The organism is Bradyrhizobium sp. LVM 105, from assembly GCF_003957705.1.
Lineage (GTDB): Bacteria > Pseudomonadota > Alphaproteobacteria > Rhizobiales > Xanthobacteraceae > Bradyrhizobium > Bradyrhizobium frederickii.
This window is the reverse complement of sequence record NZ_QZMV01000002.1, coordinates 170,312-227,982: the sequence shown is the minus strand read 5'-3', so window position 1 is coordinate 227,982 and position 57,671 is coordinate 170,312. Positions and strand designations below refer to the sequence as shown.

46 protein-coding genes are annotated in these 57,671 nt (G+C 64.9%); 14 read left to right on the top strand and 32 right to left on the bottom strand.

The features are described from left to right. The first annotated feature begins 333 nt into the window (after positions 1-333). Together D6B98_RS06390 and D6B98_RS06385 are read left to right on the top strand one after the other, a co-directional pair. Positions 334-1,794: a sensor histidine kinase gene (locus D6B98_RS06390; protein ID WP_126256095.1), complete on the top strand. Its 1,461-nt coding sequence runs from the start codon at positions 334-336 to the stop codon at positions 1,792-1,794. Continuing rightward, positions 1,791-4,775, top strand: a complete 2,985-nt coding sequence (locus tag D6B98_RS06385; protein ID WP_126256094.1) for a bifunctional [glutamine synthetase] adenylyltransferase/[glutamine synthetase]-adenylyl-L-tyrosine phosphorylase — start codon at positions 1,791-1,793, stop codon at positions 4,773-4,775. Before D6B98_RS06390 ends, D6B98_RS06385 begins: the two co-directional genes overlap by 4 nt. On the opposite strand, the gene D6B98_RS06380 is transcribed toward D6B98_RS06385, so the two are convergent. Genes D6B98_RS06380 through D6B98_RS06360 form a run of 5 tightly spaced genes read right to left on the bottom strand, consistent with a single transcriptional unit; the run spans position 4,735 to position 10,700 of the window. Beyond that, positions 4,735-4,965: a formate dehydrogenase subunit delta gene (locus D6B98_RS06380; RefSeq protein WP_164718440.1), complete on the bottom strand. Its 231-nt coding sequence runs from the start codon at positions 4,963-4,965 to the stop codon at positions 4,735-4,737. The genes D6B98_RS06385 and D6B98_RS06380 overlap by 41 nt on opposite strands. Beyond that, positions 4,955-5,782 carry a formate dehydrogenase accessory sulfurtransferase FdhD gene (gene fdhD, locus D6B98_RS06375; RefSeq protein WP_126256092.1) on the bottom strand — a complete coding sequence of 276 codons (828 nt, stop codon included), beginning with the start codon at positions 5,780-5,782 and terminating at the stop codon, positions 4,955-4,957. The genes D6B98_RS06380 and fdhD overlap by 11 nt, the downstream gene beginning before the upstream one ends. Before the next feature lie 4 nt (positions 5,783-5,786). Continuing rightward, the gene (fdhF, locus tag D6B98_RS06370; RefSeq protein ID WP_126256091.1) at positions 5,787-8,660 is read right to left on the bottom strand and encodes a formate dehydrogenase subunit alpha; all 2,874 of its coding nucleotides are present in this window, start codon (positions 8,658-8,660) and stop codon (positions 5,787-5,789) included. Positions 8,661-8,670: 10 nt separating this feature from the next. Then, a complete protein-coding gene (locus tag D6B98_RS06365) occupies positions 8,671-10,227 on the bottom strand; it encodes a formate dehydrogenase beta subunit (RefSeq protein ID WP_126256090.1) in 1,557 nt (518 codons plus the stop codon). Further along, a complete protein-coding gene (locus tag D6B98_RS06360; RefSeq protein WP_126256089.1) occupies positions 10,224-10,700 on the bottom strand; it encodes a formate dehydrogenase subunit gamma in 477 nt (158 codons plus the stop codon). Before D6B98_RS06360 ends, D6B98_RS06365 begins: the two co-directional genes overlap by 4 nt. A 225-nt stretch (positions 10,701-10,925) precedes the next feature. Here D6B98_RS06360 and D6B98_RS06355 point away from each other — a divergent pair, with 225 nt between their 5' ends. Beyond that, positions 10,926-11,819: a LysR family transcriptional regulator gene (locus tag D6B98_RS06355; protein WP_028135446.1), complete on the top strand. Its 894-nt coding sequence runs from the start codon at positions 10,926-10,928 to the stop codon at positions 11,817-11,819. 170 nt (positions 11,820-11,989) lie between these two features. Here the strand turns inward: D6B98_RS06355 and D6B98_RS06350 are convergent, their stop codons facing one another. From D6B98_RS06350 to D6B98_RS39730, 16 genes are all read right to left on the bottom strand, one after another. Beyond that, the gene (locus D6B98_RS06350) at positions 11,990-14,320 is read right to left on the bottom strand and encodes a PAS domain-containing sensor histidine kinase (RefSeq protein WP_126256088.1); all 2,331 of its coding nucleotides are present in this window, start codon (positions 14,318-14,320) and stop codon (positions 11,990-11,992) included. Between the two features lie 226 nt (positions 14,321-14,546). Beyond that, positions 14,547-15,920, bottom strand: coding sequence for a cation-efflux pump (locus D6B98_RS06345; RefSeq protein WP_126256087.1), 1,374 nt, complete (start codon positions 15,918-15,920; stop codon positions 14,547-14,549). A 215-nt stretch (positions 15,921-16,135) separates the two neighbouring features. Continuing rightward, a complete protein-coding gene (locus D6B98_RS06340; protein ID WP_126256086.1) occupies positions 16,136-17,104 on the bottom strand; it encodes a zinc-binding dehydrogenase in 969 nt (322 codons plus the stop codon). 25 nt (positions 17,105-17,129) lie between these two features. Then, positions 17,130-18,125 carry an NAD(P)H-dependent flavin oxidoreductase gene (locus D6B98_RS06335; protein ID WP_126256085.1) on the bottom strand — a complete coding sequence of 332 codons (996 nt, stop codon included), beginning with the start codon at positions 18,123-18,125 and terminating at the stop codon, positions 17,130-17,132. Between the two features lie 306 nt (positions 18,126-18,431). Then, on the bottom strand, positions 18,432-19,082 hold the full coding sequence (locus D6B98_RS06330) for a hypothetical protein (protein WP_126256084.1): 651 nt from the start codon (positions 19,080-19,082) through the stop codon (positions 18,432-18,434). 58 nt (positions 19,083-19,140) lie between these two features. Beyond that, positions 19,141-19,338, bottom strand: coding sequence for a hypothetical protein (locus D6B98_RS06325; RefSeq protein ID WP_018315845.1), 198 nt, complete (start codon positions 19,336-19,338; stop codon positions 19,141-19,143). 190 nt (positions 19,339-19,528) lie between these two features. Beyond that, on the bottom strand, positions 19,529-20,935 hold the full coding sequence (locus D6B98_RS06320; protein WP_164718439.1) for a hypothetical protein: 1,407 nt from the start codon (positions 20,933-20,935) through the stop codon (positions 19,529-19,531). Positions 20,936-21,429: 494 nt separating this feature from the next. Beyond that, a complete protein-coding gene (locus D6B98_RS06315) occupies positions 21,430-22,203 on the bottom strand; it encodes a fumarylacetoacetate hydrolase family protein (protein WP_164718438.1) in 774 nt (257 codons plus the stop codon). An 11-nt stretch (positions 22,204-22,214) separates the two neighbouring features. After that, positions 22,215-23,234 (bottom strand): 2-dehydropantoate 2-reductase, encoded by a 1,020-nt coding sequence (locus D6B98_RS06310; RefSeq protein ID WP_126256081.1) that lies wholly within the window; start codon positions 23,232-23,234, stop codon positions 22,215-22,217. A 104-nt stretch (positions 23,235-23,338) separates the two neighbouring features. Continuing rightward, positions 23,339-23,767, bottom strand: coding sequence for a CBS domain-containing protein (locus tag D6B98_RS06305; protein WP_126256080.1), 429 nt, complete (start codon positions 23,765-23,767; stop codon positions 23,339-23,341). A 176-nt stretch (positions 23,768-23,943) separates the two neighbouring features. Next, on the bottom strand, positions 23,944-25,266 hold the full coding sequence (oxlT, locus tag D6B98_RS06300) for an oxalate/formate MFS antiporter (protein WP_126256079.1): 1,323 nt from the start codon (positions 25,264-25,266) through the stop codon (positions 23,944-23,946). A 253-nt stretch (positions 25,267-25,519) separates the two neighbouring features. Further along, positions 25,520-26,812 carry an oxalate/formate MFS antiporter gene (gene oxlT, locus D6B98_RS06295; protein WP_126256078.1) on the bottom strand — a complete coding sequence of 431 codons (1,293 nt, stop codon included), beginning with the start codon at positions 26,810-26,812 and terminating at the stop codon, positions 25,520-25,522. Positions 26,813-27,219: 407 nt separating this feature from the next. Then, complete coding sequence (locus tag D6B98_RS06290) at positions 27,220-28,719, bottom strand: tripartite tricarboxylate transporter permease (RefSeq protein WP_126256077.1); 1,500 nt, start codon at positions 28,717-28,719, stop codon at positions 27,220-27,222. Positions 28,720-28,762: 43 nt separating this feature from the next. Then, complete coding sequence (locus tag D6B98_RS06285) at positions 28,763-29,260, bottom strand: tripartite tricarboxylate transporter TctB family protein (RefSeq protein ID WP_126256076.1); 498 nt, start codon at positions 29,258-29,260, stop codon at positions 28,763-28,765. 85 nt (positions 29,261-29,345) lie between these two features. Beyond that, positions 29,346-30,350 (bottom strand): Bug family tripartite tricarboxylate transporter substrate binding protein, encoded by a 1,005-nt coding sequence (locus D6B98_RS06280; RefSeq protein WP_126256075.1) that lies wholly within the window; start codon positions 30,348-30,350, stop codon positions 29,346-29,348. A 448-nt stretch (positions 30,351-30,798) separates the two neighbouring features. Further along, positions 30,799-30,936 carry a hypothetical protein gene (locus D6B98_RS39730; RefSeq protein ID WP_164718437.1) on the bottom strand — a complete coding sequence of 46 codons (138 nt, stop codon included), beginning with the start codon at positions 30,934-30,936 and terminating at the stop codon, positions 30,799-30,801. 357 nt (positions 30,937-31,293) lie between these two features. On the opposite strand from D6B98_RS39730, the gene D6B98_RS06275 reads away from it, so the two are divergent. Further along, positions 31,294-32,619 (top strand): Hsp70 family protein, encoded by a 1,326-nt coding sequence (locus D6B98_RS06275; protein ID WP_126256074.1) that lies wholly within the window; start codon positions 31,294-31,296, stop codon positions 32,617-32,619. Between the two features lie 40 nt (positions 32,620-32,659). Here D6B98_RS06275 and D6B98_RS06270 read toward each other — a convergent pair whose 3' ends face one another. The 11 genes from D6B98_RS06270 to D6B98_RS06215 all read right to left on the bottom strand — a co-directional run bounded on the left by D6B98_RS06270 (position 32,660) and on the right by D6B98_RS06215 (position 44,436). Next, on the bottom strand, positions 32,660-33,109 hold the full coding sequence (locus tag D6B98_RS06270; protein WP_126256073.1) for a c-type cytochrome: 450 nt from the start codon (positions 33,107-33,109) through the stop codon (positions 32,660-32,662). 277 nt (positions 33,110-33,386) lie between these two features. Beyond that, complete coding sequence (locus D6B98_RS06265) at positions 33,387-33,830, bottom strand: SRPBCC family protein (protein ID WP_126256072.1); 444 nt, start codon at positions 33,828-33,830, stop codon at positions 33,387-33,389. 129 nt (positions 33,831-33,959) lie between these two features. After that, the gene (locus tag D6B98_RS06260) at positions 33,960-35,012 is read right to left on the bottom strand and encodes a hypothetical protein (protein WP_245481265.1); all 1,053 of its coding nucleotides are present in this window, start codon (positions 35,010-35,012) and stop codon (positions 33,960-33,962) included. Between the two features lie 136 nt (positions 35,013-35,148). Next, positions 35,149-35,820, bottom strand: coding sequence for an ABC transporter ATP-binding protein (locus D6B98_RS06250; protein WP_126256070.1), 672 nt, complete (start codon positions 35,818-35,820; stop codon positions 35,149-35,151). Beyond that, positions 35,817-36,560: an ABC transporter ATP-binding protein gene (locus D6B98_RS06245; protein WP_126256069.1), complete on the bottom strand. Its 744-nt coding sequence runs from the start codon at positions 36,558-36,560 to the stop codon at positions 35,817-35,819. Before D6B98_RS06245 ends, D6B98_RS06250 begins: the two co-directional genes overlap by 4 nt. Then, positions 36,560-37,516: a branched-chain amino acid ABC transporter permease gene (locus D6B98_RS06240; protein WP_126256068.1), complete on the bottom strand. Its 957-nt coding sequence runs from the start codon at positions 37,514-37,516 to the stop codon at positions 36,560-36,562. Before D6B98_RS06240 ends, D6B98_RS06245 begins: the two co-directional genes overlap by 1 nt. After that, entirely contained in the window at positions 37,516-38,415 is a 900-nt protein-coding gene (locus D6B98_RS06235; RefSeq protein WP_126256067.1) for a branched-chain amino acid ABC transporter permease, read from the bottom strand. Before D6B98_RS06235 ends, D6B98_RS06240 begins: the two co-directional genes overlap by 1 nt. Positions 38,416-38,486: 71 nt before the next feature. Beyond that, entirely contained in the window at positions 38,487-39,791 is a 1,305-nt protein-coding gene (locus tag D6B98_RS06230) for an ABC transporter substrate-binding protein (protein WP_126256066.1), read from the bottom strand. 728 nt (positions 39,792-40,519) lie between these two features. After that, complete coding sequence (gene frc, locus D6B98_RS06225) at positions 40,520-41,797, bottom strand: formyl-CoA transferase (protein ID WP_126256065.1); 1,278 nt, start codon at positions 41,795-41,797, stop codon at positions 40,520-40,522. Positions 41,798-41,946: 149 nt separating this feature from the next. Continuing rightward, positions 41,947-43,680, bottom strand: coding sequence for an oxalyl-CoA decarboxylase (gene oxc, locus D6B98_RS06220; protein ID WP_126256064.1), 1,734 nt, complete (start codon positions 43,678-43,680; stop codon positions 41,947-41,949). Positions 43,681-43,740: 60 nt separating this feature from the next. Continuing rightward, positions 43,741-44,436 carry a GntR family transcriptional regulator gene (locus D6B98_RS06215; RefSeq protein ID WP_157282741.1) on the bottom strand — a complete coding sequence of 232 codons (696 nt, stop codon included), beginning with the start codon at positions 44,434-44,436 and terminating at the stop codon, positions 43,741-43,743. Positions 44,437-44,787: 351 nt separating this feature from the next. Here D6B98_RS06215 and D6B98_RS06210 point away from each other — a divergent pair, with 351 nt between their 5' ends. The 10 genes from D6B98_RS06210 (at position 44,788) to D6B98_RS06160 (ending at position 57,659) form a co-directional block, all read left to right on the top strand. After that, complete coding sequence (locus tag D6B98_RS06210) at positions 44,788-46,917, top strand: acetate--CoA ligase family protein (RefSeq protein ID WP_126256063.1); 2,130 nt, start codon at positions 44,788-44,790, stop codon at positions 46,915-46,917. 163 nt (positions 46,918-47,080) lie between these two features. Continuing rightward, a complete protein-coding gene (locus D6B98_RS06200; protein WP_164718489.1) occupies positions 47,081-47,923 on the top strand; it encodes an IclR family transcriptional regulator in 843 nt (280 codons plus the stop codon). Positions 47,924-48,031: 108 nt separating this feature from the next. Continuing rightward, positions 48,032-49,000 (top strand): Bug family tripartite tricarboxylate transporter substrate binding protein, encoded by a 969-nt coding sequence (locus D6B98_RS06195; RefSeq protein WP_126256060.1) that lies wholly within the window; start codon positions 48,032-48,034, stop codon positions 48,998-49,000. Continuing rightward, complete coding sequence (locus D6B98_RS06190) at positions 48,997-49,482, top strand: tripartite tricarboxylate transporter TctB family protein (RefSeq protein ID WP_126256059.1); 486 nt, start codon at positions 48,997-48,999, stop codon at positions 49,480-49,482. The genes D6B98_RS06195 and D6B98_RS06190 overlap by 4 nt, the downstream gene beginning before the upstream one ends. Then, the gene (locus D6B98_RS06185; RefSeq protein WP_126256738.1) at positions 49,482-50,981 is read left to right on the top strand and encodes a tripartite tricarboxylate transporter permease; all 1,500 of its coding nucleotides are present in this window, start codon (positions 49,482-49,484) and stop codon (positions 50,979-50,981) included. Before D6B98_RS06190 ends, D6B98_RS06185 begins: the two co-directional genes overlap by 1 nt. Before the next feature lie 150 nt (positions 50,982-51,131). Further along, positions 51,132-51,935 (top strand): NYN domain-containing protein, encoded by an 804-nt coding sequence (locus D6B98_RS06180; RefSeq protein ID WP_126256058.1) that lies wholly within the window; start codon positions 51,132-51,134, stop codon positions 51,933-51,935. 83 nt (positions 51,936-52,018) lie between these two features. Then, complete coding sequence (locus tag D6B98_RS06175; RefSeq protein ID WP_126256057.1) at positions 52,019-53,821, top strand: adenine deaminase C-terminal domain-containing protein; 1,803 nt, start codon at positions 52,019-52,021, stop codon at positions 53,819-53,821. 152 nt (positions 53,822-53,973) lie between these two features. Continuing rightward, complete coding sequence (gcl, locus tag D6B98_RS06170) at positions 53,974-55,764, top strand: glyoxylate carboligase (protein ID WP_126256056.1); 1,791 nt, start codon at positions 53,974-53,976, stop codon at positions 55,762-55,764. 11 nt (positions 55,765-55,775) lie between these two features. Continuing rightward, the gene (gene hyi, locus D6B98_RS06165) at positions 55,776-56,561 is read left to right on the top strand and encodes a hydroxypyruvate isomerase (protein ID WP_126256055.1); all 786 of its coding nucleotides are present in this window, start codon (positions 55,776-55,778) and stop codon (positions 56,559-56,561) included. Positions 56,562-56,771: 210 nt separating this feature from the next. Next, on the top strand, positions 56,772-57,659 hold the full coding sequence (locus tag D6B98_RS06160) for a 2-hydroxy-3-oxopropionate reductase (protein WP_126256737.1): 888 nt from the start codon (positions 56,772-56,774) through the stop codon (positions 57,657-57,659). The last annotated feature ends 12 nt before the right edge of the window (positions 57,660-57,671 follow it).

Here is a 57,671-nt window from a genome sequence, read left to right as displayed (position 1 = left end):
CCGCATGAACGCCAGCTTGCAGGGATTTAACTTGGCTCGAATTGAGCGCCACTTTAACGTTCCCCTTTCGCTTACCACTTACCGGCACGGATGCTTTGCCGCCATGGTCAGTCGTTCCACGAGGAACCAGTTGGATGTGTGACCGTCACGGATACTTTCAAATGGACCCATGCGCAGCCTTACCACTTTTCTACCTGGCCGGCCGGCGTTCGGCGATTTTAGGCGAAGACAGACGATGGCTTAAGAACCCAAGGTACTGTAAATAAAGCAGAATATGAAGGGTGACGATGCTCGGTGATAGCAGGCGCGGCACTGAAATTGGATACATGATCCGTGACGGCATTCGGTAAACTCGTCCGCACCACGGCATTCCGGCTCACGCTGGTCTATCTGCTGCTGTTCGCGATGTTCGCGGCCTCGCTGCTGGCTTATTTCGCCTGGAATACGCGGCGGCTGATCACCGAGGAGATCACGCAGACAGTCAATGCCGAGACCTCGGAGATATCCGAGATCTATGGCCGCAGGGGCCTGCGCGGCCTTGTGCTGGCGATCGAGTACCGGGCGCTGCGGCCCGGCGCCAACCTCTATCTCGTGACCACGCCGACCGGGCAGGCGATCGCCGGCAATGTCGGCTCGCTGGCGCCGGGCGTGATGGCGACGCGCGGCTGGTCGGAGACCGCCTACCGGCGCCTCGAGGACGCCGACGACCGCGACCATCGCGCGCTGGTGCGCGTCACCGAACTGGAGAACGGCTTTCGCCTCCTGATCGGCCGCGACCTCGCCGAGCGGCGGCGGCTGTTCGGCATCGTCGCCAAGGCCGCGCAATGGTCGATCCTGATCGTCGTCGTGCTCGGTCTCGGCGGCGGCGTCTTCGTTGCGCGCCGCGTGCTCCGACGCATCGACGCCATGACGGGGACCGCGCAGCGCATCATGTCGGGCGATCTCAGCGAGCGCCTGCCGGTCGGGCGCAGCGGCGACGAGCTCGATCGCCTTGCCGAGAATCTCAACGCCATGCTGGAACGGATCGAGGCGCTGATGGCGGGGCTGAAGGAGGTCTCCGACAACATCGCCCATGATCTCAAGACGCCGCTGACGCGCCTGCGCAACCGCGCCGAGGAGGCGCTGGCCAAATCGGGCTGCGAAGCCGATTACCGGGCGGCGCTGGAGCGGACCATCGAGGAATCCGACGGCCTGATCCGCACCTTCAACGCGCTGCTGATGATCGCGCGCGCCGAGTCCGGGCAGGCGCGCGGCAACATGGATGATTTCGACGCGGCCGAGGTTGCCAATGGCATCCACGAGCTCTACGAGCCGCTCGCCGAGGACGACGGCATGACCTTGAAGGTCAAGGCCGAGCCGACGCCAATTCACGCCAACCGCGAATTGGTCAGCCAGGCGCTCGCCAATCTGGTCGAGAACGCGATCAAATACGGCAAGCCGGTGGCGCAGACCGGCGGAACCGTGGTGAGCATGGAGGCCCGGCCGATTCTGATCGAGGCCAGGCGCGACGGCGACCAGGTGCTGCTCAGCGTCACCGATCGCGGTCCCGGCATTCCCGAGGCCGACCGCAAGCATGCCGTCGAACGATTCGTGCGCCTGGAAGCGAGCCGCACGCTGCCGGGCTCCGGCCTCGGCCTCAGCCTCGCTTCCGCGGTTGCCACATTGCATGGCGGTGAGTTGAAATTGGGCGACGCCCAGCCCGGCCTCGTCGCCACGCTGGTGCTCCCCGCGCGCGCCGGCGCCGGCGACAGGGTTGCTCCGCCAATACCGGATGTGCCACAGAAGGTGGCATGAACCACTCCGCGCCGGGAAACGCGGACAAGCATGGCGAGAGGCTGGCCGCGCGCTTCGCGGAAGCTCCCCATATTGCCGCTTCCACAACCGACGAGCGACGTCTTGAAAGCTGGCTGAGCGAGCTTGAGCCGGCCCAATCGGCCCGTCTCGAAGCGCTGCTGGCGCATCCCTTCGCGAAGGACATCCTGGCCGGTATCGCGGAATTCTCGTCCTATCTGTTCGATCTGGTGCGCGCCGACGCCTTGCGCCTGATCCGGCTGCTCGAATGCGATCCGGATTCGCATCTGGCGGAACTCATCGCGGAGGCGAGGGCTGCGGTGCTCGCGGCGGCGGACGAGGCCGAGGTGATGCGGCTGCTTCGCCGCATGAAAGCGGAGACCGCGCTGCTGACCGCCTTGTGCGACATCGGCGGGGTCTGGCCGGTGATGCGGGTGACGGCGGCGCTGACCGATGTCGCGGTGTCCTCGGTGCAGGCGGCGCTGCAATTCCTGCTGCGGCAGGAAGCCGCACGCGGCAAGCTCGCGCCGCCCAATCCGGAGGCACCCGAAGAGGGCTGCGGGCTGATCGTGCTCGCCATGGGCAAGATGGGCGCGGGCGAGCTGAACTATTCCAGCGACATCGATCTCATCGTGTTCTTCGATCCCGATGCGACGACGCTGGCGGCGGACATCGAGCCGCAGCCGTTCTTCGTCCGGCTCACGCAGGGCATGGCGCGCATCCTCCAGCAGCGCACCTATGACGGCTACGTCTTCCGCGTCGATCTGCGCCTGCGGCCCGATCCGTCCTCGACACAAGTGGCGATCTCGCGCGACGCAGCGCTGAGCTATTACGAGCGCGAAGGGCGCACCTGGGAGCGCGCCGCGATGATCAAGGCGCGTGCCTGCGCCGGCGATGCCCGCGCAGGCGAGGCGCTGCTGGCCGAGATCGCGCCGTTCGTCTGGCGCAAGCATCTCGACTTCGCCGCGCTCGCCGACGTCCACGACATGAAGCGGCAGATGCAGACCTATCGCGGCCAGAGCGAGGTCGCGGTGGAGGGGCACAACGTCAAGGTCGGCCGCGGCGGCATCCGCGAGATCGAGTTTTTTGCGCAGACCCAGCAATTGATCGCCGGCGGCCGCCATCCGGAATTGCGCGTGCGGCCGACGCTCAGGGCGCTCGACATTCTCGCCTCCAGCAACTGGATCACCCCAGCTGCGCGCGACGAGCTGACCATTGCGTACGAATTCCTGCGCCGGGTCGAGCATCGTCTCCAGATGATCGCCGACGAGCAGACCCACGCGCTGCCCGAAGACAAGGAAGCGGTCGAGCGTTTTGCGCGCTTCTTCGGCTATCCGGATCGCGAAGCCTTTGCGGGCGACCTGCTGCGGCAGCTCAAGATCGTGCAGGGGCACTACGAGAAGCTGTTCGAGGGTGACGATCCGACCGGCACGGCCAGGCTGCCGGCGCTCGATTACAGCGCCGGTCCCGACGATCCGCGCCTGCTCCAGCACCTCGCAACGCTCGGCTTCAAGAAGCCTGCCGCGGTGGCGCTGACCGTGCGCGACTGGGTCACCGGCGATTATCGCGTGTTCCGCAATGAGGCGACGCGGAATGCCTTCGTCGAATTCGTGCCGGCCCTGATCGACGGGCTCGCCCATGCCGAGGAGCCGGACCGCGCCGTCGTCGCGTTCGATCAATTCCTGGGGGCCTTGCAGCGCGGCGGCCGGCTGTTCACGCTGCTCGGCCAGAACCGCGGGCTCGTCGCGCTTGTCGCGCTGGTGCTGGGCGCGGCGCCGCGGCTCGGCGAGATGCTGGCGCGGCAGCCGCAGCTGATGGACGGCCTGATCGATCCGCGCTTCTTCGGCGCCATGCCGGACCGGCAGGAATTGTCGGGACGGCTGGCCGCGACCGTGCAGGATGCCGGCTCCTACGAAGAGTTCCTCGATCGCCTGCGCCTGTTCGGGCAGGAGAGCCTGTTCCTGATCGGCACGCGGATCCTGTCCGGCACCGTCTCGGCGCAGCAGGCCAGCACGGCCTTTGCCGACGTCGCCGAAGGCATCGTCCACACCGTGCATGGCCTCGTCGCCGACCGCTTCGCCGCCCAGCACGGCCGGATCAAGGGCCAGGAGACCGCGATCATCGCGATGGGACGGCTCGGCAGCCGCGAGATGACGGCCTCGTCCGATCTCGACCTCATCCTGCTCTACGATTTCGACAGCGACCATCCGGACTCCGACGGGCCGAAATCGCTTCAGGGCGCGCATTATTTTGCCCGCCTGACCCAGCGCCTGATCAGCGCGTTCACGACGCGCACCAATTACGGCGTGCTCTACGAGATCGACATGCGGCTGCGTCCCTCGGGGCGTGCCGGCCCGGTGGCCTCGAGCCTCGTCTCGTTCGCGGATTACCAGGCCAACGAGGCCTGGACCTGGGAACACATGGCCCTGACGCGCGCCCGCGTGGTGTCGGCTTCGCCCGAATTCCGGCAACGGATCGAGCGCGTCATCCGCGACGTCCTGACCCGCCGCCGCGATCCCGCCATCACCGCCAACGACGTCGCCGACATGCGGCGCGCCATCGCCCAGGAGAAGGGCGAGGCCGATTGCTGGGATCTCAAGCATGCCGCCGGCGGCATGGTCGACATCGACTTCATCGCACAATATCTCCAGCTCGTGCATGCGCTCGACAAGCCGGAGATCCTGGACGTCGGCACCATGCAGGTGCTGGAGAACGCGTGCAGGCTCGGCGTCCTGCCGCAATCGGAGACCGAGATATTGCGCGCAGCCGCGCGGCTCTACCACGATCTGACTCAGATCCTGCGGCTGTGCGTGAGCGACCGCTTCAAGCCCGAAACCGCCGGCAACGATCTGCAGCGCGTGATGGCGCGCGCCGGCGATGCGCCGGATTTCTCGTCGCTCGAGGCGCGCGTGAAGGAGACGCAGGGCGAGGTGCGGCGCGTGTTCAGGGCGCTGCTGGAAGGGACGCAGCCTGCAACGAGGTGAGCGCCTCGCGGACGTCGGGCTCGAGGCCCGCGCCGCCGGCGTCGAGATGGGCGAAGATCGCGCGCTTCATCCTGGGATCCCAGAATTTCTTGATGTGCTCGGCAATCCCCGGCACAGCCTTGCCGTGGCCCTGGCTGCGGAAGAACGTGCCGATCTGGTTGGCCATGTAGATCAGGCGGTCAGGCGACATTGGCAACCTCCGTGGCATGGCGAGTGGCGATCCGGCTGCCGTGCGTGAATATCTCGAATCCGTCCTGCCGGGCGATCGCGATCAGCGTGATGCCGGCGGCTTCCGCCGAGCGCACCGCGAGCGCGGTCGGTGCGGAGACCGCGATCAGCACCGGTGCGCCAATCGCGGCGGCCTTCTGCACCATCTCGACCGAGACCCGGCTCGTGAGCAGCACCAGGCCGCCGCGAGGATCGGTGCGGCTGCGCGCCAGGGCGCCGGCGAGCTTGTCCAGCGCGTTGTGGCGGCCGACGTCCTCGCGCAGCGCGACGATGTTGCCGGGAGGGGACCAGAATGCGGCGGCGTGAACGGCGCGGGTCTGCAGGTTGATCGACTGCAAGGGCGCGATGGCCTGCATCGCCGCCATGATCTGTTCCGGCGTGAAGCTCGGCCCCTGCGACACCACCGCTGGGGGGCGTACGGCTTCGGCGATGGACTCGATCCCGCAGATGCCGCAGCCGGTGGGCCCGGCGACATGGCGACGGCGCTCGCTGATGCGTGCGGCATCATCCGGCGCCAGCCACATCCTGAGCTCGATGCCCTCGTCAAGGCGGACGATGTCGAGCGACTTGATGTCGTCGACCGACTTGATGATGCCTTCGCTCACACTGAAGCCGACCGCAAAATCTTCCAGGTTCTGCGGCGTCCCCATCATGACGGCGTAGGTGCCGCCATTATAGGTCAGCGCCAACGGCGTCTCCTCCGGAATGAAACGCGTTCCTTCGGACGCCACGCCGTTGCGCCAGATTCCGCGATCGATCGCCTGAACCGCGACGTGCATGCCGTTACTCCGCGGCTTCGGCTGGCACGATGCGGCGGGATTGCCGCGCCTGCGCGTCATAGGCCTTCTGCCAGTCGGAGGGGCCGTTCGATGGCGAGACCTGCACCGCCGTGACCTTGTATTCGGGACAATTGGTCGCCCAGTCCGAATAGTCCGTGGTGATGACGTTGGCCTGCGTGTCCGGATGGTGGAAGGTGGTGTAGACGACGCCGGGCGCCACGCGATCGGTGATCTCCGCGCGCAGCGTGGTCTCGCCGGCACGGCTCTTCAGCCGCACCCAGTCGCCGTCGCGCACGCCGCGCTGCTCGGCATCGTGCGGATGGATCTCGAGGCGATCCTCGGCATGCCAGACCACGTTGTCGGTGCGCCGTGTCTGCGCGCCGACATTGTATTGGCTGAGGATGCGGCCGGTGGTGAGCAGCAGGGGATAGCGTGGGCCGGTGCGCTCATCGGTCGCGACATATTCGGTCACGACGAACTTGCCCTTGCCGCGGACGAAGCCGTCGATATGCATCACCGGCGTGCCTTCGGGCGCCTTCTCGTTGCAGGGCCACTGCACCGAGCCGAGCTCATCCAGCTTGGCGTAGGAGACGCCGGCAAAAGTCGGCGTCAGCGCCGCGATCTCGTCCATGATCTCGGACGGGTGGCCGTAGTTCATCTCGAAGCCCATCGCCTTGGCGAGGCCGATCGTGACCTCCCAGTCCGCCATGCCGTTCTTCGGTGTCATCACCTTGCGCACGCGCTGGATGCGGCGCTCGGCGTTGGTGAAGGTGCCGTCCTTCTCGAGGAAGCTCGAGCCGGGCAGGAAGACGTGGGCGTAGTTCGCGGTCTCGTTCAGGAAGAGATCGTGAACGATCACGCATTCCATCGCCGACAGCGCCGCCACCACGTGGCTGGTGTTGGGATCGGATTGGAGGATGTCCTCGCCCTGCACGTAGATTCCCATGAACGTGCCTTCGACCGCGGCGTCGAACATGTTGGGAATGCGCAAGCCCGGCTCGGCATTGAGCTTGACGTTCCACAGCGCCTCGAACTGGTCGCGCACGGCATCGCCGGAGATGTGACGGTAGCCGGGCAGCTCGTGCGGGAACGAGCCCATGTCGCAGGAGCCCTGCACGTTGTTCTGCCCGCGCAACGGGTTCACGCCGACGCCGGGGCGGCCGATATTTCCTGTGGCCATCGCGAGGTTGGCGATCGCGATCACCGTGGTCGAGCCCTGGCTGTGCTCGGTGACGCCGAGCCCGTAATAGATCGCGCCGTTGCCGCCGGTGGCGTAGGTGCGGGCGGCTTCGCGCAGGTCGTTCGGATTGACGCCGGTCAGGATGGCGGTGGCTTCCGGGCTGTTCTTGGGCTGCGCGACGAAGGCCGCCCATTCCTCGAACTCGCTCCAGTCGCAACGTTCGCGCACGAAGGCTTCGTTGACGAGCCCTTCGGTGACGATGACGTGCGCCAGCGCGGTCATGACCGCGACGTTGGTGCCGGGCATCAGGGGCAAATGCAGCGCCTTCACATGCGGCGATTCCACCATCTCGGTGCGGCGCGGATCGATCACGATCAGCCTGGCGCCCTGGCGCAGCCGCTTCTTCAGCCGCGAGGCGAACACCGGGTGGGCGGAGGCGGGGTTGGCGCCGATGACCAGGACGACGTCGGTGTGCTCGACCGAGTCGAAATCCTGCGTGCCGGCGGAGGTGCCGAAGGTGGTGGCAAGGCCGTAGCCGGTCGGGGAGTGGCAGACACGGGCGCAGGTGTCGACGTTGTTGTTGCCGAAGCCGGCGCGGATCAGCTTCTGCACCAGATAGGTCTCTTCGTTGGTGCAGCGAGAGGAGGTGATGCCGCCGATGGCGTCGCGGCCGTACTTTTTCTGGATGCCGCGCATCCTGGCGGCGGCGAACGAGAATGCCTCGTCCCAGGACACTTCGCGCCAGGGATCCTCGATGCGCTCGCGGATCATCGGTTTCAGGATGCGTTCCTTGTGGTTGGTGTAGCCCCAGGCGAAGCGGCCCTTGACGCAGGAATGGCCGCGATTGGCCTTGCCGTCCTTGTAGGGCACCATGCGCACGACTTCCTCGCCGCGCATCTCGGCCTTGAAGGCGCAGCCGACGCCGCAATAGGCGCAGGTGGTGACGACGGAGTGCTCGGGCTGGCCGATCTCGATCACGGACTTCTCGGTCAGCGTCGCGGTCGGGCAGGCCTGCACGCAGGCGCCGCACGACACGCATTCCGAGCCCAGGAAGCTCTCGCTCATGCCGGGCGAGACGCGGCTGTCGAAGCCGCGGCCGGAGATGGTCAGCGCGAAGGTGCCTTGCACCTCCTCGCAGGCGCGGACGCAGCGCGAGCAGACGATGCACTTGGACGGATCATAGGTGAAATAGGGGTTGGACTCGTCCTTCGGCATCCAATTGTCGTTGGTGCAGCCGTCCGTCTTGGCAAAGACGTGGTTTTCGCCCTCGTAGCCATAGCGCACGTCGCGCAGGCCCACTGCGCCGGCCATGTCCTGCAATTCGCAATCACCATTGGCGTCGCAGGTGAGGCAGTCGAGCGGATGGTCGGAGATGTAGAGCTCCATCACGCCCTTGCGCAGTTTCTTCAGCCGCTCGGTCTGGGTGTGCACGACGAGGCCGTTCATCACCGGCGTGGTGCAGGACGCCGGCGTGCCGGCGCGGCCCTCGATCTCGACGAGGCAGAGCCGGCAGGAGCCGAACGCATCGACCATGTCGGTGGCGCAGAGCTTCGGGATCTGGTGGCCCGCGTCCATCGCGGCGCGCATGATCGAGGTGCCCTCGGGCACCGTGACCTCATTGCCGTCGATGGTCAGCGTGACCATCGTTTCCGATTTGGAAGCCGGCGTGCCGTAGTCGATTTCTTCGATCAGAGACATCGTCGCTCTCCTATTCCGCGGCCTGAAGCGTGGTCGGGGCGGGGGCGAAATCCTCCCGGAAATGCTTCAATGCACTGAGCACGGGGTAGGGCGTGAAGCCGCCGAGTGCGCAGAGCGAGCCGAATTTCATGGTGTTGCAGAGGTCTTCCACGAGCGCAATGTTTTCGCTGACGCGTTCGCCGTTGATGATCTTCTCGATGGTCTCGATGCCGCGGGTCGAACCGATCCGGCACGGCGTGCACTTGCCGCAGGACTCGACGGCGCAGAACTCCATGGCGAAGCGGGCCTGCCTACGCATATCGACGCTGTCGTCGAACACGACGATGCCGCCATGGCCGATCAGGCCGTCGCGCGCGGCAAAGGCCTCGTAGTCGAACGGCGTGTCGAACAGGGCACGGGGGAAATACGCGCCAAGAGGCCCGCCGACCTGCACGGCGCGAACCGGGCGGCCGGTCAACGTGCCGCCGCCGATATCGTCGACGAGCTCGCCGAGCGTCACGCCGAACGCGGTCTCGAACAGCCCGCCGTGACGGATATTGCCGGCGAGCTGGATCGGCATCGTGCCGCGCGAACGGCCCATGCCGAAATCCGCATAGGCCTTGGCGCCTTCGGCGAGCACGAAGGGGACAGCCGCGAACGACAGCACGTTGTTGATGACCGTCGGCTTGCCGAACAGGCCGTGATGCGCCGGCAGCGGCGGCTTGGCGCGCACGATGCCGCGCCGGCCTTCGAGGCTTTCCAGCAGCGAGGTCTCTTCGCCGCAGACGTAAGCGCCGGCACCGACGCGGACTTCGAGATCGAAGCTGTGGGTCGACCCGCCGATCCTGTCGCCGAGATAGCCGCCGCGCCTGGCGGCGGCGAGGGCAGCATTTATCGCCTCCACCGCATGCGGATATTCGCTGCGGATGTAGATGTAGCCCCTGGTCGCGCCGACGGTGAGGCCGGCGATGGTCATGCCCTCGATGACCAGGAAGGGATCGCCCTCCATGATCATGCGGTCGGCGAATGTACCGCTGTCGCCCTCGTCGGCGTTGCAGACGATGAACTTGCGGTCGGCCTTGGCCTGCGCCACCGTCTTCCACTTGATGCCGGTCGGGAAGCCCGCGCCGCCGCGGCCGCGCAGGCCCGACGCCGTGACTTCGTTCAGGATCGCATCGGGTCCGAGCGAGAGCGCGTGCTCAAAACCCCTGTAGCCGCCATGGGCGCGGTAGTCGTCGAGCGAGCGCGGGTCGATCACGCCGCAGCGGGCGAAGGTGAGGCGGGTCTGCCGCTTCAGCCAGGGAATTTCGTCGGTTGCCCCCAGCCGCAGCAGATGCGGCGTGTTGCCGGCGAGTGCATCGAGCAGCGATGGCACATCGGCTTCGGTGACCGGGCCGAAGGCGATGCGGCCCTGCGGCGTCGCCACCTCGACCAGCGGCTCGAGCCAGTACATCCCGCGCGAGCCGGTCCTGACGATCTCGATCGTCAGGCCGCGCTTGCTTGCTGCCTGCTCCAGTGCCAGCGCAACCTCGTCGGCGCCGACGGCGATCGCGCCGGCGTCACGTGCAACGAACAGACGCAGCTTCATCGCTGCGCCTCCGCAACCAGCGCATCGAGCCGCTTCTGATCGAGCCGGCCAATCAGGCGGCCGTCGAGCATCGCGGACGGTGCGGTCGCGCACAGGCCGAGGCAGTAGATCGGCTCCAGCGTGACGCGATCGTCGGGCGTGGTGTTGCCGAGCGACACGCCAAGCTTCGCTTCGGCGCGCGCGGCCAGCGCATCTCCGCCCGCGGCCTGGCAGGCCTCCGCGCGGCACAGCTTGAGCACGTGGCGGCCGGCCGGCTTGTGGCGGAAGTCATGATAGAACGTGACCACGCCATGCACTTCGGCGCGCGACAGATTGAGCGCCTGCGCCACCATCGGGATGGCGGCCTGCGGCACATAGCCGAACGCCTCCTGCAGCGCATGCAGGATGACCAGCGTCGCGCCCTCCTGGTTGGCATGTTCAGCGATGATTTCGCCGCCGCGCGTCTCGTTCCAGGGCTCAAAAACCGCTGTCATTCTTCGTTCTCAACCTGAGCGTTTCCTTTGCCGCAAACTAGTTGGAATCATTCGAAGATCAATAAAGCTGTCCCGTGCTGCGATTGCGGATTCTGATCGATTTGCAATCGCTATCGTCTGATCTGAAACGGCAATGAAAGTTGGGCCGGCTGCCGGTTTTTGCGTGTTGGTGCAGGCCCGGCGTGCTAGCTTGCATGCCACGACAGAATTCGAGGGGACGACCGATTGATCGACAAGCTTGAACTATTGCTGGCGCTGGCGAAGGAGCGGCATTTCGGACGCGCGGCGGAGGTCTGCGGCGTCACGCAACCGACGATGTCGACCGGGCTCAAGCAGCTCGAGGAGATTCTCGGCGTGATGCTGGTGCAGCGCGGATCGCGCTTCCAGGGCTTTACGCCCGAAGGCGAGCGCGCGCTCGACTGGGCGCGGCGGATCGTGGGCGATGCCCGCGCGATGCGCGACGAGATCAACGGGCTGAAGCATCAGCTCTCCGGCGAGATCCGTATCGCGGCGATCCCGACCGTGCTCGGCATGGTCGCGTCGCTGACGACGCCGTTCCGCGCCCGCCATCCCGAGGTGCGCTTCAGCATCCGCTCGACGACCTCGTCCGAGGTGCTGGGCCTGCTCGAAAATCTCGAGGTCGATGCGGGGCTGACCTATATCGAGAACGAGCCGATCGGCAAGGTGCGCACCATTCCGCTCTACAACGAGAGCTATCGTCTCCTGACCGCGCCGGATGCGATGTTCGGTGACCGTGAGACGGTGACCTGGACCGAGGTCGGCCAGGTGCCGCTTTGCCTGCTGACGCCCGACATGCAGAACCGCCGCATCATCGACCGCGCGCTGCGCTCGGTCGGCGCGGAGGCGACGCCGACGCTGACCTCGAACTCGCTGCTGGTGCTTTTCACGCATGTGAAGACGGGACGCTGGGCGAGCGTGATGCCGGCCAAGCTTGCCGAGACGCTCGGCCTTTCCGACACGGTGCGCTCGATCCCGATCGTCGAGCCCGACGTCAATTACAGCATCGGCATGGTCATCCCGCAGCGCGATCCGATGACGCCGCTGATCGCGGCGCTGGTCAATGTCGCGCGCGAAGTCGCGCCGACGCTGCAATTGTAGATTCGAGCAAGCGCCTCGTCCTTCGAGACGACTGCTTCGCAGTCTCCTCAGGATGAGGCTCGGCGCCGGGGATCCTTCGAAATTGCTGCCGCGCACGCCGACCTCATCCTGAGGGCCCGCCGCAGGCGGGCGTCTCGAAGGATGGCCTCAGGCGAGCGTCCCGCCGTGCGCTAAGCCGCGGCCGATATCCCGGACGCCGTCTTGGTCGCGTCGCGCGGCAGGGTCACGCGGACGACGGTGCCGACCTCGAGCTTGGAGCGCAGCCGCATCGAGCCGCCGTGGAGCTGCGCCAGCGAGCGGGCGATGGCGAGCCCGAGGCCCGAGCCGTGATAGGTCTTGGTGAGCTGGCTCTCCACCTGCTCGAACGGGCGGCCGAGCCGTGCCAGCGAATGCGGCGCGATGCCGATGCCGGTGTCGGCGATCATCAGCACGATCCGGTCCTCGAGCTGACGGCTGCGCACCACGACGCGCCCGCCGTCGGGCGTGAACTTCACCGCATTGGAGAGCAGGTTGACGATGATCTGCTTGGTGGCGCGGCGGTCGGCGACGACGGAGATGGATTTTGCGATGTCGGCGTCGAGCGTGATGTGCTTGTCCTGGGCCCGGCCGGTGACGACCCGCAAGGATTCCGCCAGCGTCCGCGACAGGTCGAGCTGCTCCATGTCGAGCTTCATGCGGCCGGCCTCGATCTTCGACATGTCGAGGATGTCGTTGATGACCTCGAGCAGATAATGGCCGCTGGTCAGGATGTCCTGGCAATATTCCTGGTACTTCTCGCTGCCGAGCTCGCCGAACATGCCCGAGCCCATGATCTCGGAGAAGCCGATGATGGCGTTGAGCGGCGTGCGCAGCTCGTGGCTCATATTGGCGAGGAATTTCGACTTGGTCTGGTTGGCCTCCTCGGCGCGGGTCTTCTCGCGCTGGTACTTCTCGGCGAGATCGGCGAGCTCGACCGCCTGGCGCTCCAGCGCGGCCTGCGAACGCTTCAGGTCGATGACGGTGGCGCGCAGGCGCAGGTCGTTGTCGACCAGCTTCTGCTCGTGCTCCTTGATGCGGGTGATGTCGGTGCCGACCGAGACGTAGCCGCCGTCCTTGGTGCGGCGCTCGCTGATGTGCAGCCAGCTGCCGTCGTCGAGCTGCGCCTCGAAGGTGCGCGCGCCCGGGCCTTGGGCCGCGGTCTCGTTGTGGCGGGTGCGCACCTCCGGCATGCGGCCGACCTCGAGCACGGTCTCGTAGGAGGTGCCGGGGATGACGGCGCTCTCGGGCAGCTTGTGCAGGCGCTGGAAGTGCGAGTTGCAGAGCACGAGGCGGTCGCTCGCATCCCACAGCACGAAGGCTTCCGGAATCGTCTCGATGGCGTCGCGCAGGCGAAGGTCGGCTTCCACCGTCCTCTCGGCGAGGCTCTTCTGCTCGGTGATGTCGACGGCGATCCCGATCAGGTGCACGCTGGAATCGGTGGCGCCGCGGGTCTTCTCGCAGCGGACGCGCAGCCAGATCCAGTGGCCGTCGACATGCTGCATGCGGAAGGTCTGGTCGATGTGGTCGATCTTCTCCGAGATGAGCTGGTCGGCGATCGCGAACAGGTCGATGTCGTCGGACTTCACCAGCGCGTTGACCTCGCCGAAAGTGAGGAGCTCGTGGCGGCCGTCGAGGCCGAGCATCGAGAACATCGACTGCGACCAGAAGATCCGGCCGCGCGACAGGTCCCAGTCCCACAGGCCGCAGCGGCCGCGGTTGAGCGCGGTGTCGATGCGGCCGCGCACGGCGTCGTTGATGAGATCGCCCTCGCGGGCGCGGGTGGACTGCCAGTGGAAGGCGAAGCCGAGGATCAGGACGACGAATCCCGTGGTCGCCGACAGCGTCACCGAGAGCGCGGCGTCCGAGCCCCAGATCGGCTCGTTGCGCTCCTGGATCACGGTGACGAAGCCGGGCAGCGACTTGATCTGCCGCGAGGTCGCCATCGCGGCGTTGCCGGTGGGCAGCGTCATGTCGGAGATGTTGCCGTCGCGGGTCGGCGCCGCGAGCAATTGTGCCGTTGTGATGGCATCGAGCAGACGGTCGTTGCCGGAAGGATCGCTGTCGACCGGGACGCGGGCGAGGACGCGGCGGTCGATACCGGCCGAGGTGACGATGACGTGGCGGCCCGAGGCCGTGCCCCAGGACGGGATCAGGTCCGGCAGCAGCGTCGGCAGGCCCTCGATGTTTTTGAGACGCTCCTGCCGCACCGAGGTGAGGCGGTCGATGCGGTCGGCCAGCACATCGGCGAGCGCCGAGATGTCGTGGCGGATCGCCAGCCGCTTCTGGCGGGTCTGGTCGACCACCTGGACGAACGCGCCGAGGCAGATCGTGATCAGGAAGGCGATGATGAGCGTCGGCACGGCGCGACGAAGCGCCGGCTCCGCGATCAAGAGCCGATGATAGGCAGGTTTCGCGATCGATTGCGCCAATCCCTTGATCGAATCGGATTGGACGCACGCGTTCGCGGCGTCTGCACGCGACATGCCTTCGGCCCCCTGAAAACCAGCTTGCAACTGAAGTCCGGAAGCAGCCCCACATCGCTTCCGAATCAAAGCGATTTGAATCCAGTTTTCGCGGGCTGTCGAGAGTCAACGAATCGTTAACGCGAAATTATTCTTATCCAACGCGCAGTTTGTGCGCCGCGCGTCCGCAAAGTCACGGGCCGAAGGAGTCCGAAACGGGAACGTGTGACTCCTCGCGTATTCCTCGTCACGCGCGCGGCGGTTCGGCGTGACTGATCACGCGCTTCACGGTCGGGAACGCGCGCCGCAGCGCGCGCTCGATCGCGTCGACCTGCTCGTGCACCTTGACGACGCTCATCGACGGCGTCGCGCGGCAGTGGAAGTTGACGATCTCGCCGGCATCGGTGTTGCGGACGCGGACATTGTGGATGTCGTGGATCTCGCCTCCGGCGGCGTACTGCGTCAGCGCGGCGGCGATCGTCCGCACCCTCTCAGGCGCCGCATCGACCCCGAACGGAACTTCCGGTTCCAGCGGCTCGATATGGACGTCGACCTCGACGTCCTCGCCGAACTCCTCCTGGATGTTGCGTTCCAGGGTGTTGGCGATGTCGTGGGCGGCCTCCAACTGCATTCCGCCATCGACCTCGAGGTCGATGCTGACGATCAGCTTGGCGCCGAGATCGTGCACCGTGACGTGGTGGATGGCGAGGCCCGAATTGCGCGCGATCACCATGATGCGGTCGCGCACGGTCTCGTTGTCGCGCGCGACGGGCACCGCAGCGAAAGTGAGGTCGGCATCACCGAACGCCCGGCTGACGGCGGCCTGCGCGTTGCGCTTGATGTCCTCGACACGGTCGATCGGGTAGGTCCGCGGCACCTTTGCGATGGTGTCGATGAAGGTGGTCGCGCCGACCATGCGCACCCGCAGGCGTTCGACGTCGATCACCCCTGGCACGCTCCGGATCGCGGCCGTGGCCTTCTCCTGCGCGCCCTCGGGAGCGCGATCAACCAGCGTCTGCACGGTCGAGCCGGCCATGCGCAGGCCGAGCGCTGCGATCATCACGGCGACCGCGGCAGCCGCCGCGGCGTCGCCCCACCAGTAGCCGAGGCCGGCGAGGATCAGGCCCACGATCACGGCGAGCGAGCCCATCACGTCCGAGGCGAAATGCAGCGCGTCGGCCGCCAGCGCCTGGCTCCGCGTCTCGCGCGCGGCGCGGTGCAGGGCGCGGGCGCGCCAGAGATTGACGATGATGTCGATCACCAGCACGACGAAGGGCACGGCCGAAATGGTCGGCGGCGGGGTTCCCTCGCTGAGCCGGCTATAGGACTCGACCAGGATGCCGCCGGCGAGCACGTAGAGCAGGGCGGTGACGCCCAGCGCCGAGACGCTCTCCAGCTTGCCGTGGCCGTAATGGTGCTCCTCGTCCGCCGGCTTGTCCGACACCCGCACCACCGCCCAGGTGATGATGGTGGCGACCAGGTCGATCGAGGAGTGCAGGGCCTCGGAGATCAGTGCCAGCGAGCCGATCGCGATCCCGACCGCGAACTTGGCGGCCGCCATGCCGCCGCTGGCGAAGATCGAGATCGCGGCGACCGAGGTCTTGTCATGCTGGGAAGTCATGGCCGGGGATTTAGCAGCCCATGGCCGAACATCAAGCGGCGATCCACAGAAGTAGTCGCGAGTGAGTTGCAGGAGCGATCTACGCTTGCTCGGTCTCGTAGGGTGGGCAAAGGCGCGAAGCGCCGTGCCCACGTTCTTTCACGATTGCTGACGGATCGTGGGCACGCTTCGCTTTGCCCACCCTACGGGACCGCCGCTTTGGCCGAGACTGCCCCTCACACCGTCACCACGATCTTCCCCAGATGCTTGTTCGCCTCCATGTGCTCGAACGCCCTGTCGATGTCGTCGAACGCAAACACCCTGTCGATCGGCAGCTGTAGCTTTCGGGACTCCACCGCGCCCCAGACGTCCTTGCGGACCTCCTCGAAGATCTCGCGGACCTCCTCGATGGTGCGGGTGCGGAAGGTGACGCCGACATAGTCGATGCGGCGCGCCGCATGCAGGTCGAAGTTGAAATCGGCATGGGTGCCGCCGAGCCGGCCGACATTGACGATGCGGCCCTTCACCTTGGTCGCGGCGAGGTTCTGATTGGCGACCTTGCCCGAGACCTGGTCGACGATGAGATCGACGCCTTCGCCGTTGGTCGCCCTCAGGACCTCGTCGACCCATTTCGGATCGGAGCTGTCGACCGCGAGATCGGCGCCGTAGTCCTTCAGCCGGCCACGGCGAGCGGCATCGGTGGAGGAGCCGATCACGAGCCTGGCACCCTTGAGCCTTGCGATCTGCATTGCCATCAGGCCGACGCCGGAGCTCGCACCCTGGATCAGCACGCTCTGTCCGGGCTGCATGCCGCCGACGGTGACGACGGCGTTGTGCATGGTCGCGAGCGCGACGGGCAGGGTGGCGGCCTCCTCGAAATTCATGTTGGAGGGCGCGTGGAACAGCCGGCCGTGATCGGCCAGCGTGTATTCGGCGAAGGCCGCGCCGCCCGAGCCCATGATGCGGTCGCCGATCTTGACGCCCTTTGCATCGGGTCCGAGCTCGGCGACCTCGCCGGCCCATTCCATCCCGAGCACGGTGCCGACGCCGCCGGCCGCGCCATGGGCGTGGCCCTTGCGCATGCCGGTGTCGGCGCGGTTGAGCCCGCAGGCGTGGACGCGGACCAGCACCTGCGTGCCCTCTGGTCTTGGTTGAGCGACGTCGGAAATCTTAGCGCCGTCAGGGCCGTAGACATAAGCCTTCATGAAATGATTTCGCCTCTTGCCGTGACTATTCGGCCGCTTCGCGTTGCGGCTGAACGATCATGCCCTCCAGCCGGTTGCGAATGATCGCTTCCGCCTCGCGCACGATGCGGGAGACGAGCTCGGCGCAGCTCGGGATGTCCTGGATCAGGCCCTGGACCTGGCCGGCCGACCAGATGCCTTCGTCGGAATTGCCGGTGGCGTAGACCATCTTGCCGCGGGCGCCCGCGACGAGCTCGCGGATGTCCTCGAACTTGGCGCCTTCCTTCTCCATCGCGACGACCTTGGTCGAGATCGCGTTCCTGGCGACGCGCGAGGTGTTGCGCATGGTGCGGAAGATCAGCTCGGTCTCGCGCTCGTCGTTGGCGACGATCTTCTCCTTGATGAGCTGGTGGATCGGGCTCTCCTTGGTCGCCATGAAGCGGGTGCCCATGTTGATGCCGTCGGCGCCGAGCGCCAGCGCCGCGACGAGGCCGCGGGCATCGGCAAAGCCGCCTGAGGCGATCATCGGGATCTTGACCTTGTTGGCGGCGGCCGGGATCAGGATCAGGCCGGGCGTGTCGTCCTCGCCGGGATGGCCGGCGCATTCGAAGCCGTCGATCGAGATGGCGTCGACGCCCATGCGTTCGGCCGAGAGCGCGTGGCGCACGCTGGTGCATTTGTGCACGACCTTGACGCCGTGCCTTTTGAACTCGTCGACATGCTCCTGCGGCTTGTTTCCGGCGGTCTCGACCACCTTGATGCCGGCCTCGATGATGGCGGCGCGGTATTCGGCATAGGGCGGCGGCTTGATCGCGGGCAGGATGGTGAGGTTGACGCCGAACGGCTTGTCGGTGAGGTCACGGCAGCGCGAGATCTCCTTGGCGAGGTCCTCCGGTGTCGGCTGCGTCAGCGCCGTGATGAAGCCGAGCGCGCCGGCATTGGCAACGGCGGCGACCAGCTCGGCGCGGCCGACCCATTGCATACCGCCCTGGACGATCGGGTGCTCGACCCCGACGAGTTTGGTGAACCGTGTCTGCAGCATGATGTTTCCCCCGCCCCTTGCGGCGCTCTGTTATCGGTTGATGCCTGGAGGATGCCGCTGGGGGTGGCAAAAGTCTATTGCGCCGCCGTACGGGCGATCATGCGGAGATGTAGGTGATTCCGCAGGGCGGATAATTGGAATGCGCCGCTGCCTGATGGCGCAAGCTCTTTCCTCAAACGCCGTCGTCATGCCCCGGCTTGACCGGGACATCCGGTACGCCGTGGCGTCTCGGCGCTAGCCTCGCAGTCTCTGGAATACTGGATTGCCCGCTTTCGCGGGCAATGACACCGAGTATGAAGCGAAGAGCTATTCCGCCGACAGCCGCACCATCCGGCGGCCGCCGTTCATTTCCTTGAGGCGGTTGACGAAGTTTTCCGGGCGTTGCCAGCGGTTGGGGACCTCGAGGCCCATGAACTCGGCGATGTCGCCGATGAAGCCGGTGCAGTTGGCGGTCTCGGCGTTCCAGACCGGCGAGTTCGCCTGCAATTTCTTGATATAGGCGAACACGCGCTTGGCGTCGGCCTCGTTCAGATAGACGCGATAGCTCGCCGTCAGATATTCGGGGTCGAGATCGCCGTAGCTCGCGCCGGTCTCGGACGGTACGAAGGTGATGTGGCCGAGCACGTAGGCGAGCGTGTCGCCGGCGGGCGTGAGGCCAGCGACCTCGACCGCCTTCTCGCTGGTCTTGCCGTACCAGACGAAGGCGTGGCCCCAGCTCGCGGCCGTCCGCGCGCGGAAGTCGACGTAATAGGGACCTTTCTCCACGCGCGCGACGGAGCGCCGCGCCGATTGCGGCGCCGGCCGCGACGTGGAGTCGGTCGTGGCAAGCACATTGGCATCGGCATTGCGCTTGTTCGCTTCGTGCGCCGAAGCCGAGGGCATCAGGCACGCGATCATCGCCGCGAGGGCGAGTCCGGCAAGAATGCAGGATCCCGATCGATCAGGTTTGTTCGTCACGCTGTGCCCCTCGACTGTCGGCCGCTTACGCTGGTCTCGCGCGCATTGCGCTAGCGCGTCAGTAGCGCGCCGCGACCGGGCCGGGCGCCTTGCCGATCGGAGCCTTTCCAACCGGGCTCTTGCCAATCGGCATCTTGCCGATCGGCGCCTGCTCGGCCGGATAGACCGGCACCGGCTGTCGGCGCGGCAGGTCCGCAGCGTTCGCGGCCGTCACCAGAGCAAGCGTGGCACCCAGAGCAATTACAATCTTCTTCACAGCGATACCCCTAGAAGGTTTGGTCCAAACACGGCAGTGCCGTGCCCCCAGACACGCCTCACAGAAGGGCGGCCGAATGCGTCCAAGTTGCGGCGCACACGGGACATGTTGGCGGCATATGTCTGACGCGCGCAGATGTGATTTGTCCGGATGCTTCGGATGGCGCGATGCGGGTTTCTTCCGCGACGCCTCACCCGATGCGGTTCAAACTATTCCTGATCGTCGCGAAGATGCCGCCGATGTCCTTGCGCAGCGCGTCGAGCGCGTTGAAATTGTCGAAGACGCGCGCGAGACGGTCTTCGACCTCGCGCTTGCTCTTGGTGAGCGCGTCGACGCGCGAAGCGAGGGTCACGTTGCCGTTCGCCTCGATCTCGCCGACGGTTCTGGCGAGGAGATCGCGAGTGGCCCCGACCTCGGCGATCATGGCCTCGATGCCGAATACCGGTGCCTTGAGCGGGACGAGATCGGCCTGCGACTTCGACAGTTCTGTCTTGAAGGCGTTCAGCGTCGCCAGCGTCTCCTGCAAGGCGCCGAGGCGCTGGCGGGACTGGAGGACGAACTCGTTCAGCGCATTCTGGCGGTCTGCGAGGGGCGTACCGTCGGCGTCCGTCTCGACCTCGGCGAGCGCGCGCTCGATCTGGGCCCGGCGTTGGCCGAGGTCCTCGAAGTCGAGCCGGATGCTTTTGAGAATGTTGAAGCTGTCGTCGATGCGGGCGAGGCGCTGCTCGATCTCGATCTTGTGCTTCGACAGCGTCTCGACACGCGTGGCAAGCGGCGTCTCGCCGCCGGTCTCGAGTTCGTCGATGGTCTTGGCGAGACGATCATGGCTGAGACTGAGCTCGCCGATCAGAGCGTTGATGCCGGCGTCCGAGGACCGCAACGGCGCCAGCTCGGCGTGGGATTTCGCCAGATCCTCCCGGTATTGATTCAGGGTCGCAAAGGTTTCCTGGACCGCGTTGACCCGCCCCAGCAGCGCCGACACGTCGCGCGCGATGTCCCGCTGCCGATCGGCGAGGTTGTTCCTGCGGTCGTCGGTTTCGAGGTCGTGCAGCGAGCGTTCGAGCTGGTTCTGGCGGTCGCGGATCTCGGTGAAGACGGGCTCGACCGCCCGGCGCTGCTCGGCGACCTTGCCGACCATCTCGCGCAGATGCTGCTGGCGATGGCGGATCTCGGCGAGCTGGTCGTGCATGTCGGCGGATTCGTTGCGGCCCTGCTGCAGCAGCGCGCGCTGCTCGGTCTCGCCGAGCTTGTCGTGGAGGGCGGAGACCGCCTCCCGGGGATCGCTCTCGATCAGGTGCTGGACGGTGGCGTCGAGGTGGTTTTGCAGGGCGTGGGCGACGACGACGTCCTCGCGGGTCTTCCTGAGGCGTTCGCGCAGGGTGTCGAGGCGCCGGTCCTGGCGCGACAGCCGCCAGACGGAAGCGCCGATCAGCGCCAGCGCCAAGGCGGAGATCGCGCCGGTCGCGACCCGCTGCGGCGTCGGCAGGCTGACGAACCAGGCGGGCAGGTGACTGACGTCGTATCCGAACGCCTGCTGGGCGAAGACCGCGGCGACGGCCAGCAGGCCGAACCAGGCAACCAGGAAAAACAGCCACATCGTGAATTCCTCACGCCGGCACACATTTCCGCCATGATTGCCAAGCGCGGAACCGGGCGCAAGGGGCCGGCAGGGTGCCGGATGCGCGTTGGGGCGCGAATCCCCAACTGGCCGCATCAGCCGATGGGCTGGAGGCAATGAAAGGCTGCCGGGACTTCCTGAACCGGGAAATCCCTAGATCGGACGCAGCTGTCGCGGCAGTCGCCGACCCGAATCGGCGCGCCTCACTTCCCGAAGAAGTTCGAGCGCATCTTGTCGGCGAACCAGACGACGAAGATCGCAGCGAACGCGAGGGCAAAGTACAGAGCCGTCCACAGAAGTGCATTACCGGCATTCGTCATGGCGTCCTCCCTTGCATCAGAACTCGGTCTGTTGCCGGCAAGGATAATGGCGTCGCGACGGCGCGATTTGCGCAGGATCAAATCTGCCGCGCTGCAGCAAGGACAGCGCGCCGCCGCTCGGGAAACCATGGAGGCGCGCCCGCGAAAGATGAGCTAGAGCCGAAACTCGTTGGTGAGCTCGCCGATGCCGTCGATCGCGACGGTCACCGTGTTCACCTGCTCTTTCATCACGCCGACGCCGACCGAGGTGCCGACGGCGATGAGATCGCCGGGAAGCAGGGTCATGTCGTGCGAGATCTTGCTGACCAGCTCCTGCGCCGAGAAGATCATGTCGGAGATCGGGTAGTTCTGCCGCTCCGCGCCGTTGAGGATGGTGCGGACGGTGAGCTTGGCCGGATCGAGGCCGGTCGCGATGACGGGACCGAACGGACCGTAATCGTCGATGCCCTTGGCGCGGGCCCATTGCGGGAAAGTGGGATCGCTGGTCAGGATGTCGTTGGCGGTGATGTCGTTGACGCAGGTGTAGCCGAAGATGAAGCTGTCGGCTTCGTCAGGCGAGACGCGAGCGCATGTCCTGCCGATGACGATGCCGAGCTCGCCCTCATAGGTGGTCTTGCCGTCGTAATAAGAGGGCCGGCGGATCACCGCGCCCGGCGTCGTGATGCTGGTGGTGGCCTTGAGTAGATAGAGCGGTTCCGGCGGCTCGGGCTGGTTGAGCTTGGCGGCGAGTGCGTGAAAATTGTTCCAGAGCGCGACGATCTTGCTGGGGGCGCAGGGCGCGAGCAGCTCGACCTCCGACAGCGCCAGCGTCTTGCCGGTGACGGCGTTGCGGCCGAACATCTCGCCCTCATGCACGCTGATGCCCGATGAAGTCAGCGTGCCGAAACCGGTCGTGCCAGCGTGGCGGAAGCGCAGCCACTTCGTCATCTCGCCAGCCATCACGCCACCGCCAATGCGCGCGGATCCGCCGGCGTCGAGACGCCGTCATAGAGGCCGGCGATGCGGGCGCGCTGGGTCACCATCGCCAGCACCGAGTCGAGCGCGGGCGTCGGGATGCCGGTGAGGCGGCCCATCTCCTGCACGACGGTGACGAGCGGATCGATCTCCATCGGGCGGCCGCGCTCGAGATCCTGGAGCATCGAGGTCTTGTGCGCACCGACCTTACGGGCGCCCTCGATGCGGCGCTCGACGTCGACGCGGAATTTGATCCCGAAGGTCTCGGCAACCGCTTGCGTCTCCACCATGATCGCGCGTGACAGCGCACGCGTGGACGGATCGGTGCAGATCACGTCGAGCGTTGCGTGCGTGAGCGCGCTGATCGGGTTGAAGCAGACATTGCCCCAGAGCTTCAGCCAGATCTCGTCGCGGATGCGGTCGAGCACCGGCGCCTTCAGCCCGGCGGCGACGAACAGGTCGGCGAGGCGCGCTACGTCCGACGTGATCTCGCCGGAGGGTTCGCCGAGCGGAAAATTGTTGCCGTAGACGTGGCGGATTACGCCGGGCGCCTCGATCTCGGTGGCGGGATAGACGATGCAGCCGATGGCGCGCTCGGCTCCCAGCTCGCGCCACTGCCGCCCGCCGGGGTCGATGCTCTCCAGCGTCGAGTTCTCGTACTGGCCGCCGTGCTTGTAGAAGTACCAATAGGGGATGCCGTTGACGGCGGTGACGATGCGGGTGTGGGGCCCGAGCAGCGGCTGCATCGTCTCGATCACGCCGGTGATCGAATGCGCCTTCAGCGTGATGATGATGTAGTCCTGCACGCCGAGCTCGCTGGGGTCGTCGGTGCAGCGCGGATGCACAATGTGCTTCTCCTCGCCTGTGAGCAGCGTCAGGCCGCGCTCGCGCATTGCGGCAAGGTGCGCGCCGCGGGCGATGAGGCTGACATCGGCCCCTGCGCGCGCGAGCTGAACCCCGAGATATCCGCCGATCGCGCCGGCGCCGTAGATGCAGATCTTCATGAATTCCTCGCGGGGAGCAGAAGCCGGATTTTGGGACGAAAGATCCGGTCCGGCTCGGAAGGATCCGAGCCGGGGCCGGCAGTCGCAGGGGAAGCGTGCGTCGTTCAGGCGGCCGCTTGCGGCGTGCCGTTGAGGGCCTCGTCAACGGCAGCTGCGATGTCGCGCATGCTGATGACGGAGACGAGGCTGTAATCGTCGATCACCGGCAGGTGGCGGATGTGGTGCCGGTTCATCAGATGCCGGACGTGCTCGACCGTGTCGCTCGAGGTGCAGGACACCAGCTGCTGCACCGAGACGAGTTGCGAGACCTTGACGTTGACGGCATTCGCGCCGTGCTCGGCGACCGCGCGCACCACGTCGCGCTCGGTGAACATGCCGACCGCGGTGTTTCCTTCCGAGCGGACCACGTCCTTGACCACCAGCGCGCTGATGTTGTTGGCGCGCATCAGCTTGGCGGCGATACCCACGGTTTCGTTCATTCGCACCGTGACAACGCGCGGCGTCTTCTTGCGCAGAATGTCTCCGACCAGCATTGCAACCTCCCTGGGTGAAATGTTGGGAGAAGTGTGGTATACATAATGCCAACCGTCAAGCGCTGGATTTGACCGATCCGAAAAATCTTGCGTCAGCGATCCTGACATTGTCGTCGCGACAAAAAGAAAGGGGCGCAGCGCTGCGCCCCTTCTGGTCGTGCAAACCCAGGTGGCGGTTATGCCGTCTCGGTCTTGGCGCGGCCGGGCGCTGCCTCGGTGCTCTCGGCGTCCTTGCCGAGGATGAAGGAGCGGCGCAGCGGCTTGATCACGAACAGTGCCATCAGCGCCGCCGTCGCGTTCAGGGCCACGGCGACCACGAACACGGCCTTCCAGCCATGGGCCGCCGAGATCACGCTTGCGAGCGGAACGAGCAGGGAGGCGGTGCCCTTCGCGGTGTAGAGCATGCCGTTGTTGGTGGTCGCGAATTTCGAGCCGAAGGTGTCACCGCAGGTGGCGGGGAACAGCGAGTAGATCTCGCCGAACACGCCGAAGTAAATCGCGGTCGCCAGCACGAAAACGAGCGGGATGTGACCGTAGGCCGACAGCGTCAAGAGCATCAGGGCGGCGGTGCCGAAAGCGATGAACATGGTGGGCTCGCGGCCGATCGTGTCGGAAACGAAGCCGAAGAACGGGCGGCCGAAACCGTCCAGGATGCGGTCGAGCGAGATCGCGAAGGTCAGTGCCGCCATCTGGAAGCCGGCGAGCGTGACCGGCGTGTCGGCGATCTTGAAGTCGTGCGCGATCGGGGCGATCTGCGCCGCGGTCATCAGGCCGCCCGAGGCGACCATGACGAAGACGAGATACATCACCCAGAAAACAGGGGTGCGCAGCACCTGCGGCGGGGTGAAGTCGATCCTCGTCTGCGGCAGATTGAGCTGCTTCCTCTTCGGCGGGATCGAGAGCCGCGGCGGCTGGATGAAGAAGGCGAGCACGAACACGATGACGCCCTGGCCGATGCCGAAGGTGAGGAAGGCGTGCTGGTAGCCGCTCGATGCGATCATGCTCGCGATCGGCACGATGGTGAGCGCGGCACCGGCGCCGAAGCCGGCAGCGGTGGCGCCGGCGGCAAGGCCGCGGCGGTCCGGAAACCATTTCAACGCGTTGCCGACGCAGGTGCCGTACACCGCACCCGCGCCCATGCCGCCGATGATCGCGGCTGCGTAGAGCAGGGTGAGAGAGTCGGCATAGGAGTTGAGGATCCAGGAGAGCGCGATCATCGCGCCGCCGAACATGACGATGATGCGCGGGCCGTATTTGTCGACGAACCAGGCCTCGACCGGCACCAGCCAGGTCTCGGTGACGACGAAGATGGTGAAAGCGAGCTGGATCGCGGCGCGCCCCCAATGATGGGCTGCATCGATCGGATCGACGAACAGCGTCCAGCCATATTGCAGATTGGCGATCATCGCCATGCAGACGATGCCCATGCCGAGCTGGAGCCAACGGAAACCGGTGCGAAGAGGCGCGGCCGTGACGGCGCCGTCCGTGCTGGAAATCATCAAGAACCTCCCAACGCGCCTGATTGATTGCGATGCAGGGTGGCAAGGTGACCTGATGTCGCAAATCTTGTGGCTTATCGTCACAGGCGCAGGCTGGAGATTGGTATACGATATTCCAGATTGCAAGCCCTTACTTGTCCCGATTTCAACATCAGCGAGAGTTCCAGCGCGATCCTCCTGACCTTCGCAGCAAACGAAAACGCCCGGCCGTGAGGCCGGGCGTCTGCTCGATGAGGAGCTGTGGCGGAGCGGGTCAGACGGTCGATTTTGCGACCACGACCTTGCGCCAGGGCTTGAGCACCGCGATCGCCAGCAGCGAGGCCAGGATGTTGGCGCCGGCTGCGATGATGAACACGCTGTCCCAGGTGCCCGACGATTGCTGCATGTAGTTGGCGATCGGCACCAGCAGCGCGGCGGTGCCCTTGGCGGTGTAGAGCAGGCCGGCATTGGTGGTCGCGAACTTGGCGCCGAACGTGTCGGTGCAGGTCGAGGGGAACAGCGAGTAGATCTCACCCCAGGCAAAGAACACGAAGCCGGAGAGCAGCACGAACCAGATCGGATCGTGGCCCCAGAGGTAGAGCATCCAGATGCCGAAGCCTTCCATGCCGAAGGCGATGAACATCGTGTTCTCGCGGCCGATCATGTCGGAGATCCAGCCGAAGAACGGACGCGTCAGGCCGTTGAGCACGCGGTCGATCGTGGCCGCGAACGTCACTGCGGTCATCGTCACTGCCATCAGCGTAACCGGCACGTTGTCGACCTTCCAGTCGGCCGCGATCGGCTTCAGGTTGGCCGTCACCATCAGGCCGCCGGCACCGACGATCACGAACATGAAGTACATCAGCCAGAAGATCGGCTGACGCAAAACCTCGGTCGGCTGGTAGTTGCGCCGGGTCTGGAGCAGATTGGCGTTCGCCACCACGTTCGGCACCTGGCCCGCTTTCGGCGACAGCAGGAAGAAGGCGAGGATGCAGATGATGATGCCCTGGCCGAGACCGAAATAGAGGAAGGTGGCCTGGAAACCGCTGTCCTTGATCATGGCCTGGATCGGCGCGACGGTGAGCGCGGAGCCTGCACCGAAGCCCGCCGCGGTGATGCCCGCGGCGAGACCGCGTTTGTCCGGAAACCATTTCAGCGCGTTGCCGACGCAGGTGCCGTAGACGCCGCCGGCGCCGATGCCCGCGATGATCATGCCGAGATAATAGCCGTTGAGGGTGGTGGCCTGCGCGTTGATCGCCCAGCCGATGGCGCAGAGCACGCCGCCGACCAGCACGACGATTCGCGGACCATATTTGTCGACGAACCATCCCTCGATCGGCACCAGCCAGGTCTCGAACAGCACGAACAGAGTGAAGGCCCATTGGATCGACGCGCGATCCCAGCCGAACGTCTTCTGGATGTCGGGGACGAAGAACGTCCAGCCGTATTGATAATTGGCGATCATCACCATCGCGCCTACGCCGATGGCCAATTGCGCCCAGCGATAAGCATCGCTCACACGGGTGACACTAGGGGCCGCTGCTGCCGACTGCACCATGTCCGTCATTCAAAACCCTCCCAACGCGCCGATCATTTTTATGCATGCGCTGGCGGCAGCTTGGTATGCATTATGCCAAGATTCAAGCTGGGGAGGCGGAGGTGCGGCGAAATAACGCGGCCCCGTCCACATGCGTCATGAGCACCGGATTGTAAAGCCTCAATTGCCGGCGACGTGCGGCGGCAGCGCAGGTGCTTATATTCAAGCTATTGATTTTAAGTGGATTTTTTGTTATTTGGCGAAGCCGCAGACGTGTTCTCAAACACCTGTCCGCTTGGGATTTCCCACGCAGGCGCTCCTGCGCCGCCGGCGCACGGGGGCGGGGAGACCGCCCAACGTCCTGGAATTCTATATCCCAGAAGTCCGGCCTGCGGCAATTTAGCGAGGGAGGCGGCGGTCGGCGCCGACTTGCGGCTTCACGCCATCGACGTGCGCAGCCGGCTGTAGCCTTCCTGGATCGCGGACCAGAACAGGGCGACCAGACCGAGCGCCATGATCGTGCTGACAAGACCGTTGGAGAAGAAGATGCCGAGCGAGCCTTGCGATCCCAGCAGCGATTGCCGGAAGGCTTCCTCCGCCTTGTCGCCGAGCACGATGGCGAGCACCAGCGGTGCGAGCGGATAGTTGCACTTCTTCAGGAGATAGCCGAGCACGCCGAACACCAGCATCAGCATCACGTCGAAGGTGCTGTTGTGGACCGAATAGGCGCCGATCGCACACAGCACCAGGATGAGCGGCGCGATGATGCCGAAGGGCACGCGGAGGATCGCGGCGAAGATCGGCACGCAGGTGAGCACGACGATGAGGCCGGCGAGGTTGCCGAGATACATCGAGGCGATCAGGCCCCAGACGAACTCCTTCTGCTCGACGAACAGCATGGGGCCGGGCTGCAGGCCCCAGATCAGCAAGCCGCCGAGCAGGACGGCGGCGGTCGGGGAGCCCGGCACGCCGAGCGACAGCATCGGCAGCAGCGCCGAAGTGCCCGCCGCATGTGCGGCCGTCTCAGGCGCGATCACGCCTTCGATCTCACCCTTGCCGAAATTGTTGCCGCGTCGTGACAGGCGCTTGGCGATGCCGTAACTCATGAAGGAGGCCGGCGTTGCGCCGGCGGGCGTGACGCCCATCCAGCAGCCGATCAGGCAGGAGCGCAGCGAGGTCATCCAATAGGCTGGCAATTCCCGCCAGGTCTGCAGCACCACCCGAAGGTTGATGCTGGCATTGCCGCCGCGGAACGCCAGCCCTTCCTCCATGGTCAGCAGGATCTCGCCGATGCCGAACAGGCCGATCACGGCGATCAGGAAGTCGAATCCGTTGAGCAGCTCGGTGACGCCGAAGGTCAGCCGCAATTGTCCGGTGATGGAATCGAGCCCGACCGCCGCGAGCGCAAAGCCCATCATCATCGCTGCGATGGTCTTGAACGGCGGCTCCTTGCTGAGGCCGACGAAGCTGCAGAAGGCGAGGAAGTACACCGCGAACTTCTCCGCCGGCCCGAATCTCAGCGCGAAGCCTGCGACGAGCGGCGCAACCAGCGTGATCATGATGACGGCAAACAGTGCGCCCACGAAGGAGGAGGTGAAGGCGGCGGTCAGGGCTTCGCCGGGCTTGCCCTGCTGCGCCATCGGATAGCCGTCGAACGTGGTCGCCACCGACCAGGGCTCGCCGGGTATGTTGAACAGGATCGAGGTGATGGCGCCGCCGAACAGCGCGCCCCAATAGATGCAGGACAGCATGATGATCGCCGATGTCGGCGGCATGCTGAAGGTCAAGGGAAGCAGGATCGCAACGCCGTTGGCGCCGCCGAGCCCCGGCAGCACGCCGATGATGACCCCGAGCGTGATGCCGATGATCATCAGCATGATGTTGTAGGGGTGCAGGGCGACCGCGAAGCCGTGAAACAGATTGGCCAATTCTTCCATATTGATATCCTGCAGCAGCAATCAGTGAACAGATGCGCGGCGCTTACAGACCGAGCCATTCCTCGATCGGACCCTTGGGGAGCGGGACCAGGAACCAGCGCTCGAAGATTAGATAGGTCAGGACCGGCATGCCGACCGCCACGGCAACGACCGTCAGCCAGCGATAGCCGCCGAGCCAGCGCATGAACCAGGCAATGAAGACCGTGGAGGCGATGTAGAGGCCGATGAACGGCATCGACCCGACATAGATCGCGGTCGGCACGACGACGCTCATGACCTGGCGCAGCTGTCCCCATTCGGCGAACAGCCGCCCGTCGTCGTCGCGCTGCGCATGCCAGAGGTTGATGGCGCTCGCCACGACGATGGCGGCGCCGATATAGAAGGGGAAGAAGCCGGCACGCGGGCCCTCCGCGCCCCAGTTGATGCCGGCCTTCAGGCTGCCGAAGATCACGACGAGGCCGAAGACGCCGATCAGCAGCGCCATGCCGATTTCCAGCGTCTTGTGGGCCGGGCCAGATGCGGATCCGGATCGTTCAGTCATGTGACCTCCAGGCGGGAACGCAATTTTCGCGGTCGCGGCAGGCGTAGGGACGACAAGCGTCCTCAGCCCTCGCCGATGTCGCGGCTCAATTCGATGCGAGGAAGCCGGCTTCCTTCATCAGGCCTTCGTGGCGCTTCTCCTCCGCCTCGACCCACTTGGCGTAGTCGGCGCCGGTCAGGAAGGTCGTGTTGAAGGCGCCGCTCTTCATGAAGTCCTGCCATTCGGGCGTGGCGCGGACCTTCTTGAACAGCTCGACATAATATTCGGTCTGATCCTTCGTGACCTTTGGCGACATGAACACGCCGCGCAGCATGAGATATTCCATCGCGAGGCCCTGCGACTTGCAGGTCGGAATATCCTTCCAGGCCTTGCCGTCGGCGATCGGCTCGTCATAAGCCATCGGCTGGGCGTCGAACACGCACAGCGGGCGCAGCTTGCCGCCGCGCCATTGCGCGACCGCCTCGATCGGATTGTTGACGGTCGAATCGACGTGGTTGCCGACGAGCTGCACCGCGACTTCACCGCCGCCCTTGTAGGGGATGTAGGTGAACTTCGCATCGATTGCCTTCTCGATGCCGACCGTGATGATCTGGTCTTCCTGCTTCGAGCCGGTGCCGCCCATCTTGAACGAGCCGCTTGGTGCCTTCTTCGCGGCGTCGACGTAATCCTTGACGCTGTTGTACGGCTTCTCGGCATTGACCCAGAGCACGAACTCGTCGAGCGCCAGCATCGCCACCGGCGTCAGATCCTTCCAGTTGAAAGGAATCCCCGTTGCCAGCGGCGTCGTGAACAGGTTCGACAGCGTGATGATGATCTTGTGAGGATTGCCCGACGACGTCTTCACATCCAGGAAGCCTTCGCCGCCCGCGCCGCCGGCCTTATTGATGACGACCAGCGGCTGCTTCATCAGATTGTGCTTGGTGACGATGCCCTGGATGGTGCGCGCCATCTGATCGGCGCCGCCGCCGGTGCCCGCGGGCACGATAAACTCGACCGGGCGGACCGGCTCCCAGGCTGCGCGGCTTGCGGTGCTGGTGACGCATGACATCACGATTGCCGCCACGGCGACATTCAGAACGAGTGGCTTCATCTGTTTCTCTCCCTGTCGAACCCTCAGCGCAGCCGCTCTTTGTCGGCTTGCGTCAGCCCATCTCGATTTCAGATACCCGGTGTCACCCTTGCGGTCGATCTCCCATGGGTAGTCCGATAGAAACTCTATGATCAGGGATAAGGCGCGGCATCCGCTCCTTTTGGCTTAGGCTCCGCCAGGGGCGCCGCGCTCGTGCCCCTCGGCTCTTCCGTCGCGCGCTACGTTTCCCCGCCTCACACCTTGGATTGTGCGATCGTTATTTGCTGGTCGAATGGTATGCGAGATGCCAGCAAACAAACAATCGGATCGGCAGGGGCCCGGTCGGACACATTGTCGCAGCCGCTAGGCGAGGAGGCAAAAGCAAATGGCCCCGAGGTGGGGCCATTTGATCAAGTTGAGTGGGGGGCGGAATCTGCCGGCCCGTCGCGCGGCGGCAGATAAGCCCTTCTTACAAGCCGAAACGCGGCGGTTCGCCGTTGCGGTTGGAAATCTCGGCGCTCGCCATCAGGAAGCTGTCGATCGCGGCCATCACGCGGGCGAACAGCGAGGAGGACGGGGCGAAGGCAACGGAAGCGGTCTTGGACATTGGAATTCCCTTTCTCGAGACGGTCAGTCCTAACGACGGTCAGTCTTGGCGTCTCTTGGCGAAGGGAATTTATGTATACCAGATGCCAGCGTCTACGCTCTTGTTTGCATAGCAGCATTCGATGCGCCGCATTGCAGCATAATGCGGGGTTAATGCGGCCGGATCGGGCCTAAAAGCTACGGCTGGCTGAGATTGCCGGTCCATTCATGGCAAGAGAGGCCGAATCGTTCGCTGCGAGACGGGATCCCGATGGCGATGGACGCCAAGTTCAGGCCGCACTGCAGCGGACGGGCCTTGGCAGGACAAGTCAAAGCCGCTAGTGGTCTGCCCCCTTCCAACGATCTGTCAGAGTGGTTCATGTCGAGCGCCTCGCCCGCCGTCTCGATCGGCATCGATTTTGGAACCAGCAATACGGTCGTCGCACTTGCGGCGGACGATCGCCGGGTCGAGGCCATCCGCTTCGACCACGGCGGACAGCGCCACAGCGTCTACGTGTCGGCACTGTGCTTCTGGGAGGACCGGCCCGGCGCCGGCGCCCAGGCCGAGGGCGGCCCGTGGGCGATCGAGCAATTCCTCGAAGGCCGTCACGTCTACCGCTTCCTGCAGTCGTTCAAGACCTTTGCGGCGAGCAGCAGCTTCATCACCACGCAGGTGTTCCGGCAGCGCTTCAAGTTCGAGGACATCCTGGCGGCGTTCCTGCGGACGCTGGCGCGCCATGGCGGCGAGAAGTTCGGCTTCGAGACGTCGACCATCACGGTCGGCCGTCCGGTGCGCTTTGCCGGCGGCAATCCCGACGAGGCGCTGGCGATGCAGCGCTACCGCGCCGCGTTCGAGCGCCTGGGCGCCGGCCATGCCCGCTATGTCTACGAGCCCGTGGGCGCGGCGTTCTCGTTTGCCCGAAGGCTGGAGCGCGATGCCACCGTGCTGGTTGCGGATTTCGGCGGCGGCACCAGCGATTTCTCCGTGATGCGCTTCTCGCGCAAGGGCGGTGCCCTTCGCGCCGAGCCGCTCGGCCATGCCGGCATCGGGATCGCGGGCGATACGTTCGATTACCGTATCGTCGATCACGTGGTCTCGCCGCGGCTCGGCAAGGGCTCCAGCTTCCGCTCCTTCGACAAGGTGCTGCCGATCCCCAGCGGCCATTACACCAATCTCGCGCGCTGGCATCAGCTGGCGATGATGAAGAGCAACGGCGATTTGCGCGAACTCCGGGAGCTTGCGCGCACCGCGCTGAAGCCGGCTCTGCTCGAGGACTTCATCACCATCGTCGATCTCGACCTCGGCTTTGCGCTGTACCGCGCGGTGTCGGATGCCAAGGTCGCGCTGTCGGCGCAGGACGAGGTCGACTTCCGTTTCAAGGGCGGCGGCGTCGACATCGGCGCGGCCATCACGCGCAAGAATTTCGAATCCTGGATTGCCGACGACATCGCCCGGCTCGGTGCCACCGTCGACAAGGTGCTGGCCGAAGCCGGCATCGCCGCGCGCGAGGTCGAGAAGGTCTTCCTGACCGGCGGCAGCTCGTTCGTGCCGGCCGTGCGCAAGCTGTTCGCTGAGCGGTTCGGCAACGAGCGCCTGATGTCGGGCGACCAGTTCGAGTCGATCGCCTACGGGCTTGCGCTGATCGGGCACAGCCCGGATCCGGATCGTTGGACCGCAGGCGGCGGGCTGGCCGCGCAGGCGTAGCAGGCGGCGAGCAGCGTCCAGGCGGGACGCTGTTCGGTCGCTATTTCTGCTGAATTCGGTTCAGGTAATCGATCACCGCGAGAATGCGAGTCCGCACCACGACCTCCGGGTTTTGCTGCGGCCCGGCCTTCTGCCAATAAGTGGGATCGACGGCGTGAGGCAGGTTGACGATGGGGTTGAACCGCTCGCCCCAGACGGGCATCTCACGGGTGCCGTGAGCTGTGACTGATTTCGACCCATAGAGGGTTTCGTAGACGGCGTTGGTGGGAAACACGCCGTTATTGTTCTTGGCCAACTTGGTCAGGTCGGAAGGCGGCGTCTTGAGCTGGCCGCTGACCGGTCCGTTGCCCTTTGCCTCGGCGCCATGACAACTCGCGCACGAAGACTGGAATTCGGCCTTGCCAATGTCGACTTCTTCGGCCTTCGCAGCGGTCGCGACACCGGCGGCCAGACCGGCAATGATCAACCATTCGAGAGCAGATCTCATCATCTCGCCTCCGACGCCCGCAGGGAAGACTTCTGCTCCTAGCCGCTTTGTCCGCCGGACAGCTTGACGCACATCAAGACCGCGCACCCGGTGCCGTCGGTGGGCGAAGGCGCGGAGCGCCGTGCCCACCATCTTGGCAAGTGCCGCAGGGTGGGCGAAGCGACCTGTCCGCCGTAGCTCGCAGAGCGAAGGCGGAAGCGTGCCCACGCGTCGCCGTATCGGAAAGGTCGTGGGCACGGCGCTTTGCGCCTTTGCCCACCCTACGATGCTGGTGTCGTCGCTACTGATTGATCTCCGGCTCGACCAGCCTCGCCAGATTGCGCAGCGATTCCTGCCAGCCGAGATAGCAAGCCTCCGGCGGAATGACGTCGGGAATGCCGGCCTGCGTGATCTCGATCTCGGTGCCGACCGAGACCTTCTTCAGGCTCACGTTCACCTGAATTTCGCCGGGCAGGTTGGGATCGTCGAACTTGTCGGTGTAGCGCAGGCGTTCGCCAGGGACGAGCTCGAGATATTCGCCGCCGAACGAATGGCTGTTGCCCGTGGTGAAATTCCGGAACGACATCTTGAACGTGCCTCCGACCTTGGGCTCGAAATGATGCACGGTGCAGGTGAAGCCGTTCGGCGGAAGCCATTTCGCCATCGCATCCGCCTCCAGGAAGGCGCGATAGACCTTCTGGGGGCTGGTGGCGAGAACGCGGTGCAGGCGGACAGTGCTGGGCATGGTTGTTATCCTCAGTGTTTGATGGGCCCGAGATTGGCGTCTATGGCCCATTCATGTCACGAGGACGACCGGGAAGCCGCCGATCCGACAAGGCGCGGCAGATTTTTTTGCGAGTGTTCCGCCGGTCTCCTAGCCGGCTGCGACATCCTGCGGTGTCATCGTGAATGCCAGCCGATAGCTGCCGATCGTCGGATTGTTCTGCGCGCCCAGAGCGCCGAGCGACCCTGGTGAAAGCGGGCTTGCGATCGCAGCCTCAACTACATCGGCATCGTAGCCTGAGAGCAGCACGATCCAGTCGGCGGCGCCGTCCTTGCCGCGGATCTGTTGTTCGGTGGTGGGCGCGCTCGTCCGCGGCGTGTCGGTGCGGAGGAGGTGAGCGCCGGTCAGCCCCGGTTTCTGCGCCAATGTGCCGAGCGTATTCGCAAGATGCGCCTGCAAGTCCGCCTCACATCCGGCCTGCGGTGACAACCTGATCGTCGCGAGCGAAGTCGCAACGCCACCCCCAAAGCTTTCGATCAGGCGGCACTGGCTGCGGATCATGCCGAGATGATGCGGCATCATTTTCGTCGACCACGGCGTCGGCGCATTGAGCCGGTCGAGATATCCCTTCGAGGTGAGCACCTCATACTCCGCGAGCTCGTAGAGCACGAAGAAACCTTCCGCGTCCGTCGTGCTGGTCCAGCGCGATCCGCGCCGGAAGCCGGGAATGCCCATCCGCTCCGGAAAGTGCTCATGCGAATGCCAGTCGCCGAACTCGGAGCGCTGCTCGGGGCGAACGCTCCACCACATCGCGACGGCGGCCTTGCCCAGCAGTGACATGCTGATCTCCCTTGCGTTTCCGCCAGATTGCTTCAGGACACGCGGCCGATCAATCAGCCACGATTCCGCTCTCGTTGCCCGCTCAACTCCAGCACGAAATCGGGGGGACCACCGTTGCGCTGCACGCTCTCGGCTTTCGTCATTACGCTTTGCTGTCTTGGTTCGCCGGCCGCCGCAGCTGGCATTCAGTTGCTCAATGCCGGTCCGGCGCTGTCGGGCGCGATCTGGTATCCGTGCGCGGCGGCCGACGCATGTGGCACTGAGCAACCTGTCAGTCGGCGCCGATTTCGATGTGAAGGGCGTGAAGGATTGGCCGAAAATCTGCGCGGGTTTTGTCTGCTTGGGCTGCTCGGATTTCATCATTTTCAGCACGAGCCAGAACTTGGTCCCACCGCGACGACCTACTCGTGTTGCATTGAGCGCCAGTCGATTCGTCTGTTCGGCAAGCTTCGATGGAGCTTGGCTTGATCGTCTGTTTGCGCGCCAAACCGGGCGAGCGCTACGCAAGGGCCCGGCTTTCGATTTCGCCGCGCTCGATCGTCAGCGTCACGTCGGCGAAGGTCTCGAGCAGCTTTGGGTTCGACTCCGTGATCAGCAGGGTAATGTCCCGGTCCTCCGAACGAAGCCGACGCAGCGCCTCGGCGTACCTCTGCGCCAGCACAGGGGCGAGGCCCTGGAACGGCTCGTCCAGAATGACGAGGCGGGTGCCTAGCATCAGGGCGCGCCCGAGGGCGACCATTTTGCCTTGGCCGCCCGAGACGGAGCCCGCCGGGCGACTCGCCAGGTCCTTGAGTTCCGGCAGGACGGAGTAGGTTCGCTCCAGCCGCCGGCGCGCCTCGTTCGCGCTAAGTTTCGCGACGCGACCGGGCAAAAGAATGTTTTCTTCCACCGTAAAGGCCGAGAAGAGACGACGGTCCTCGGGGGCGTAGCCGATTCCTAAGAAGGGGCGGCGGTGCGGAGGTACATGTCCCAGGTCCTGACCGCCCAAGCGCACGGTGCCGCTCGCCTTCGTGAAGCCCATGATGGTCCGTACCGTCGTGGTCTTGCCGGCTCCGTTTCGCCCGATGAGCGCGGCGGTCGCGCCCGGCGGCAGCGAGAAGCTGACGTTGCGCAGCACCGGCGCATCGGCGATCGCGACGTTGACCTTCTCGAAGTCCAGCATCGCCGTCATATGCCGATCACCTGTTCGCGGACCTTTGGATCGGCCAGAACCTCCGCCGGCGTGCCGACCTTTTGGATCTTCCCGACGTTCCACACCGCGACTCGGTGGGCATAGCGCTCCACCATGTCCATGTCGTGCTCGACGAAGACCGAAGTCACCTTCTCCTTGGCGAGAGCGGACGTCAGGATGTCCATGATCTCCAGCTTCTCGGCGGAGGCGACGCCCGAAGTGGGCTCGTCCATCAGCAGCAGTCTGGGCTTCAGCGCGAGCGCCAGAGCGATGTCGACCAGCTTGCGTTGTCCCTCGGGAAGCTCCCTCGCCTTGCGAGACGCGTACAACTTGACGCCGACGAGATCCAGAAGGCGCTCCATTTCAGGCAGCTCAGGCAGGGCGGAAAGAGCCGTGAAGCCGGAAGGGCTTCCCAGCCGCGAGGCCGCGGCGATCAGCATGTTCTCCATCACAGTCTGATCGAGGAAAAGCTGCGGTATCTGAAAGGCCCGCGCGATGCCGAGCTTGGTGATCGTGCGCGGGAGCTGCGCCGTGATTTCCTGGCCTAGGAAGGTGATGCTTCCGGCCTGCGGCCGCAGATAACCCGTCGAGATGTTGAGGAAGGTGGTCTTTCCGGCGCCGTTCGGTCCGATGATCGCGAGGTTCTCGCCTTGGAGCACGTCCAGATCGATACCGTCGGCGGCGACGACGCCACCGAACCGGATCTTGATGCCCTTCGCGGAAAGGAGGACGTTGGCCATCAATGTCCTCCCTGCTTCGCCTGGCCGTAGCGCTGCCTAAGACCTATCAGTCCGTTAGGCGCATAGAGAATGATGACGATCAAGACCACACCGAGGATCAGCTGCCAGGTGTCGGCCAGATGGGCCGCCGCATAGAAGCGCACGCACTCGAACATCGCCGCGCCGGCGAACGCTCCGAAGGCGTGGGCGCTGCCGCCGAGGATCGCGATAAAGACGAACTCTCCCGACTTCGTCCAGAATCCGAACTCGGGCGTGGCGATCTGCTGGATGATCGCCACCAGCGTGCCGCCGATGCCGCCGAGAAAAGCCGAGATCACGTAGCCTATCAAAAGCACGCGCCGTGCGGACATCCCGAGGTACTCGAGCCGGGTCTCGTTCGATTTGATGGCACGCAGCATGTGTCCGAGCGGGCTATCGAGATAGCGTTGCACGCCGTAGAAGGCGACGACCGCGATCAAGAGGCTCACGTAAAGAATGACGTACTGGAAGGTTTCGGGCGTAAACGACAGTCCCAACAGGGCCGGACGAGGGACCCGGATGCCGTCGGCGCCGTTGGTGTAATGAAACATCTTCTCCAGCAGCGACCACAGCACCATCGAAAACGCCAGATTCAGCATTCCAAAAAAGATTTCCCGGTAGCGCACGACGAAGAGACCGACGATGAGGCCAAAGACGGCGGAGGTGATGCCGCCCAGCGCGATGAAGAGCACGATGTCGCCGCCACCGACGTACTTGCCCCAGAACGCCGCGGTATATGCCCCGGTAGCGAAGAACATTGCATGTCCGAACGACACCTGCCCCGCCTGCAGCAGAAGAATGATACCGAGAACGACGATCCCCTTCGCGAGGATCAACGCGAACAAGGTCGCCCAGCTCGATACCAAAAGAGGCGCGACGGCGCTGACCAGAAAGAAGATGATCGCGATCGTGGTGACCGGCTTGATGCGACCGCTCATCAAATTTTCCTTACCTGCACGGCGCCGAACAGGCCGAACGGACGCACCAGAAGCACCAGCACCATCAGCAGATAGGGAACGAGAACTTCGAATTCCGGTTGGAGATAGATCACGAAGGCACGGGTCAGGCCGATCATCAGCGCGGTGAGCGCGGTGCCCTCGATCTGGCCGAGACCCGCGGTCGCAGCGACGGCAAAGGAAAGCACGATCATATCGGCACCCATACCGGGGACCAGCGAGGTGGTCGGCGAGGCCAGCGCTCCTCCCAACGCAGCCAGGCTCGCGCCGATGACGAAGGTAACGAAATATACGCGTTTTGCGTCAATCCCGATGGCCGTCGAAGCTTCGCGGTCCTCCGTGACCGCAAGGATCACCGCTCCCGACAGCGTCCTGCGCAGGAAGTAGCGGAGCCCGAACAGCGTCGCCAATGCGACGCCGGGCAGGAGAATGACCTGGTACGACGTGTAACTGACGCCGAACACAACGACGTTGGGAAGTAGTCTCAACGGCTCCGCGGCGAAGATGGGCTGCACGCCCCAGATCAGACGCTGCAGGTTGTCCATGATCATGAAGGCGGCGAAAGTGATCAGAAGCTGGAGGACGTCTTCCTGTCCGGAGAGCGGTCGCAGCAGAAACCGTTCGATGAAACCGCCGCACACGATGCCGATCACGATGGAGGCGGCCAGCAGCGCGGGATAGGTAAGCCAAGGCGATATCGGCGCGACTGCAAGGCTGAACGTCGCAGCCAGGTAGGCGCCGAACGCGTACAGCGAACCGTGCGCGACGTTGACCACGCGCAGCACGCCGAAAATCAGGCTGAGCCCGACCGAGACCAGGAACACCAGTGCGGCGTAGCTGATCCCATCGAGGATCGCCAAGATAGCGAGTGTCGAGTTCATGATGGCCTTCGGAAAAGGTCCATCCTCCGGGATGCGGCTCGGAGGACGGGGATCAAAAGTCGAGCGTGCCGCTACTGAGCTTTGAAGGTCGGCACGTCCATCTTGACGAAGTCCGGCTTGAGCGTCTTGAGCCACTCAACCGACCGTACGCCCGCCGGGTTGGTGATCATCTTCGGATCGAAGATCATCATGTTGTCGAGCAGCTTGAAGTCGTACCCCGGAACGGACTTGGTGACGCCGACCAGCTGAGCTTCGAGGCCCTGGTTGTCCTCGGGCCGCAGCGTAATCGGACGGCCGAAGCCGGTGGCGAACTCGGTGCCCGCCGTCGCGTCCACGACCTGTTCGCGCGTCGGCCAGTTGCCGCCGTTGGACTTGATCGCCTTGTCGTAGGCCGTCTCCAGGGCCTTGAACGCCTGCGCCATGTGATAGACGGGGTAGATCGGCCACGCACCGGTCTTCGCCTTGAAGGCTTCATTGAACGCCTTGAAGGCCGCGTCGTTCTTCTTCTCGGGATGCAGGAACCAGTGGTCTCCGCGCGCGCCGACGATCAGGCCTTCAGGCAAGTCTTTGCCCAACCGCTGGATCGATGATTCGCCGATCCCGAGCACGAAGGTCGACTGCTGCAACAGGCCGCGCTGACCGGCCTGACGGACCAGCGTGTCGAGATCTCCACCCCAAGACGTTGTCAGAACCACATCCGGCCGCAGCGCCAACAGACGGGAAACTTCAGTGGAGTAGTCCGGTGCGCCGAACTTCGGGAAGAGCTCCGCGACGACTTGCACGTCCGGCTTCATCGCCTTGAGCGCGGTCGAAAAGATCTCCCAGCTCTCCCGACCCCATGCATAATCCTGATTGACCACCGCGATCGTCTTAAAGTCGGGCTTGGTCTTGAGCAGGTAAAGGAGCACGGCCAGCATTTCCGGCGTGCCGTTCGCCTGCGTCCGGAAATTGTACCGGTACTTCTTGGTTTCGAGGATCGAGGCCGCACCGCAGTCCCACATGAAATTCATGACTTTGAGGTCTTCGGCGATCGGCACCAACTGGGTGCAGCTGCCCGACGAGATCGAAGCAAACGTGGCATCGACCTTTTCGTCCTGCACCACGCGTCGGTAGTTCGAGACGAGCGCTTCGCCTCCCGCGCCTTCGTCGATGAAGGAGAGCTTGACCGGCACGCCGCCGATGCCGCCCTTCTTGTTGAGGTCCTCCGCGATCATCTCCGCCGCGGCCTTCGCCGGCACACCGAAGACTGACGCAGGGCCCGACAGGAACGTCGTGATGCCGATTTTGAGCTCCGACGGCTTGGTCTGCGCAAGCGAGGTGCCCGTAAAGGCCGCAACTACAAGCCCGGCCGCAACCGCAGTCTTGAGAAATTGCATCGAAAGTCCTCCCTGTTCTATGTGTCGCGCCCGGCTTCAGCCGCCGTGCGCTTCTTCTTGCAACAACGCTACTATAATTGTCGCGTGTTGCCAGCCCTCTTCTGCCATTCGCGAGCCGACGAAACCCAGTTCGACGCCGCCGCGAATTTTGTCGGCTGCGCATCGATTTGAACGGACGAGGTCCCAAAAGGGTCGAGGCCTCCAATCCCAGGGTGCGACAAAAGCTCCGGCCAGAGCCCGCTGCTCGCCATTCGTGCCTGCTCTTCCTCTGCGACGTAGGCGCTCTCGCTTCAGCAACAAACACCGACCGCGCTTCCGCCTTTGACCCACCGCCGTCCCGGGGGATGCCGAAGCTGTACTTCCGCTTTTGGCTCATCGCTGACGTCCTGCGCCTCGCGCCGACGTCCGATAACTGCCCTTGGACTCCAGATCTCTGCAGCCCCGTTCCGCGAACGGCGTGTGGCCGGGGATCCATTCCGACTGGCAACAGCCGGGGCCCCTATGTGCACTCCCGGCATAACATCCATGATGACATAATACCCTTGTCTTGCCCGACGGGTCAGAATTTTTTCGTCGAATCAGAAATGTCGTTGCGGGCCAATGCGATGGCTACTGTGCATGGGGTTGTTTTCTCAGTTTTGATTGTGAGCTCCGCGACGGCGCGCCTTCCCAAGCAAAAAGGGCCGCCCCTTCGGGCGGCCCTTTCATTTTGGTCGAGGCGGTGTCGCTTACTCAGCGGCCTGCTTCTGCGGCGGGTCGAGCGCGCCGGACTTGTGGATCTCGGCGACCTGATGGTCGCTGAAGCCGAGCACCGAGCGCAGGATCTCGTCGGTGTGCTCGCCGAGCAGCGGGGAGCGCTGCACGTCGCTCGGGCTATCCGAGAGCTTGATCGGATTGCCGACCGAGACGTACTTGCCGCGGGTGGGGTGGTCGACCTCGACCACGGTGCCGGTCGCGCGCAGCGACTCGTCTTCCGCGATCTCCTTCATCGACAGGATCGGGCCGCAGGGGATGTCGTCCTTGTTGAGGATCTCCATCGCCTCGAACTTGGTCTTGGTCATCGTCCACTGCTCGATGCGGGCGAAGATCTCGTTGAGGCGGGGCAGGCGGGCGGCCGGCTTGGCGTAGTTCGGATCGGTCTTCCAGGTGGGCTCGCCGATCACGTCGCAGATCTTCTCCCAGACCGGGGCCTGGGTGATGAAGTAGATGTAGGCGTTGGGATCGGTCTCCCAGCCCTTGCACTTCAGGATGCGGCCGGGCTGGCCGCCGCCGGAATCGTTGCCGGCGCGCGGCACGGCGTCGCCGAACGGCACGCCTTCGCCGAACTGGCTGTATTCCCGAAGCGGGCCGTGGGCGAGGCGCTGCTGGTCGCGCAGCTTGACGCGGCAGAGGTTGAGCACGCCGTCCTGCATCGCGGCGGTGACGCGCTGGCCCTTGCCGGTGTGGGTGCGCTGATAGAGCGCGGTGACGATGCCGAGCGCCAGGTGCAGGCCGGTGCCGCTATCGCCGATCTGCGCGCCGGTCACGAGCGGCAGGCCGTCGCGGAAGCCGGTGGTCGAGGCGGCGCCGCCGGTGCACTGCGCGACGTTCTCGTAGACCTTGCAGTCTTCGTACGGTCCGGGGCCGAAGCCCTTGATCGAGGCGACGATCATCTTCGGGTTGATCGCTTGAATCTTCTCCCAGGGGAAGCCCATGCGGTCGAGCACGCCGGGGCCGAAATTCTCCACCAGCACGTCGCACTTCTTGATCAGCTCGGTGAGGACTTCCTTGCCCTTGGGGTTCTTGGTGTCGAGCGTGATCGAGCGCTTGTTGTGGTTGAGCATGGTGAAATACAGGCTGTCCACGTTCGGGATGTCCTGCAGCTGGCCGCGGGTGATGTCACCCACGCCCGGACGTTCCACCTTGATCACGTCGGCGCCGAACCATGCCAGTAGCTGCGTGCAGGTCGGTCCGGACTGGACGTGGGTGAAGTCGAGAATGCGAACGCCCTCGAGCGCTTTGGTCATCGTGTTGCTCCTGTTACCATTCTGTTTCCGTCATGCCCGCGAAGGCGGGCATCCAGTATTCGCTGTCGTTTCGGTCGGGCTCAGTGCTCGCCACATAGGGTGGTCCGGCGAATACTGGATTCCCCGCCTGCGCGGGGAATGACCCGGCCTTACTTCTTCTTCTGCAGAACGCTCTGCGGATTGAGGTTGCCGATGCGGCCGCTCTCCGAGCCCGCGGCCGGATCGATCACCGCGTTGATGAGCGTCGGCTTGCCGGACTTCATGGCTTCGTTGACCGCGCGCTTGAGCTCGTCGGGCGAGGTCGCATTCACGCCGACGCCGCCGAAAGCTTCCATCATCTTGTCGTAGCGAGCGCCCTTGACGAACACGGTGGTCGCCGGATCGGAATTCGCGCCGTTGACGTCGGTGCCGCGATAGATGCCGTCATTGTTGAAGATGACGACGCAGATCGGAAGGTTGTAGCGGCAGATGGTCTCGACCTCCATGCCGGAGAAGCCGAACGCCGAGTCGCCTTCCACCGCCAGCACGGGGTGGCCGGTCTCGAGCGCAGCTGCGATCGCCTGACCCATGCCGATGCCCATCACGCCCCAGGTGCCGACGTCGAGACGCTTGCGCGGGCGGTACATGTCGATGACGCCGCGGGCGAGGTCGAGCGTGTTGGCGCCTTCGTTGACGAGGATCGCCTCGGGATATTCCTTGATGACGTTCTTCAGGACGCCGAGCGCACCGTGATAGTCCATCGGCGACTTGTTGTTCATCAGCTTCGGCGCCATCTTGGCGACGTTCTCTTCGCGCTTGGACGAAATCGCCTTGGTCCAGTCGGCGGGCGGGGCGGTCCAGCCCGTTGCCATCGCCTGGTTGAAGGCGGAGACGACCGAGCCGATGTCCCCGACCACGGGCGCGACGATCTCGACGTTGGAGTCCATCTCGCGCGGCTCGATGTCGACCTGGATGAACTTCTTCGGCGCTTCGCCCCAGCTCTTGCCCTTGCCGTGCGACAGCAGCCAGTTCAGCCGGGCGCCGATGAGCATGACGACGTCGGAGTCCTTCAGCACGGTCGAGCGGGCCGCGCCTGCGCATTGCGGATGGGTGTCGGGAAGCAGGCCCTTGGCCATGCTCATCGGCAGGAAAGGAACGCCGCTCTTCTCGACGAAAGCCTTGATCTCCTCGTCGGCCTGGGCGTAGGCCGCGCCCTTGCCGAGGATGATGAGCGGACGCTTTGCGCTCTTGAGCACGTCGAGCGCGCGCTTGACCGAAGCGGGCGAGGGGATCTGCGCGGGCGCCGCGTCGATCACCTTGACCAGCGACTTCTGGCCGGCCTCGGCGTTCATGACCTGGCCGAACAGTTTTGCCGGCAGGTCGAGATAGACGCCGCCCGGACGGCCCGAGACCGCGGCGCGGATGGCGCGGGCGAAACCGATGCCGATGTCCTGGGCGTGCAGCACGCGATAGGCCGCCTTGCACAGCGGCTTTGCGATCGCGAGCTGGTCCATCTCCTCGTAGTCGCCCTGCTGGAGGTCGACGATCTCGCGCTCGGAGGAGCCTGAGACCAGGATCATCGGGTAGCAGTTGGTGGTGGCGTGCGCGAGCGCAGTGAGACCGTTGAGGAAGCCGGGCGCCGAGACCGTGAGACAGACGCCGGGCTTCTTGGTGAGATAGCCGGCGATGCCCGCGGCGTAGCCGGCGTTCTGCTCGTGGCGGAAGGAGATCACGCGAATACCGGCGGCTTGCGCCATGCGGCCCAAATCCGTGATCGGGATGCCCGGCACATTGTAGATTGTGTTGATGCCGTTCAGCTTGAGCGCGTCGATGACGAGATGGAAGCCATCCGTCAGCTCCTGCTCGGTGCCCGGTGCCTCGGACTTGGTCGCGGTGTTCAGCATGGGCCTTGTCTCCCTGGTCTCAAGTAGTGGGGCGAGTTGTTCGCCCTTCTGGTGAATGGTCTACGTGAAAAGTTCCTGGCCGTGCGCTTCGACGTAAGCGGCGAGGCCGAGAGTGTGATCGCGGGCGCGCTTCTCGGCGAGCTCGGTGTCGCGCGCTTCCAGCGCTTCGATGATGCCGAGATGTTCGGGCAGCGAGGTCGCGGTACGATCCTTGCGTCCGATGGTCAGCTGGCGATAGCCGCGCACGTGCAGCAAGAGGTCGTTGGTGAGATCGACCAGCACGGGGGACTCCGACAGCGAGATCAGCGCCTGGTGGAAGGCGATGTTGGCCCGGGAATATTCCTCGACATGATCTTCGGGCAGACGGTCCTTGCCGAAATCCTTGAAGTAGTCGCGCAGCGCCGTGATGTCCTTCTTGCGCGCGGTGGTGGTGATGAGGCGTGCCGCCATGCTCTCCAGCGCCGCCCAGGCGCGGATCATGTCGACGATCTCGCTCTTGGTCCGGCGCACCACCATGATGCCGCGGCGCGGCACCGTCTTCACGAAACCGTCCTGCTCGAGCATGGCGATGGCTTCGCGGATCGGCGTGCGGCTGACGCCCAGGCGTTCGGACAGCGCGCGCTCGTCGAGCATCACCGGCTCGGGCGTCGAATAGATGTCCATCTTGAGGATGGCTTCCTTCAAGGCGTCATACGCCTTGTTCTTGAAGCTGCTCTCCGGGGCAATACGAACGATTGCGATGTCTGCCTCGGCCATGTTCGGCAACGCCTTGGTTGGTTTCCGCAGTGACACGACGAATCTCCTCCAGTGGGGAGTCGTCTTTTACAGGAATATTCACGGGAAAGTTTTTGGCATACCACATGCCAGAATGTCAAGGCGGCGATTTTTTGCGGCGTTCTAAGCCATGCTACAGCTTGACAAGTTGGCTTCTGGCATACCAAATGCCATAGCCAGCCATTTTTGATCCATGGCGGCGGAGTAATCTCAGGCTTTATGCCGCTCCGGCCCGCGACATGGAACAGAGCGCGGCGAATGGCAAGCATCACGGGCAGCCGCAAACACGCGCGCGCTTTGAAAAGAACGAACTGAGGTCAAGGGAGAAGCCACATGTCCAATTCCAAAGATGCCGTCCGCAAGGTGCTTGACCAGGTCAAGGCGGACAACCGCACCAGCCTGACGGCCCCGGAAGGTAAGCTGGTCTGCGACGCCTACGGCATTCCGGTGCCGAAGGAAGGCGTGGCGAAGTCGGCGGGCGAGGCCGGCAAGATGGCCTCTTCGATGGGCTTTCCGGTCGTGATGAAGATCGTCTCGCCGGACATTCTCCACAAGACCGAAGCCGGCGGCGTTATCGTCGGCCTCAAGACGGCGGATGAGGCCGAGAAGGCCTACGAGACCATCCTGTCCAACGCCAAGAAGTACAAGGCCGATGCCAAGATCGAGGGCGTCCAGGTGCAGCAGATGCTGGCCGGCGGCACCGAGGTGATCGTCGGCTCGATCACCGACGGCTCGTTCGGCAAGCTGGTCGCCTTCGGCCTCGGCGGCGTGCTGGTCGAGGTGCTCAAGGACATCACCTTCCGCCTCGCGCCGGCAACCAAGGAAGACGCGCTGTCGATGCTCGACGGCATCCAGGCGCATGAGATCCTGAAGGGCGTGCGCGGCGGGGAGCCGGTGAACCGCTCGGCGCTCGCCGACGTCATCGTCAAGGTCTCGCAGCTCGTCACCGATTTCCCTGAAATCGTCGAGCTCGACCTCAATCCGGTGTTCGCGACGCCGAAGGGCGCGACCGCCGCCGACGTGCGCATCGTCGTCGACTTCGCCTATGTGCCGAAGCCGAAGCCCCGCCCGACCGAAGAGATCGTCGCGGCGATGAACCGCATCATGCAGCCCAAGGCGGTCGCCGTGGTCGGCGCCTCCGCCGAGGACGGCAAGATCGGAAACTCCGTGATGAAGAACCTCATCAACGGCGGCTACAAGGGCGACATCTACCCGATCCATCCCAAGGCCGCCGAGATCCTCGGCTACAAGGCCTACAAGAGCGTCAAAGACGTGCCTGGCGTGATCGACGTCGCGGTGTTCGCGATCCCCGCCAAGTTCGTGGCGGCGGCGCTGACCGAATGCGGTGAGAAGAAAATCCCCGGCGCGGTTCTGATTCCGTCGGGCTTTGCCGAAGCCGGCGCGCCGGAGCTGCAGGCGGAGATCGTCGAGGTCGGCAAGAAGTACGACATCCGCCTGATGGGGCCGAACATCTACGGCTTCTACTATACGCCGGCCAATCTCTGCGCGACCTTCTGCACGGCCTACGACGTCAAGGGACATGCCGCGCTGTCGTCGCAGTCGGGCGGCATCGGCATGGCCATCATCGGCTTCTCGCGTTCGGCGAAGATGGGCGTTTCGGCCATCGTCGGCCTCGGCAACAAGTCCGATATCGACGAGGACGATCTGCTCGCCTTCTTCGAGCAGGATCCGAACACGAACCTGATCGCGCAGCACTGCGAAGACCTCAAGGACGGCCGCGCCTTTGCGGAGGCCGCAAAGCGCGTCTCCAAGAAGAAGCCGGTCGTCGTGCTCAAGGCCGGCCGCACCTCGGCGGGGGCGAAGGCGGCGTCCTCGCACACCGGCGCGCTCGCCGGCAATGACCGCATCTATGAGGACGTCTTCAAGCAGTCCGGCGTCATCCGCGCCCGCTCGCTGCGCCAACTGCTCGAATTCGCCCGCGGCGTGCCGGTGCTGCCGACGCCGAAGGGTGAGAACGTCCTGATCATCACCGGTGCCGGCGGCTCGGGCGTGCTGCTGTCGGATTCCTGCGTCGACAACGGCCTGTCGTTGATGTCGATGCCGCCGGATCTCGATGCGGCCTTCCGCAAGTTCATTCCGCCGTTTGGGGCTGCCGGAAATCCTGTGGATATCACCGGCGGCGAGCCGCCGATCACCTACGTCAACACCGTGAAGCTCGGCCTGTCGGACGAGCGCATCCACGCGCTGATCCTCGGCTACTGGCACACCATCGTCACCCCGCCGATGGTGTTCGCCCGCAACATGGTCGAGGTGAAGAAGGAGATGGAGGCCAAGGGCTTCGTGAAGCCGATGGTCGCCTCGCTCGCCGGCGACGTCGAGGTCGAGGAAGCCGCCGAATATCTCTACCAGAACGGTATCCCGGCCTATGCCTATTCGACCGAACTGCCGGTCGAGGTGTTGGGGGCCAAGTACAGATGGGCGCGCGGGGCAGGGCTGCTCTGAGCCTAACTCTCCTGTCATCCCGGGGCGATGCGGAGCATCGAACTATGGTGCGCAATTGCGCACCTGAGGATCTCGAGATTCCGGGTCTGGTACGCCAGGCCCGCGCTGCGCGCAGTCCCGGCGGACCATCCCGGAATGACGGATGCACAAGCGGCAGGCCGCGATGAACAAGAACGTGATCCGGCGCAAATCGATCGAGCCCAAATCGGCTGCGGAGGCCGACCATGAGACCCGCGACGGCGGCGTGCAGTCCGTCGACCGCGCGCTCTCCATCCTGGAAACACTGGCCGAGGACGACGAGGGCTATCGCCTCAGCGACCTGGCGATCCGCACGGGATTGTCGACCTCGACCGTGCATCGCCTGCTCGCGACGCTGGAAAGCCGTCGCTTCGTGCAGTTCGACCGCGCCGAATCCAAATGGCACGTCGGCTCGCGCGCCTTCACGGTCGGCGCGAGCTTTGCGCGGCGGCGCAACTTCTCGACGCAGGCGATTCCATATTTGCGCAAGCTGCGCGATCTCACCCGCGAGACGGCCAATCTCGCCGTCGTCGACGACGAATTCATCATCGTTCTGACCCGCATGGAGAGCCGCGAGATCATGCGCTCGCTGACCCAGGTCGGCGGCCGTGTCCCTATGGTGACGTCAGGCGTCGGCAAGGCGGTGCTCGCGACCTATTCGGATGAGGACGTCGGCGCCGTCATCCGCCATCACGGCATGCCGCGCCTGACCGGGAAGTCGATCGTGCGGCCGAGCGATCTGTTCAAGGAACTCGAAAAGATCCGCCAGCAGGGTTTTGCGCTCGACGATGAGGAGGCCTGCATAGGCCTGCGCTGCATTGCCGCGGTGGTATACAACGACTGCGCCGAGCCGCTCGCGGCGATTTCCGTCTCCGGCATGACCAGCCGCCTGACCGACGACAGATTGCCGGACGTGGGCCAAATCGTGCGCGACGTCGCCGGCGAGCTGACCGTCGCGCTGGGTGGGGTGATGCCGACGCCCCGCTAAAACGAAGGAATCTGGGCGCTGTCGCTGGACAGCATCGGCCGTTTTGGCTGATATGCGACGAAACGACACAATGCGGCAAACGTCCGCATGAGCCTGGAGAGCGTCCTCATGTTCCAATTTTCCGCGCGCCTTGCCGGCGCAACCATCGCGCTGACCCTTGCGACAGCGACGCCATCCCTTGCCCAGCAGCTCGAGCTCAAGCTGATGGCGCCGGCGGCCCCGGGCGGCGGCTGGGACCAGACCGCGCGCTCGATGCAGCAGGCTCTGGTGGCCTCCGGTGTGGCGCGCAGCGTGCAGGTCACCAACGTTCCCGGGGCCGGCGGCAGCGTCGGCATCGCCCAGTTCGTCAATGGCGCCAAGGGCGACGGCAACCAGATGATGGTCAACGGCTTCGTCATGGTGGGTGCCCTCGCCATGAACAAGTCGCCGGTGACGCTGGAACAGGTGACGCCGATCGCGCGCCTCACCGAAGAAATCCAGGTGATCGTGGTGCCAGCGAATTCGCCGATCAAGACGGCGCAGGATCTCGCCGCCGCGGTGAAGGCCGACATCGCCAAGGTGACCTTTGCCGGCGGCTCGGCCGGCGGCGTCGACCATGTGATGGCCGCGTTGTTTGCCGGTGCCGTCGGCGCGGACGCGAAGAAGATCAACTACATCCCGTTCTCCGGCGGCGGCGAGTCGCTCGCCGCGATCCTCGGTGGCAAGGTCACCGCGGGTATTTCGGGCCTCAGCGAATATGAAGGACAGATCAAGTCCGGCAAGCTGCGCGCGATCGGCGTGACCTCGGAGAAGCGCATCGCCGGCAGCGATATCCCGACCTTCAAGGAGCAGGGCATCGACCTCGTGATCGCCAATTGGCGTTCGGTCGTCGCGCCTCCCGGCATCACGCCGGAGCAGCGCAAGACCCTGACCGATGCGGTCGAGAAGATGGTGAAGTCGGATGCCTGGAAGGAAATCCTCAAGCAAAAGGGCTGGGAGGATGCCTATCTCGGGGGCGATGCCTTCGCCGACTTCCTGAAGAAGGAAACCGTGCGCGTCACCGACGTGCTGAAGTCGGTCGGCCTGGTTAAGTCATGACCTCGGGTGATCCCGCCCAGCCGCCGCGGCGCGTCGATCGCGCCGGCGTCGTCATCGCTGCGCTGCTCGCAGGTCTCGCCGCCGTACTGGTGTTTGACGCGCGCGGCCTGTCATCCACCGCGATGTACGGCATGGGGCCGGAGGCGATGCCGGTCGTGGTCGCCAGCGGCCTTGGGCTACTCGCGATCGGCAATTTGATCGACGCGCTGCGCGGGAATCTGCCCGCGCGCGAAAGCGCCGACCCCGTTCCAGTGTTTCTGATCCTGGTCGGCCTGGCCTTGCTGATCGCGATCATCGGCCTTGGCGGCGGCTTCATCCTGGCAACCTCGGCGCTGTTCGTGACGACGTCGGCGGCGTTCGGGCGCCGCGCCATCCTCGTCGACAGCATCATCGCGCTGGTGATGTCGACCCTCATCTATCTCGCGTTCGACCGGCTGTTGACGCTGAGCCTTCCGACCGGCCCGCTGGAGCGACTGCTGTGATGGACACTTTTGCGGCGCTGGCCCACGGCATGGCGGTTGCGGTCCAGCCGATGAACCTGCTCTATGCGCTGATCGGCGTGTTCCTCGGCACCGCCGTCGGCGTGCTGCCCGGCATCGGCCCGGCGCTGACGGTCGCGCTGCTGCTGCCTGTCACCTACAAGCTCGACCCCGGCGGCTCGCTGATCATGTTCGCCGGCATCTATTACGGCGGCATGTATGGCGGCTCGACCACCGCGATCCTGATCAACACGCCCGGCGAGAGCGCCTCGATGGCGACCGCGCTCGAAGGCAACAAGATGGCCAAGGCCGGCCGCGGCGGGCCGGCGCTTGCGACCTCCGCGATCGGCTCCTTTGTGGCCGGAACCATCGCCACCATCGGTCTTGCCTTCCTCGCGCCCTGGCTGGTCGATTTCGCCGTGCGCTTCGGCCCCGAGGACTATTTCGCGCTGATGTGCGTCGCCTTCGTCACGGTGTCGGCAACCTTCGGCGATTCCCCGATCCGCGGCCTGACCAGCCTGTTCATCGGCCTGACGCTCGGCCTCGTCGGCATCGACAAGCTGACGGGCCAGGCGCGGCTCGCGTTCGGCGTCCCTGAGCTGCTCGACGGCGTCGAGGTGACGACGCTTGCGGTCGGCCTGTTCGCGCTCGGCGAGGCGCTCTACGTCGCATCGCGCCGCCACCACAGCGAGGAGAAGCTCGAGCCGGTGCGCGGCTCGCTGTGGATGACGAAAGAAGACTGGAAGCGCTCGTGGAAGCCGTGGTTGCGCGGCACCATGTTCGGCTTCCCGATCGGCGCGCTGCCCGCTGGCGGCGCGGAGATCCCGACCTTCCTGTCCTATTCGACCGAGAAACGCTTGACGAAGCACCCCGAAGAGTTCGGCAAGGGGGCGATCGAAGGCGTCGCGGGGCCGGAAGCCGCCAACAACGCCTCCGCCGCCGGAACGCTGGTGCCGCTGCTCACGCTCGGGCTGCCGACCTCGGCAACGGCCGCGATGATGCTGGCGGGCTTCCAGCAATATGGCCTCAACCCGGGGCCGCTGCTGTTTGCCGAACGGCCGGACCTGGTATGGGGCCTGATCGCTAGCCTGTTCATCGCCAATTGCATGCTGCTGGTGCTCAATTTGCCGCTGGTCGGCCTGTGGGTGCGGCTGCTCGCGATCCCGCAGCCGTGGCTCTATGCCGGCATCCTCGTGTTCGCGACCATGGGCACCATCGCCGCAAAGCCGTCGGTGGTGGAATTGTCGATGCTGGCCGCCTTCGGCGTGCTCGGCTTTCTGATGCGCCGGTTCGATTTTCCGATCGCGCCGGTCGTGGTCGGCCTGATCCTCGGCCCGATCGCCGAAAGCCAGCTGCGCCGCGCGCTCGCGATCAGTCTCGGCGATCCCATGACGCTGCTGCAGAGCCCGATCTCGGCGACGCTGCTCGGCATCGCACTGCTTGCGCTATTGGCTCCGTTTGTGCTGAAGGGGCTGGGGCGATTCAAGGCGAACGAGGACTAAAGCGCGATGCGATTAGGATGAATCGTCATCGCGCTTTAGGTTGTTGTTTAAGCATGATCTTTTCGGAAAACCGCTGCGCACTTTTCCGGATCATGCTTTAGCCGTCCCGATGCACTTGTCTTGTGTCGCGTCCATTCGTGGGGAACTGTCATGCCTTCCGAGCTCCGCTCGCCGCGTCTGGCGGTTCTGATCGACGCCGACAATGCCTCCGCCAAGATCGCGGACGGACTGTTCGAGGAGATTGCCAAGATCGGCGAGGCCAGCGTTCGCCGTATCTATGGCGATTTCTCCAACGCACGGTCCAGGGGCTGGGCCGATATCCTGTCGAAGCACGCCATCATCCCACAGCAGCAGTTCGCCTATACGACGGGAAAGAACGCCTCCGACATCACGCTGGTCATCGACGCGATGGACCTGCTTCACAGCGGCCGGTTCGACGGCTTTTGCCTGGTGTCGTCCGATAGCGACTTCACCCGCCTGGCCGCCCGCATCCGGGAGCAGGGCATCGACGTCTTCGGGTTCGGCGAGCAGAAGACGCCGGAAAGCTTCAGGCAGGCCTGCCGGAGATTCGTTTACACGGAGAACCTCCTTGCCGGACCGGTGAATAACCAGGACGCCACCTCGAGGTCGGCATCGCTTCAGCCGCCCGAAGCGGCCACGCCGATCATCAAGAAGGTGATCACCCAGATGGAGAGCGAGGACGGCTGGGTTACGCTGGGCGAGGTCGGTCGGCAGCTTGCCAATCTCGCGTCCGATTTCGATCCGAGGACGTTCGGCTTCCGCAAGCTGAGCGATCTCGTGCGAAAGACAAATGCCTTCGAGATCGACGAGTCGAAGGGCCGGTCGATGCGAATTCGGGTCAAGGCCACCGCAGCCGCCGCACCGCCGAGAAGGCGGAACCCGCGCAGGTCTTCGAGAGCGGGGACGGCAGGAGGTTCGGCGCCTAAAGCGTAAGCACGGATGCCGTTTTATTTGAATTGCCGAGCCGACCTGCGGGCGCAACCATTGCTGGGCTGTTTCCGTCACGCGAGAGTCCCATGACAAAACTCACCCGCTTTGCCGTCGCGCCGCTGCACGGCATGACGCGCCGCCTTGCCGACGTCGCTTCCGCGCGCCTTGCGCCCGATCTCGTCATCACTGGCGCTCGGGTGCTTTCGACCTATTCGGAGCGCATCCACGCGAACCGCGAGGTCTGGATCACTGGCGGCCGCATCGCCGCCGTGAAGCAGGCCGGAACAGCGAAGAAGACTTGGAACGGTGTGCCGCTCTACGACGCCGCCGGCGGCATCGTCGCGCCGGGCCTGGTCGATCCGCACATCCACATCGAATCCTCGATGGTGACGGCCTGCGCCTATGCCGAGGCCGCGCTGCTCAACGGCACCACCACGATCTTCTGCGACAGCCACGAGATCGGCAACGTCATGGATGTCGCCGGCGTCGAGGCGATGCTGGAGGACGCGCGCGAGGCGCCGCTCTCGATTTTCTTGACGGTGCCTTCGACGGTCCCTGCGACATCGGCTGAACTCGAGACGGCCGGCGGTGATCTCACGCCCGACAAGATCGCGGGTCTGTTCGATCGCTGGCCCGAAGCCGTGGCACTCGGCGAGAAGATGGACTTTGTGCCGGTGACGATGGGCGACGAGCGCAGCCACGCAATCCTCGCGGCCGCGTTGAAGCGGGGACGGCCGGTGTCCGGCCACGTCTACGGCCGCGAGTTCGTCGCGGCCTATGCGGCGTCCGGCGTCACCGACACCCACGAAGCGATCGATCGCGACATCGCCGACGATCTGCTCGACGCCGGCGTCTGGGTGTTCCTGCGCGGCGGACCGCCGACGACGCCCTGGCATTCGCTGCCGCAGGCGATCCGCACTGTCACCGAGCTTGGGGCCTCGCACAAGCGCACGGCGGTGTGCACCGATGACCGCGATGCCGACGATCTCCTGCTGTTCGGCCTCGACTGGGTGGTGCGCGAAGCCGTGAAGGCGGGGATGTCGCCGGAGCAGGCCTGGTCGATGGGTTCGCTGCATGGCGCGACGCGCTTCGGCATGGATGGCGACATCGGCGGGCTCGGTGGCGGCCGCCGCGCTGATCTCGTGCTGATGGATGATCAACTCAAGCCGCAATGCACCTGGTATGGCGGCGAGCTCGTGGTCGAGCATGGCAGGATCACGCCACGTCTCGATCAGGCACTGTCACAGCGCTATCAATATCCGAAGGCGGCCTATGCGACTGTGAAGCTGCCGGAGAAGGTCAAGCTGACGCCAGAGCTTCCGGCAAAAGCGTGTACGGTCAACGCGATCAAGACCGCGCTGCCTGGCATCACGCTGATCCACGAGAAGGTTAAGATCGAGCCTGCAATGGACTGGCCGTCGCTGTTCGCGCGCTACGGCCTGTGCTTCGTCACAGTGGTCGAGCGCCATGGCAAATCGGCCGGCAATGTCGCCTACGGCCTCCTCAAGGATTTCGGCCTCAAGCGCGGCGCGGTCGCCTCCAGCGTCGGGCACGATAGCCACAACATCATCGTCGCCGGTACCAACGAGCCCGACATGCAGGTCGCCATCGCCGCCATCAAAGCGCGGCAGGGTGGCGTTTGCGTCGTTGCCGACGGCGAGGTGAGGGCGCTGGTCCCGCTGCCGATCGCGGGCCTGCTGTCCGACAAGCGAGTCACAGAGGTGGCCGACGAGGTCAAGGCGTTGAAGAAGGAATGGGCGGAGGCCGGCTGCACCATCCCCTACATGGGCTTCAATTTGATTCCCTTATCGGTCATTCCGGAAATTCGCATCACCGACAAGGGCCTCGTGCTGGTGCCGCAGATGGAGCTGGCGCCGCTGTTCGAGTGAGCCGCTTTCACGCGTTCCTGCATTTAACCGATTGAGGTTGCCGCAATTTCTCTGCGGCTGCCGCATCGTGGAAAATAAAATCGATCTCGTTGAGATCGGCTCCTGCGCAACCGATGATCTCGCTCGCTGACTTAAACCAAGCGAGGTCCGATATGGCGAAGATGCGAGCCGTCGATGCAGCCGTCCGTATTCTGGAGAGGGAGGGCATCTCGACCGCCTTCGGGGTTCCCGGGGCCGCGATCAATCCCCTGTACTCGGCGCTGAAGAAGCGCGGCTCGATCCACCATATCCTGGCACGACACGTCGAGGGCGCTTCGCACATGGCGGAGGGCTATACCCGCGCCAAGTCCGGCAATATCGGCGTCTGCATCGGAACCTCGGGGCCGGCGGGCACCGACATGATCACCGGGCTTTATTCCGCGATCGCCGATTCCATCCCGATCCTCTGCATCACCGGACAGGCGCCGCGGGCGCGGCTCTACAAAGAGGATTTCCAGGCCGTCGACATCGAGTCGATCGCAAAGCCCGTAACGAAATGGGCGGTGACGGTGCGCGAGCCGGCGCTGGTGCCGCGCGTGTTCAGCCAGGCGTTTCATGTGATGCGCTCAGGGAGGCCGGGGCCGGTCCTGATCGACATGCCGCTCGACGTGCAGCTCGCCGAGATCGAGTTCGACGATGAGACCTATGAGCCGCTGCCGGTCTACAAGCCCACCGCGACCCGCAAGCAGGTCGAGAAGGCGCTGGAGATGCTCAACGCCGCCGAGCGGCCGCTGATCGTCGCAGGCGGCGGCGTCATCAACGCCGACGCCTCGGATCTGCTGGTGGAATTCGCCGAGATCGCCAACGTGCCTGTGGTCCCGACCCTAATGGGGTGGGGTGCGATCCCCGACGATCACGTGCTGATGGCCGGCATGGTCGGGCTTCAGACCAGCCACCGCTACGGCAACGCCACTATGCTGGAATCCGACTTCGTGCTCGGCATCGGCAATCGCTGGGCCAATCGCCACACCGGCTCGGTCGAGACCTACACCAAGGGCCGCACCTTCGTGCATGTCGATATCGAGCCGACGCAGATCGGGCGGGTGTTCAATCCCGATCTCGGCATCGTCTCGGACGCGAAGGCCGCGCTCGAGATGTTCGTCGCCGTCGCCAAGGAGTGGCGGCGGGCAGGCAGGCTCCGCGAGCGCCAGGCGTGGCCCGCGTCCTGCCGCGATCGCAAGAGAACGATGCTGCGCAGGAGTCATTTCGACAACGTCCCGATCAAACCGCAGCGCGTCTATGAGGAGATGACCAAGGCCTTCGGCCGCGACACCACTTATGTCACCGTGATCGGCCTGTCGCAGATCGCCGGCGCGCAATTCCTCGGCGTCTACAAGCCGCGCAACTGGATCAATGCGGGACAGGCGGGGCCGCTCGGCTGGACCTTGCCCGCCGCGCTCGGCGTGCGCGCGGCCTGTCCGGATCGCGACATCGTCGCGCTGTCCGGCGATTACGACTTCCAGTTCCTGATCGAGGAGCTCGCGGTCGGCGCGCAGTTCAATCTGCCCTACATCCATGTCGTCGTGAACAATTCCTATCTCGGCCTGATCCGCCAGGCCCAGCGCGGGTTCGAGATGGACTATCACGTCCAGCTCTCCTTCGAGAACATCAACGCGCCCGAGCTCGGCGTCTACGGCGTCGACCATGTCGCGGTCGCCGAAGGCCTCGGCTGCAAGGCGATCCGCGTCACCGATCCGAAGGACGCACAGGCTGCGTTCGCGACGGCGCGCGAATTGATGGCGAAGCACCGCGTGCCCGTGGTGGTCGAGTTCATCCTCGAACGCGTGACCAACATCGCGATGGGCACGGAGATCGACAACATCGTCGAGTTCGAGGAGGTGCTGGACCTGCCGCTCGATGAAGTCGGGACCAAACGGCCCGGCGTGCTGCAGCCGGCGGAATAGGGGAGAGTATCATGCCGAAATTCGCCGCCAACCTCACCATGCTGTTCAACGAGATGCCGTTCCTCGATCGCTTCGCAGCGGCGAAGGCGGCGGGATTCTCCGGGGTCGAATATCTCTTTCCCTATGATTTCGACAAGGCGCAGCTGCGCGAACAGCTCGATGCCCATGGCCTGACGCAGGTGCTGCATAATCTGCCGGCCGGAAACTGGGCAGGCGGCGAGCGCGGCATCGCGATCCTGCCCGATCGCACCGCCGAATTCCGTGACGGCGTGTTCCGCGCCATCGACTATGCCAAGGCGCTCGATTGCGATCAGCTCAACGGTCTCGTGGGTATTGCGCCCACTGAGGCCGATCCGCGCGAGTTGAACGAGACGCTGGTCGGAAATTTGCGCTTTGCCGCCTCGACGCTGGCACGCGAGAACATCAAGCTGCTGGTCGAGCCGATCAACACGCTCGACATTCCCGGCTTCTTCCTCAACGGCACCGAGCAGGCGGTGCAGCTGATCTCCGAAGTGCGGTCGAACAACCTCTTCATCCAGTACGACATCTACCACATGCAGATCATGGAGGGCGATCTCGCCCGCACCATGCAGGAATATCTGCCTGAGATCGCCCACATCCAGCTTGCCGACAATCCCGGCCGGCACGAGCCGGGCACCGGAGAGATCAACTATCCCTTCCTGTTCCGCCATCTCGACGCGATCGGCTATCGCGGCTGGATCGGCTGCGAATACAAGCCGCGCACCACGACGCTGGAAGGGCTTTCGTGGCACGCCGCGCAGACGTTTGAGACCTGAATGCAGCCATGACGACGGTGCGCTCCCTCTCCCGCGTGCGGGAGAGGGCGGGGGAGAGGGTGTCTCCGCGACGGGAATTTCTGAGGTGCGCCGAGAAAATCCCCCAGCGGAGAAAGCCCTCACCCGGCGCTTCGCGCCGACCTCTCCCGCACGCGGGAGAGGTGCACCGAACCCGCGGATCGATTTCGCTGTAATGATAGAGGATTTGTTATGATCGACATCGGCTTCATCGGACTTGGCACCATGGGACGGCCGATGGCCGGCCACCTCCTGGCCGCAGGCCATCGCGTTCTCTTGCATGACGTCGCGCCCGTTGCGCCGGAGCTGATCGCGGCCGGCGGCATTCCCTGCAAGTCCGGCAAAGAGGTCGCGGAGGAGGTGGATGCGGTCATCATCATGGTGCCTGATACCCCGCATGTCGAGGCCGTGCTGTTCGGCAAGGACGGGGTCGCGAGCGGTGTTTCCAAGGGCAAGATCGTCGTCGACATGAGCTCGATCTCGCCGCTGGCGACGAAGGAGTTCGCGAAGAGGATCGAGGCGCTGGGTGCGGACTATCTCGACGCGCCGGTGTCGGGCGGCGAGGTCGGGGCCAAGGCAGGGAGCCTCACCATCATGGTCGGCGGCCCGGAGCGGGCCTTCGGCACCATGAAGCCGGTCTTCGACAAGATGGGCAAGAACGTCACCCGCGTCGGCACCAATGGCGACGGGCAGACGACCAAGGTCGCCAACCAGATCATCGTCGCGCTGACGATCGAGGCGGTGAGCGAGGCGCTGTTGTTTGCGTCGAAAGCCGGCGCCGATCCGGCGCTGGTGCGGCAGGCCCTGATGGGCGGCTTTGCCTCCTCACGCATTCTCGAGGTGCACGGCGAGCGGATGGTGAAGCGCAATTTCGATCCCGGCTTCCGCATCGAGCTGCACCAGAAGGATCTCAATCTCGCGCTCGAAGGTGCGCGCTCGCTTGGGCTGTCGCTGCCGAGCACGGCGGTGGCGCAGCAATTGTTCTCGGCCTGCACCGCCCATGGCGGCAAGGGCTGGGATCATTCGGCGATGGTGCGGGCGCTGGAACTGATGGCGGGCCACGAGATCACTGCCGCCTGAACTGTTACGCCG

What these genes read in the sequence shown, in the direction of transcription:
- frc (WP_126256065.1), bottom strand. Translation starts at nt 41,797, where the DNA reads ATGACCAAAGCGCTCGAGGGCGTTCGCATTCTCGACTTCACCCACGTC.
- fdhD (WP_126256092.1), bottom strand. Translation starts at nt 5,782, where the DNA reads ATGCACGTCGCGGTTCAGGCGATCGATCGCGGAATCTGGCGCAACGGC.
- oxlT (WP_126256079.1), bottom strand. Translation starts at nt 25,266, where the DNA reads ATGATTTCCAGCACGGACGGCGCCGTCACGGCCGCGCCTCTTCGCACC.
- D6B98_RS06275 (WP_126256074.1), top strand. Translation starts at nt 31,294, where the DNA reads ATGTCGAGCGCCTCGCCCGCCGTCTCGATCGGCATCGATTTTGGAACC.
- D6B98_RS06350 (WP_126256088.1), bottom strand. Translation starts at nt 14,320, where the DNA reads ATGTCGCGTGCAGACGCCGCGAACGCGTGCGTCCAATCCGATTCGATC.
- D6B98_RS06365 (WP_126256090.1), bottom strand. Translation starts at nt 10,227, where the DNA reads ATGAAGCTGCGTCTGTTCGTTGCACGTGACGCCGGCGCGATCGCCGTC.
- D6B98_RS06270 (WP_126256073.1), bottom strand. Translation starts at nt 33,109, where the DNA reads ATGATGAGATCTGCTCTCGAATGGTTGATCATTGCCGGTCTGGCCGCC.
- oxlT (WP_126256078.1), bottom strand. Translation starts at nt 26,812, where the DNA reads ATGACGGACATGGTGCAGTCGGCAGCAGCGGCCCCTAGTGTCACCCGT.
- D6B98_RS06345 (WP_126256087.1), bottom strand. Translation starts at nt 15,920, where the DNA reads ATGACTTCCCAGCATGACAAGACCTCGGTCGCCGCGATCTCGATCTTC.
- D6B98_RS06215 (WP_157282741.1), bottom strand. Translation starts at nt 44,436, where the DNA reads ATGGCCGAGGCAGACATCGCAATCGTTCGTATTGCCCCGGAGAGCAGC.
- D6B98_RS06290 (WP_126256077.1), bottom strand. Translation starts at nt 28,719, where the DNA reads ATGGAAGAATTGGCCAATCTGTTTCACGGCTTCGCGGTCGCCCTGCAC.
- D6B98_RS06180 (WP_126256058.1), top strand. Translation starts at nt 51,132, where the DNA reads ATGCCTTCCGAGCTCCGCTCGCCGCGTCTGGCGGTTCTGATCGACGCC.
- D6B98_RS06175 (WP_126256057.1), top strand. Translation starts at nt 52,019, where the DNA reads ATGACAAAACTCACCCGCTTTGCCGTCGCGCCGCTGCACGGCATGACG.
- D6B98_RS06385 (WP_126256094.1), top strand. Translation starts at nt 1,791, where the DNA reads ATGAACCACTCCGCGCCGGGAAACGCGGACAAGCATGGCGAGAGGCTG.
- D6B98_RS06360 (WP_126256089.1), bottom strand. Translation starts at nt 10,700, where the DNA reads ATGACAGCGGTTTTTGAGCCCTGGAACGAGACGCGCGGCGGCGAAATC.
- D6B98_RS06265 (WP_126256072.1), bottom strand. Translation starts at nt 33,830, where the DNA reads ATGCCCAGCACTGTCCGCCTGCACCGCGTTCTCGCCACCAGCCCCCAG.
- D6B98_RS06240 (WP_126256068.1), bottom strand. Translation starts at nt 37,516, where the DNA reads ATGAGCGGTCGCATCAAGCCGGTCACCACGATCGCGATCATCTTCTTT.
- D6B98_RS06235 (WP_126256067.1), bottom strand. Translation starts at nt 38,415, where the DNA reads ATGAACTCGACACTCGCTATCTTGGCGATCCTCGATGGGATCAGCTAC.
- D6B98_RS06380 (WP_164718440.1), bottom strand. Translation starts at nt 4,965, where the DNA reads ATGTCGCCTGACCGCCTGATCTACATGGCCAACCAGATCGGCACGTTC.
- D6B98_RS06210 (WP_126256063.1), top strand. Translation starts at nt 44,788, where the DNA reads ATGTCCAATTCCAAAGATGCCGTCCGCAAGGTGCTTGACCAGGTCAAG.
- D6B98_RS06195 (WP_126256060.1), top strand. Translation starts at nt 48,032, where the DNA reads ATGTTCCAATTTTCCGCGCGCCTTGCCGGCGCAACCATCGCGCTGACC.
- D6B98_RS06320 (WP_164718439.1), bottom strand. Translation starts at nt 20,935, where the DNA reads ATGTGGCTGTTTTTCCTGGTTGCCTGGTTCGGCCTGCTGGCCGTCGCC.
- D6B98_RS06250 (WP_126256070.1), bottom strand. Translation starts at nt 35,820, where the DNA reads ATGACGGCGATGCTGGACTTCGAGAAGGTCAACGTCGCGATCGCCGAT.
- D6B98_RS06160 (WP_126256737.1), top strand. Translation starts at nt 56,772, where the DNA reads ATGATCGACATCGGCTTCATCGGACTTGGCACCATGGGACGGCCGATG.
- hyi (WP_126256055.1), top strand. Translation starts at nt 55,776, where the DNA reads ATGCCGAAATTCGCCGCCAACCTCACCATGCTGTTCAACGAGATGCCG.
- D6B98_RS06315 (WP_164718438.1), bottom strand. Translation starts at nt 22,203, where the DNA reads ATGACGAAGTGGCTGCGCTTCCGCCACGCTGGCACGACCGGTTTCGGC.
- D6B98_RS06185 (WP_126256738.1), top strand. Translation starts at nt 49,482, where the DNA reads ATGGACACTTTTGCGGCGCTGGCCCACGGCATGGCGGTTGCGGTCCAG.
- D6B98_RS06190 (WP_126256059.1), top strand. Translation starts at nt 48,997, where the DNA reads ATGACCTCGGGTGATCCCGCCCAGCCGCCGCGGCGCGTCGATCGCGCC.
- fdhF (WP_126256091.1), bottom strand. Translation starts at nt 8,660, where the DNA reads ATGTCTCTGATCGAAGAAATCGACTACGGCACGCCGGCTTCCAAATCG.
- D6B98_RS06340 (WP_126256086.1), bottom strand. Translation starts at nt 17,104, where the DNA reads ATGAAGGCTTATGTCTACGGCCCTGACGGCGCTAAGATTTCCGACGTC.
- D6B98_RS06260 (WP_245481265.1), bottom strand. Translation starts at nt 35,012, where the DNA reads ATGATGAAATCCGAGCAGCCCAAGCAGACAAAACCCGCGCAGATTTTC.
- D6B98_RS06200 (WP_164718489.1), top strand. Translation starts at nt 47,081, where the DNA reads ATGAACAAGAACGTGATCCGGCGCAAATCGATCGAGCCCAAATCGGCT.
- D6B98_RS06280 (WP_126256075.1), bottom strand. Translation starts at nt 30,350, where the DNA reads ATGAAGCCACTCGTTCTGAATGTCGCCGTGGCGGCAATCGTGATGTCA.
- gcl (WP_126256056.1), top strand. Translation starts at nt 53,974, where the DNA reads ATGGCGAAGATGCGAGCCGTCGATGCAGCCGTCCGTATTCTGGAGAGG.
- D6B98_RS39730 (WP_164718437.1), bottom strand. Translation starts at nt 30,936, where the DNA reads ATGTCCAAGACCGCTTCCGTTGCCTTCGCCCCGTCCTCCTCGCTGTTC.
- D6B98_RS06335 (WP_126256085.1), bottom strand. Translation starts at nt 18,125, where the DNA reads ATGCTGCAGACACGGTTCACCAAACTCGTCGGGGTCGAGCACCCGATC.
- D6B98_RS06285 (WP_126256076.1), bottom strand. Translation starts at nt 29,260, where the DNA reads ATGACTGAACGATCCGGATCCGCATCTGGCCCGGCCCACAAGACGCTG.
- D6B98_RS06245 (WP_126256069.1), bottom strand. Translation starts at nt 36,560, where the DNA reads ATGGCCAACGTCCTCCTTTCCGCGAAGGGCATCAAGATCCGGTTCGGT.
- D6B98_RS06305 (WP_126256080.1), bottom strand. Translation starts at nt 23,767, where the DNA reads ATGCTGGTCGGAGACATTCTGCGCAAGAAGACGCCGCGCGTTGTCACG.
- oxc (WP_126256064.1), bottom strand. Translation starts at nt 43,680, where the DNA reads ATGCTGAACACCGCGACCAAGTCCGAGGCACCGGGCACCGAGCAGGAG.
- D6B98_RS06310 (WP_126256081.1), bottom strand. Translation starts at nt 23,234, where the DNA reads ATGAAGATCTGCATCTACGGCGCCGGCGCGATCGGCGGATATCTCGGG.
- D6B98_RS06230 (WP_126256066.1), bottom strand. Translation starts at nt 39,791, where the DNA reads ATGCAATTTCTCAAGACTGCGGTTGCGGCCGGGCTTGTAGTTGCGGCC.